Consider the following 57,043-nt stretch of genomic DNA (forward strand, 5'->3'; position numbering starts at 1 on the left):
CTATACCGCAAAGAACCCAGCCAAACGGCTGGGTTTTTTGTTGCGCGCTCGAAAGCGCGCCATGACCAGCCCCGGGCACCCTGTGCTCGGGGCTTTTTGGTGTGTGGGTGGCGTCAGACGTTGATGAAAGACGTCGTTACCACTCGATCGACTCGCCTGCCCAGTCCCAGAAACTGCCAGTCTCTTCCGGCGACCGTTTGGCCATCACGTCGATCAGCTGTTTCGCCACGAAGTCAGCGGTAAACAGCTTACCGCTTGGAATCCGGGCTTGGAACGGCTTCGAGAGAGACGTATCTGTCGTGCCTGGGTGCAGGCAGAGAACGATCGACTGCTTATTCAACCGTGTTAGCTCGATTGAGGCGGTCTTCATCAACATATTGTGCGCGGCTTTGCTGGCACGGTAGCTATACCAACCGCCATACCCATTGTCAGTGATGGAGCCGACACGGGCTGAGAGGCTAGCGATGATCGTGGGGTGCTTCCCTTGCAGCGAGGGCTTGAGGGCGGCAATTAGCAGCGCAGGCGTTGCCGCATTGATGTGCATGACGTGGGCGAATGCCTCGTCATCCAGTTGCTCTAGGCGCTTTTCAGGCTGTATACCTCGGGAATCATCATGGAGTAGGCCCACCGCATTGAAGAGTAAGTGAACCGGTTGGCCGTCTAAGGCGCTACATAGCGCCTCTCGGCCTGATGGAGTAGTGATGTCTGCAGCCAGCGCATCGAGTTTGGGGTGATGTGCAGCTATCGCTGAGCGGCTAACTGCGATGACACGCCCCGTTTGAGGAGATGATAAAAGGCATTGCAGCATTGCATGACCAATGCCGCCATTGGCGCCTGTAATGACTGCGTTAAAGCCTTCGGGGAGATGAGGAAACATGACACGCTCCAATAATGAACACTCTTGTTCTCATTGAAGCGCTTTGTATAGATTTTGTCTAGGATAGCCGTTCAAGCCGATGCATTGATACGACCTGGCTGGGCGCTGTTACGACCATTTGGCTTATACAGTGTTTTTTCGGCAATTTGTCGAATGTAGTCGAGCATCTCTTGGTTATGCTTCATGCGTAACGACAGCATTTGGCCGGTCAATGCATTCATTCGTGAGACGCGTTCACTCTTTTCGAGCAGGCTTTCCCATGTCGGTAGGCACGCTGCGTCAGTAGCGGCTTGGTTGGCTCCCAGGGCACCTTCCGGATAGCCAAGCTTGGCTTGGACGCCACGGCGCAACACTTCCATGCGCTCCAACTCGTCCAGTAGTGCCTGCTTTTTAGCAGCGATCTGCGTTAATACGTCACCGTCGATACTGCCTTTGGTCAGCTGCTCCTGCTCATTGGAAAGTAGCGCAATGAGATCTTCAAGGCGCTGCAACTGGCTGGAAAGAAGGCGTGAAAGGCTCATAGGATAAACGTTACAGGTCGTTCAAATTGGCGATAAGGCCATCTGCGATACGATCAGCACGCACTTCGAGTCGACCTTCACGGATGGCATCACGAATCTCTTGGACCTTAGCCATGTCGATGTCTTGGCTGTCATCGATACTAGATGGGCTAAGCTGAGTCGTTTCACGGGTCGAATTACCCGTTTCCGGTGGCTTAGTGCCACCAATTTTTTGAGCATCATCACGCTGCTGCGCGGGGGTGTTGCGAAGCAGCGGATTGAGATTATCGATTTTCACGTTGTTGGCCTCATCGTCAACGTTGGGGCGCCGCGCGCTATATTACTTTTATCGGCTTTCTATAGAGAAACTTTAGATGATCGACTAAAAATCCACCATTAAAGTCCCTTGGCCAATCACTCGCGCGTTCATGATTTCACGAGGACCAAAACGTACACGGATGGTTTCACCTTGGGCACCATCCGCAAGTGCCTCCCCCTCCCGGGACACGCGAAAGCCGGTACCTTCCGCTATGACCGTGACACGCTGGCCACGTTCCACGAGGCTAGGGGCTTGTAAAAAATGTGCTTGGAAGGTGCTGCCGCTGCGGATAGGCCGCTGCGCGACCTTGCCCACGACCTCATCTTCACTCGTGAGTGCTTGAGAGGAGAGATCGCTCAAGTTGCCTTCACGCTGAGTTAGCATGGCTGCTGTAATCAAGGCTCCGCGCTCGATATCTTGGCTCGCTACGATATAACGACCAATCACGTCCACCTGCGCCTGCAGATAGCGGGTCTGGCGGCCTGCTTCACCGCAGCGAACGCCCACAGATACACGACCAATAGGAGCCTGATCCGCATTGGGTAAAAATGGGGTGGGCTGCAAACAGGCGGGTAGGTGCGGTGACGGCGGTGCGATATCGATGACCACTTCCTCGCCCAGCGCTTGAGCTTCTTGGTACAAGAACTGCTGCACGGCATCGACCAGTGCTTGGTCTGTCGTTTGTGCCCAGGCGGGCTGAGGCGCGCCGACATACAAAAGTAATAAGAAACCATTAAAAATTGCTGAGCAGCGTGCAGCAAAATGCAGCAAGTGGCGCATGGGAAAGTCGCTCAGGTTAGAGGAACAGACGGCTAGCATCAGCCCGGGAGTGTAATGCAAAAGTACCTCCCGCATCATGGGAAATGCTGGTGTAAACGGTAGCTGTTCCATGCTTTAAGGTGAAAGCCGCACGCCTATCATTCATCATCAACAATTTCCGATTTATTTTTGCCTCTCAGCGAGCGAGGGTCGGCATGATTGATCAGCTTGAATCTGCCTTTAACTTCCATCAGCAGGCACTGGGGTTGCGGCAGCAACGGCACCAAGTGCTAGCCGCTAACATTGCCAATGCCGACACGCCTAACTATAAGGCGCGGGACATCGACTTTGCCAGCGAGCTGAAGAAAGCCGTGGACGGCAGCCAGGCACAGCAGCAGAACGGTGGCTTGGCATTGGCGCGTACCTCCGATCGCCATTTGGCGGGTGAGGGGCCTGCCTGGCAAGGCGCAGGAAGTGCAGATTTGCTGTATCGAATTCCTGACCAGCCAAGTCTCGATGGCAACACCGTCGACATGGATCGCGAGCGAACACAGTTTGCCGACAATGCGGTGCGCTATCAGGCTGCGCTCACCATCATGAACCGTCGTATTCAAGGCCTGAAAAATGCGATGCAGCCTGAATAACCTAGTGATAGGAGAAGAATAAGCGATGTCGATGTTTTCAGCGTTTGATATTGCCGGTTCGGCCATGAGCGCCCAAGCCCAGCGGATGAACGTCACGGCGAGCAATATGGCGAATGCCGATAGTGTGGCAGGGCCCGATGGAGAAACCTACCGCGCCAAACAGGTCATGTTCGAAGCTCAGGCCCAGAATAACCGTTATGGGGTGGGGGGCGTACGGGTCACGGAAGTACTGGAAGACGACTCTCCGCTACGGATGGAGTACATGCCGAACCACCCCGCAGCGGACGAAGAAGGCTACGTTGCCAAGCCCAACGTCGAGCCGGTGCACGAGATGGTCAATATGATTTCTGCGTCACGCTCTTATCAAGCCAACGTGGAAGTTTTCAACACAACCAAGCAAATGATGGTTCAAACGCTATCGCTCGGTGAGGGCTAACGATGAATATTGACACGAGTGTCGTTAATAGCATTAACAGCAATGGTTCTACTTCTGGCCTCTCCACGCGTCAGTCTGCCGAACTGCGCGATAGCTTCATGACGCTACTGATCACACAGTTGCAGAACCAAGACCCGCTCAACCCGATGGAAAATGCGGAGATGACGTCTCAGCTCGCGCAAATCAATACGGTGAGCGGCATCGAAGAGCTGAACGATACCTTGAACGGCATTACCCAGCAGATGGATGCGGCGCAAACGCTGCAGGCGGCTGGGTTAATCGATAAAGCCGTACTGGTGCCAGGCAATAACGTGATGGTCAGCGTCGATCCTGACAATGGTTCGTACGCTACTCCGTTTGGCATTGAGCTCGATTCCCCTGCTGAGCAGGTAGAAGTCACGGTGACCAGTCAGTCCGGTGAAGTGGTTTATACCAATCAACTGGGCAGTGTAGCGGCGGGGGTAGAGTCATTTAGCTGGGGTGGCACGACCAACGGGGGCGATGCCGTTCCTGAGGGCGCTTATCGAGTTAATTTCAAAGCTACGAATGCCGAGGGTGAACTGCTGGAGTCGCGCGCATTGAATTATGCCTTGGTACAAGGCGTTTCGCCTGGAGCAGGTGGCAGTGACGTACGTCTTGACCTCGGTGCGATATATGGCCAAGTGACACTCGACCAAATCAAGCAAATTCTTTGATTACTCGCTAATCGATACTTTCTTCAGGGGAACATCATGAGTTTTACACAGGCACTTAGTGGCTTAAACGCTCAGCAGGAAAAACTCGGCGTCGTTGGCAACAACATTGCCAACTCTCAGACCGTTGGTTTCAAAAGCTCCAACGTGCAGTTTGCCGATGTCTTCGCAAACTCGCGCGTGGGCTTGGGGGTTCGGACCTCCGCCGTGTTGCAGAACTTCAGTCAGGGCAACATCGAGTCCACCAGCCGTAACATGGATCTGGCAATTGCCGGTGAAGGCTTCTTCCGTTACCAACAGCCTAATGGTGAAATTGGCTATTCGCGCAATGGTCAGCTGACCATGACGTCGGATGGTCGGCTCGTGAATGCCCAAGGGGCTCAGATCATGGGCTACCCCGCCGATGCCGAGGGCAACGTGCAAGAGGGCGGTAACGTGGTGCCCATGGAAATTCCACCTGGCGATTTGCCTGCAAACGCCACGACTGGGCTGGATATCTCGTTAAACCTGAACTCTGGCCAGCCAGTGATTGCTGCCGCGTTCGACGCGGATAATGCGAACACTTATAACTACTCTACCAACGCGACGGTCTTCGACTCCCAGGGTAACGCGCGTAACCTTTCCGTCTACTTTACTAAAACTGCCGCTAACGAGTGGGAAGTTAATGGGCGTTTGTCAGGTGGCCCCGCGGATGGCGGCACCTATGATGTGGCCCTGGGTAACCTGACGTTTACCCAAAACGGCACGTTACAGGCAGACAATTCCACCAATGCTTTGTTCAACAACAACGAATTTGGTGCCGGTAACCCGCTGGCAGCCCTGGATATCGAGCTGAGCTTTGAAGGGTCTACCCAGTTTGCCAGCGAATCCACGGTCAATGACACCGTACAGGACGGCTATACGTCAGGTGCGCTCGTTGGTATCACCATCGAGGAAGATGGCACCATCATGCGCAACTACTCGAACGAAGAGTCGCGCGCTGCTGGCCAGGTGACATTGGTGACTTTCCGTAATCCAGAAGGTCTGCGCCCTGAGGGTGAAAACTTGTGGGCAGCCACTGGAACCTCTGGTCAAGAGCTGCTGGGTGCGCCGGGCGCTGGCTTGCGCGGTTTAATCCAGCCAAGTGCGATTGAAACATCCAACGTGGATATGGCCCGTGAGCTGGTCGATATGATCGTGGCTCAGCGTGCCTACCAGGCAAACTCACAGACCATCAGTACTCAGGACGAGCTCCTGCAAACCATCATTAATATTTAATGAGTGGGCCAACGGGTAAGGAGTAAACGTCTTGGATCGCATGCTATACACCGCCATGAGCGGCGCAAAACACACGATGGACCAACAGTCGGTAGTGAGCAACAACCTATCGAACGTGTCGACCGCTGGGTTCCGCGCTCAGCTTCAGGCCGTGCGCTCGGTGCCCGTGCAGGGCGATGGCGCACTACCCACCCGGGTCTCGGCAGTAGCCACGACGCCGGGAACCGATTTCTCACAAGGCCCTATCGAGCGTACTGGACGTACGTTGGACGTGGCCATGCAGGGAAATGCTTGGATGGCGGTGTTAGCAGACGACGGGACCGAGACGTATACCCGCCGAGGCGACTTGCAGCTCGACAGCGATGGGGTGCTGTTGAGCGTAGGTCGGCCTGTCATGGGAGATGCCGGTCCCATTGCGGTGCCGCAGGGCGCGCAAATTTCATTTGGGGCCGACGGTACGATCAGTGCCATTCCTCAGGGGGAAGGGCCTGAAGCAATCGTGGACGTTGGCCGTATCAAACTCGTCACGCCGGATGAGCAGGGATTAGAACGCGGCGACGACGGACTTTTTAGAGCGCCACCCGGTGAGGATGGTGCGCCTGGCGTGCTGCAAGCGGATGAGGATGCTCGTTTGGTCAGTGGTGCGCTGGAAGGCAGTAACGTGAGTGCCGTCGATGCCATGGTATCGATGATCGACGTGGCGCGCCGTTACGACATGCAAATGAAAATGCTCAGCTCGGCGGACGAGAATGCCCAGCGAGCCAACAGTATTCTCGCTATTCAGGGCTAATCGCAGCCACTCAGCCAAGGGAACCTACGTATGATCAAGTCTTTGTGGACTGCCAAAACCGGACTAGAGTCTCAGCAAACCAAGCTGGATGTCATTTCCAACAACCTCGCGAACGTCAGTACCAATGGCTTCAAGCGTTCGCGGCCTGTTTTCGAAGACCTGCTTTATCAAAACATGCGCCAGCCGGGCGCGCAGAATAACATTCAGGACCGTCTGCCTTCCGGTATGCAGATCGGTACCGGGGTGCGTGCCGTGGCTACGGAGCGCTTGCACACGCAAGGCGGCTTGGAAGAAACGGGCAACTCCCGCGATCTCGCGATCAATGGTGAAGGCTTTTTCCAAGTGCTTTTGCCAGACGGCACGATTGGTTATACCCGTGACGGCAGTTTCCAGCTGAACGAAAATGGCCAGATGGTCACGGCGAACGGCTATCCGCTCGAGCCAGCGATCTTCGTGCCGGCCAATGCGCTATCGGTGTCGATCGGTGAAGATGGCACGGTGAGCGTGCGTCAGCCGGGAATCGCTCAAGATGCCGATATTGGCCAAATTAACGTGGCTTCCTTTATCAATCCAGCGGGTTTGGAAAGCATCGGTGGCAACCTTTACCTGGAAACCGGTGCCTCGGGTGCGCCGAACCAAAACGCGCCGGGTAATAACGGTGCCGGGCGACTGTTCCAAGGGTACGTCGAGACCTCGAACGTCAATGTCGTCGAGGAAATGGTCAACATGATCCAAACGCAGCGAGCTTACGAGATCAACAGTAAAGCTGTCTCGACCAGTGACGAAATGCTAGCGCGCTTAAGCCAGCTCTAATGCCACTGTTCGTCAGAGCTTCTTAACGGATCGCGCTATGTTGAAATCAAACCTTATGTTACGCCGCGTCGTGCTGGCTAGCTTAGCGCTGCTGGTGCTGCTGGCCGCAGGGTGCGCGCAGATACCCCGCGCGTCCGTCGTGGGCGAGCAAGAGCAGATCACCATTGTCGATCGGCCACCGCCGGTGCCTAACGGTTCCATCTATCAGGCGCGCCGGGGCTATCAGCCGCTATTCGAAGATCGTCGCCCCCGTACCATAGGCGATATTCTCACCATCGTGCTCGATGAAGAGGTAAGCGCGAGTAAGAATGCCCAATCCAACGCCAACCGCTCTGGCAGTGCGAGTCTGGACTTAGCCCAGCTTCCGGATGTGCTGGATACGTTGGCCGAGTACGGTTTCGATATCGAGGGCGCCAGCGATTTTGCGGGCGGCGGCGGCTCTCAGGCGAACAATACGTTTACCGGTACGATCACCGTCTCCGTATTAGAAGTGATGAATAACGGCAACCTGCGGGTACGCGGCGAGAAACAGATCGCGATCAACCAGGGCACCGAATTCATTCGCTTCTCGGGCGTCGTGAATCCTCGTACGATCACCGCGCAAAATACCGTGCCGTCGACTCAAGTGGCCGATGCACGGATCGAGTACGTGGGCGATGGCTATATCAACGAAGCGCAGCATATGGGGTGGCTGCAGCGCTTTTTCCTGAATGTGTCGCCGTTCTAGGCGTGTTAACGAGCTCGACAACAGAGACCTGGTGAAATGGCTATGCAGTGGAAAGCGTATCAACGTCTAACAGCCACCGTGCGTGTCGCAGCGTTCGTGGCACTCTGTTTGGTGATGTTGCCGGCCCACGCTGAGCGCGTGCGTGAGCTGGCAAGCTTTGCAGGCGTTCGTGATAACCAATTAGTCGGTTACGGTTTGGTCGTGGGTCTCGACGGAAGCGGCGACCAAACGACCCAAGCGCCCTTCACCAGTCAGAGTTTGACCAACATGCTGTCGCAGTTGGGTGTGACGGTGCCGCCGGGTACCAACCTGCAGCTGCGTAACGTGGCCGCCGTCATGGTCACAGCAGATCTGCCCCCCTTTTCTCGTCCAGGCCAACGTTTGGACATCGTCGTGTCCTCCATTGCCAACGCGAGCAGTTTGCGCGGTGGCACGCTGCTCATGACGCCCCTCAAAGGTGCCGATGGTGATACGTATGCGATTGCCCAGGGCAATATGCTGGTAGGCGGTGCGGGGGCACAAGCGGGCGGCAGCAGTGTGCAGATCAACCAGCAGGCATCGGGCCGTATTCCCAACGGTGCCCTCGTCGAGCGAGAAGTGCCGTTGAACCTGGGAGGCAACGGGGGAGTATTGGAGTTGCAGCTCAACGATGCCGACTTTGGGACCGTGCAGCGTATGGTTTCCGCGATTAATAGCGAGTTTGGGCAATCCGTCGCCTATGCACGCAATGGCCGTGTTATCGCTTTGGACGGCCCTATGGATGCCAATGAGCGGGTCAACTTCATGGCGCGCGTCGAGAACGTCCAGGTGACACCGACCGAGGCGCCCGCCAAAGTCGTGCTGAATGCACGCACTGGCTCCGTCGTGATGAATAGTGCAGTGACGCTTCGTCGTGCTGCCGTCGCGCATGGCAACCTCTCCATCATGATCGATACCCAGTTTGGCGTCAGCCAGCCTAACCCCTTAGGGGAGGGCGAGACCGTGGTCGTGCCGGACGCGGATATCGATATCGAACAACAAGAAGCCTATCTACAAATCGTCGAAGGCGCGGATTTGGCAGACGTGGTGAACGCATTGAACGCGTTGGGGGCCACTCCTCAAGATTTGATGTCGATTTTGGAAGCGTTGAGAGCGTCAGGCTCTTTACGTGCTGAGCTGGAGATCATCTGATGAGCATGGGGGATATGACCAGCCAGTTTGCGCTGGATATGAACGGGTTCCAGCGGCTGCAGCACAATGCCCGCGTCGACCCTGAAGCCGGTGTGCAAGGTGCGGCACAGCAATTCGAAGCTTTGTTCATCCAAATGATGGTCAAAAGCATGCGTGATGCCACGCCGACCTCGGGACTGTTGGAGAGTCGCGATACTACGTTCTATCAATCCATGCTCGACCAGCAGTGGTCCCAAGTCATGGCTTCCCGTGGCATTGGTCTGGCCGATGCGCTAGTGGAGCAGTTGCAGCGTCAAGGCGCGGTTGGACAAGCCAGCAACCCGGACCAAGAGCTTCAGGCACTGATTGCAGGCATCCCCCGTGGGACGCCGCGCGTGTTAGACAATCCGCTACAGCCTAACAACGCCCAGGCGCCTGCCAGTACGGGCAGCGGCCGTTTTTATGACGAGCTGGACGCTATTCGCCAACCGGAAGAGGTGAGCAGCGCCCCCGCCGCGTTAGCAGACGCCCCGCGTCCGGCGGCGTCTTCACATGAGCATGTCGAACGGTTCGTGCAAACGCTGGCCACGCCTGCGCAGGCGGCCAGCGCCGCTACCGGTGTGCCTGCCGAGCTTATTTTGGCGCAGGCAGCCCTGGAGACAGGCTGGGGGCGGCATGAAATAGCCACCCAGCAAGGCCGCAACAGCTACAACGTATTTGGCATTAAAGCGGGTAGCCAGTGGCAAGGCAAAACCACCGATATCGTGACCCACGAGTACGTGGACGGTCGCCGTACGCAAGTCGTCGATACTTTCCGTGTGTACGACTCTTTCGAGCACGCCTTTACCGATTATGCCAACTTGATTGGCAACAACCCTCGCTATGCGGGTGTTTTGCAAGCGGCCAATGCCGAGCAGGCGGCACGTGAGCTGCAGCGTGGCGGTTATGCGACCGATCCGCGTTACGCCGATAAGCTGGTATCGGTGATGAATACCATGGGCCCATTAAATGCCGCAGGAAGCCTTCTAGCGGATTCTCGCTAGCGACACCTCAAGTTTGTCTGCGTATTGCCGATAAGTAAAAAATCGGCCTAAGGAATTGAACCATGAGCATGTTTTCGATCGGCTTAAGCGGCCTCAACGCGGCGCAGAATGCCCTCAATACCACGAGTAACAACATCAGTAACGTCTATACGCCTAGCTACAACCGCGAGCTGACCCAGCTTGGTGAAGGGCGTGTGGGTGGGGGTGTCCGAGTCGATGATATCGAGCGCCAGTTCAATACCTATGTGGCCGATCAGCTCAATAACGCCAAGACCCAGTCCAGCGCGTTAGATACGTACTACAACCAAGTCTCGCAGATCGATAACCTGCTAGCCGACCGGGATGCGGGTCTTTCCCCGCTCATGCAGACGTTCTTTTCTTCGCTGGAAGATCTGGCAAGCTCCCCCTCTGATCCTGCGGCACGCCAGGGAGTGCTTGGGACGGCGAACACGCTGAGTGCGCAGTTCCGCTCGTTCGATGGCTACTTGCAGGACATGCAGAGCAACATCAACAACCAGATCAAAGATGAGATTACTCAGGTCAACAATACGGTGGAGCAAATTGCCGGTCTCAATAAAGAGATTGCATTGGCTCGCGCACGTACGGGCGAAGCGCCCAACAGCTTGTTGAACCAGCGCGACTTTCTTGTCTCCGAGCTCAACGAGCGCATGGATTTACGGCTGAACGTGCAGGATGGCAAGACGTACAACATTAGCTTGCCTAACGGTCAGCCGCTCGTCACGGGGACCAGCTCGTTCAAATTAGAACCCGTGCAGGCCGACTACGATCCTCAGCGGACGATCGTGGGATATCGCGATGGAGGCGGTAACCTGATTCAGTTGGACGAGTCCACGGTCAAAGGGGGCGCGCTGGGGGGATTGATGACATTCCGCTCAGAAACTCTCGATAAAACGCAGAACCAGGTTGGTCAGCTTGCCGTTTCGCTGTCCGTCGCATTTAACGAACAGCACAAGAAAGGCGTCGATTTGGACGGCGAGCAGGGCGGCGACTTCTTCAATGTGCGCGCACCACAAGCCTACAGTTACGAAGACAACAGCCCTGTAACGATCGACGCCATCGAATTTGATGCTGATGCTATCGATCAGCTACGTGCAACGGATTACACCGTCAGTTTTGCAGGTGGCGCACCTACCGTGACTCGTAACGATAGTGGTGCAGACGTCGATATCGGTACAGGCTGGGACGCTGCCAATAATACGCTATCGTTTGGCGGCCTCTCTATGACGTTTAGCAATACGCCGGCCGACGGGGATCAGTTTGAGGTACAACCCGTTCGTCGAGCCGCTAACGGTATGGAAGTGAATCTTATTGATGCTGATAAAATTGCCGCGGGCTTACCTATTAACCCTAATGACGATCCTGCAGATTGGATTGCCGCAGGCGCGGGTGATAATAGCAATGCATTATTGCTCCAAGATTTGCAAGGTCAGGATATTGTTGGCGGCAGCGCGTCCGTAAGCGGTGCCTATGGCGCGCTTGTCAGTGACGTGGGTAATCGCACCAACATTACCCAGGTCAATCTGGATGCACGCCAGGGCCTGACGGATCAACTACGCGCCGTACAGCAGTCGGAGTCTGGGGTGAACCTTGACGAAGAGGCGGCCAACTTGATTCGTTACCAACAGTTCTATCAAGCCAATGCCCGTGTGATCGATACCGCCGGTACGATCATGGACACCATTTTGAATCTGCGTAATTAATAGGAGCTTAGGCGATGCGTGTCAGTACGGTCACGATGTATGAACAGAGTACGGCTTCTATCAATCGTCAGCAAAATGACTTTTTGAAAGTGGGGCAACAAGTTGCCAGTGGGCGGCGTGTCGTCAATCCGTCGGATGACCCACAAGCGGCATCCCGTGCGGTAGGTGTCGACCAGTCGAAAGCCATCACACAGCAGTACGAAGACTCTCGTGTATCTGCGCGTAACTCATTGGCACAAACGGAAAGCATTCTCAACAGTATTAGCGATGCGGTGACTAGCGCCAAGACGCTGCTGATTCAAGCGTCCAGCGATACGTTGAGTGATGTTGACCGTGAATCCATTGCCAGTGAGTTGAAGGGTGTTTACGAGACGATGATCGGTCAGGCAAATGCCACCGATGGTAACGGCCGCTATATCTTTGGTGGTTACAAAGACGACGCTCCGCCCTTCGTTAAGTCTGCCGCTGGCAACGTCCAATACAACGGTGATACGAACGCGCGCGCTCAGCGCGTCGATGCGTCTCGCCTAATGCCCGTGACGGAAAATGGGGCGACGATTTTCCAAGGAGTGCCAAGCGGCGCAGGCTATATAGCCAAAGCCGAGTCAGCCAACCAGGGCAGCGTGACGTTCAGTGGTCCACAAGTGACCAATGTCAACGATCCAGATTATGGTGAAAGCTTCCGCGTTCTTTTCGACGAAGATGGAGGTGGTAACCCGACTTACACTGTCGAGCAGTTCGATGGGGCTGCTTGGCAGCCAGTCGCCGGTCTTGAGGATCAAGCTTACGACGAGTCAGCAGGCGAGCAAGTGAGTTTTGGAGGGGTGAGCCTGACTCTGAAAGGGGCGCCTGAAGTTGGCGATGAAATCCTAGTCGCTCAGCCTGGCAGTGATCAGCTTTCGGCCGATCTGTTTCAAACGATGGAAGCGGCTATCCGTGTACTAGAAACGCCAGCAGAAAATGGCACGCAGAAAGCAGCCCTGCGGAATACGCTGAACACGTCCATGCGTGAGTTGGATAACTCGTTGGACAACGTATTGACGGTCCGTGCCTCCGCCGGTGCCCGGCTCAACGAGCTAGACGTCATCGATGCAGTTGGCAGTAACCGCATGCTCAACTACGAACAAACGCTTTCGGACTTGGTTGATCTCGATTATGCCGATGCTATTTCCGAGTACAGCTTGCGCCAAGTAGGCCTTCAGGCGGCTCAGAAAGCGTTCGTAGACATCAAAGGCATGTCGCTGTTCGACTTCATGTAGTCTTCCAGCGTGTAACGTCTTATGGAAAGCCTCGGCCATCATGCCGGGGCTTTTTAGTTCAAGGGCGCCATCGTTTCGATAAGACTTTGGGTGAAGCTGATGCCTTGGCTAAACAGCTGTTGCAGAAAGCTGCCAATATCACTCATCAATACCATTAGCAGGACGATGCCAACGGTCAACGACGTAGGAAAGCCGATATTGAAAACGGTCAGCTGCGGCGCTGAGCGGTTCAAGATACCTAGCGATAAGCTAATAATCAGCAGCGAAGCCACCAACGGAAGGGCGAGCAGCATGCCGGAGGCAAAAATTGTCCCTGCATACCTTGCCAGCAGCTCGAAGGCATTCGGATTTAAACTGCCAACCCCGATGGGGAGCGTTTGAAAGCTCATCACCAGCGTCTCTAGTACCATCAAATGCCCATTAAACGCGAGAAACATCAGCAGCGTGATCATGTAGAGAATACGTGATAGCACCATGATGTTCGTGCCGCTCGACATGTCGAAAAAGCTCGCAAAGGCCAGACCCATCTGTAAACCGATAAACTCACCGGCGGCCTGCACGACAGCAAATACGACATGCATGACCAGCCCAATCGCGATGCCGATCAGCATTTGTTCGATGATGATGCCAAGGCCTGCCCACGACATGAGCGGTACGGCGGGCATGGGAGGCAGCACCGGCGCAATGACGATGGCAATGACAGCCGCTAACGACACCTTTGCTGGTGTGGGAATGCTGGAGTGTCCCCAGAGCGGGGTGGCCGTCATAAACGCCGTAATGCGTACGAAAGGCCAAAAGAAGGCAACCAGCCATCCTTGTAACTGTGCAAAGGTGACCTCGACCACTGCTTACATCACCATTGCAGGGATATTGGTGAACAGGCGCGTTGTGAAATCGGTAATCAAGCCAATGAGCCAGGGGCCCGCCAGCACTAAAACGGCAAAAACAGCCAGAATCTTGGGAATGAACGTGAGCGTCATCTCGTTAATTTGAGTGGCCGCCTGAAACAAGCTGATAATGAGGCCCGTAAAAAGGGCGGCGAGTAGCATGGGGCCTGCCAGGAACAGCGTTACGCGCATGCCTTGATAAGCGACGCTCATCACCATTTCGGGTGTCATGGATAGATGCTCCTTGCCGCGCCCCGCGACGTTAAATCATGTAAAAACTTTCTGCTAGCGAGCCAATGATGAGCTGCCAGCCATCGACCAACACGAAGAGCATGAGTTTGAAAGGCAGTGAGATGGTGACAGGAGGCACCATCATCATCCCCAGCGCCATCAGCGTACTAGCCACCACCAAATCGATAATCAAAAAAGGAATGAAAATGGTAAAGCCAATTTGAAACGCCGTTTTGAGTTCGCTGGTGACAAAGGCGGGGAGCAATACGCGCATCGGTAGCTCCTCTGGACCTTGCAGAGGGCCGATATCGGCGAGGCGAACGAACAAAGCAATATCAGGTTCCCGTGTTTGAGCCAGCATGAACTCACGAAATGGGAGTTGAGCACGCAGTAGAAACTCTTCGAAGTTGATCACCTCATCCGTTAGAGGCACCCAGGCGGTGTCGTACACCTGATTCAACACGGGAGACATGATAAAAAACGTCAGAAACAGTGCAATACCCAGCAGCACCTGATTGGGCGGCGTTGCCTGTGTGCCCATGGCGGTACGCAGTAGGCTAAGCACGATGATAATGCGCGTAAAGCTAGTCATCATCAACAGCATCGCTGGCAAGAAGGCCAGAGAGCTTAAAAAAAGCAGCGTTTGTAACGAGAGTGACCACTGCTGCCCGCCATCTTCGGTGGGCTGTGAGACGAGGCCGGGTAACTGCTGTGCTGCGGCGGGGAAGGCCATCAGACCGCCCGCAAGCAGTAGCGCAAATAGCCACCAGCGACGCGAAAAGAGCCGAGCAACATACGAAACGTGTGTCATGGTGAGTGCTGAGAGTCTGAAGGGGAGCGGTCGCTTTTGTCACGGTTCTTGGCCAGCGCATTGGCCAAGCGCTGAGCGAAACGAGACGGCGGAGTTTCGGGTATGTGGGGGCGGTTTGCCGGTGCCGGCCGCTCATGCAACTTGCTGATGCGACCGCTGCTCACGCCCAGTACCAGCCACGTGTCTTCCACTTCGACCACGACGACGCGTTCGCGGTTACCCACTGCGGTGGTTCCGACGATCCGCAATCGCGCGCCCTGGTCGAAACGATGCTGTTGCCAGCGCTTGAGCAGCGAGGTGCAGAGCAGAATGATCGCAATCACCAGCGCAAGCGCAGCGGCGGTTTTGCCCAGTGCCGCCATACCAATGAGAGCGTCGCCGCCGCTTAGTGCATCCACCGAGGATTGGGCGCTGGAGGTTGCCACGCTCATCGGTTGAGTTTATGAATCCGCTCGGAGGGCGTAATGATTTCCGTAATGCGGATACCGTATTTGTCTTCGATGACGACCACTTCGCCCTGGGCAATCAGATAACCATTGATCAGGATATCCATAGGCTCCCCGGCCAGGCCTTCTAGCTCGATGACGGAACCCTGTGCCAGCTCTAGCAGCTGTTTGATCGTAAGCTTCGTACGACCCAGCTCCACCGTCAGCTTGACCGGAATATCCATGATCATTTCGAGATCACGAGAAGGGGCGCTACCCTGCTCACCGCTCAGCGGGCGGAATACTTCGTCGCTGGCGGATTTAGCCTGGGGGGGCTCGGGTTCCGGCTCATCCTCTGCATCGGATTGCTCGGCTGCCTCCTGTTCCGCCATGGCGGCTGCCCAGGGGTCCTCGTCTTCGCTGGCGGCATCCGCGTCAGAGGACGGCTCTTCTTGCTCAGACATGGCTTCCGCCCAATCGTCATCAGAGACTTTTTGATCGGGTTTGTTAGGGTCAGTCATGCTTTGGATTCCTTGGCTTTCTGTCGCGTTGAACCTTTAATAAAGTCCTTGGACGATACGTTATTCATAGCAGCATGGTCGATCATACGTAGCACCCGTAACGCGCGCTGCTGACGCTGACTACCGTACTCGCACTCCATGACGGGGACCCCATCAACGCGTGCAGTAATCGTGCTGGGAATATCCACCGGCAAGACATCCCCCTTTTTCAGTCCCATTACCTGAGCGATACGGCTGGGAATTTGTGCAAATTCCGCGACCAGCTCCACCTCCGACTGGCGTAGCTCGCTGGCCATACGGCGTGACCAAGAACCGTCGCTATCGTGGTTGCTGTCGTTGATCGGGTTGACCAGCAAGTCGCGCAGCGGCTCGATCATGGCGTAGGGCATGCAGACTTGGAAGCTGCTCGAGAGATTGCCAACTTCGATGTTGAACTTGGTATTCACCACGATTTCGTTGGGTGAATTGGTAATGTTGGCAAACTTCGACTGTACCTCGGAGCGTAAAAAGTGGACATCGATCGGATAGACCACTTTCCAAGCTTCTTGATACGCATCGATGGCAAGATTCAATAAACGCTGAATAATGCGCTGTTCGGTATTCGTAAATTCGCGCCCATCCGACTTGGTAACGAAGCGTCCGTCGCCCCCAAACAGGTTGTCTACCACCATGAAGACCAGGTTTGGTGGGAAAACGACAAGACCCGAGCCACGCAGCGGTTTCATCGACACGATGTTGAGGTTGGTCGGCACCGGTACGTTGCGTGAAAAGTCACTGAAGCTTTGGTAGCGCACTGACTCGACAGTAATGTCAGAGCTACGGCGAATCAGGTTGAACAGCCCGTTGCGGAAGTAACGAGCAAAGCGTTCGTTGATAAAGTCGAGCGCGTGCAGGCGCTCGCGAATGACCCGGTGTTGTGTCGACGGGTCATAGGGGCGAATCCGCGACTCATCCTGGGTTGGAGACGACGTTGCCGACGGCTCGTCATCTCCGCTGACGCCTTTGAGTAAGGCATCGATCTCTTCCTGGGACAGTAGATCGTCCTGCGACATGAACGGCTCCCGTTCCCTAGGCTATTGCACAATAAATTCGGTAAACAGCACTTCCCGAAGATCCAAGGGAGGCTGGTTTTCCGTTAGCGGAACGCTCAATCGGCGAATGATCTCTTGGGCGAGCGTCTCTTTACCTTCGGTCGAAGTCAGCTGTTCTGCCTGCTTGCCGGATAAAAGAATCAGGAGACGGCTACGCACTTGCGGCATGTGCTCTTCGATGAGCGCCTTGCTCTCCTCGTTACCAACACGCAGGGTAATGCCTGTATAGAGAAGGCGTGACCCGTAGCGGTCATCCGCTAAGTTGACGGTAAAGGGCTCGATCTGGGTAAACACCGGAGGGGTGTGCTCCACCGTTTGCTGCTGAGCGTCACCCTCGGCGCTGTTATCGCGCTGGTCGAGTACGAGATAGATCGCTGCTGCTGCTCCTGCAGAGGAGAGCAAGACAAGAACGATCATTACCCAAAGCAGTTTTTTTGATCCGCCGCTTGATTCTGCCATTGTTGTTCCCATGATGTTCACGCATGACGCTAGCCAAGCATTATGCCTAACGCGAGTGATGGTGAAGAAACGAACAGGCTTCCTTGGGGAGCCTATCTTTTGGTTTAGCTAGTTAATCCGATCATTACTACGTACGTCATGACCAAGGCATACGTTGCCTTACGCATACAGGTCGACTCGCCCATCCAGCGTCACGGGCGTGCTTTCCGACGTAGGCGCTCCGATGTCGCCCTCTACGCTGCTGCCATCACCCGAGGCACCGCCACCGCTTTGTTGGGCGAAAGCTTGCTCGTTGGAGGCATTTTGCTCACCTACAGAGGTCTCTCCTAGCGAAATTCCCTGTTCTGCCAGCGCTTCGCGAAGCTGTGGAATCGCTTGCTCTACGACTTGGCGCACCTGCGCATGAGCCGACAGGAAATGCGCTTGAGCGCCATGTTCGGTCATCTTCAGTGAAATGGAGAGCGGTCCTAGCTCGGCTGGGTGCAGCTTCATTTGAATGTGTTGCTCACCGCCTCGTTGGGCAAATTGCACGAGCTGCTGGCCAAGCTGTGATGGCCACGCAGGATGCGACACTGGCGTCCCAATGGATGAGGGCAGGGACGTGCTCGATGACGCGGCGATAGGTGTCGAAGCTGGGGTGGCACCGTTGCCGGTGCCCGGTAAGTTCAAGGCTAGCTCGCCTGCACTGCTAAACCGCGCAGTTCCCTCGCTTGCACCACTGCTGACCGCCAGAGCGCTCGCGATGGCCTCGCTACTGATCCCTGGGTAAGGCGGGGGTGTTGGCAGCGTCGGTGCCGTTAACGTGCCAGGGGTGGCTGGCTTGCCCTCCGTGGGGGAATGGGCGGTCGTGTGACTGAGTAGCGCGGCAATTTGCTGATTGAGTATGTCAACACGCTGGCGAGACCCCGTCGTGTCCGTGTTGGCAGTGAGCTGTTGATAGGCGGTCACCAGGGCGGCAGCGTCCTGGTGGCTGATCGCTAACTGCTCTGCAATGTCGGCAATCGACAAGGTGTCTGTCGTAGATGCGCTCGATTGAGCTGGCGAATCGCTAAACGCTGCGACCAACGAGAGACGGCTGGCGATTTCATCCAGCGCTGACAGAGAAACATCGGTCGTGCCGTCGAGCACGCCTGGCAGCATCGCCAGCTGCTCTGCAGAGGGTTGCTCTGTGTTTTGCAGCTGCGCAAATAGCGCTGCCAAACCTTCTTGATCAAGCTCAATGCCCAGTGAGTCTAGCAGTGCCGCGAACTCTTTTAGATCGGTCGTTGCCTGCGAAGTAGGTGTCGAGCTGGCAGAAAGCGCTTGGGGCAGTCGCGGTTGTCCTTCGTTGGCCTGCAGCATGGCTTGACGAAAAAGGCCGTTCGAGACGCTTTGAGCCCCCGTCGTCTGCGACGTCGACGCGCCACTTCCCTGACTAGGATTCGCAGAAAGTAACAGTTGAATATTCATGAATAGGTTTCCTGACGCGACGCTAAAGGGGTTTATCAGACTGCTGACGAGCCAGACGGTTAGTCACCATGTCATCGCTCACTTTTTGCTCGTGGCGTGCTTGGCGGCGGTGCTCCTCTAATAACCGACGCGAGGCCAGTGTATCGTAAGAGGAGAGTTTGCGCTGCTCCTGCTGCCAGTGCTGTTGGCTTTGTTGCACGCGTTTTTGCTGCGCCGCCAACGCTTGCCGGGCACGGCTCAGGGCGGCGTCCAGCGACGCCAAGAACTGTTGATAGTTGTACATGGTAGCGGGGTCGATACCGTCACGCATGGCCTGCTGTAAACGCTCGGCATACTCGACGCGATAGCGGTTGAGCGAGTGTAACTGTGCTTCGGTTTGCTGCTGCGTTTGACGCTCTTGCGCCAGCAGTTTGCCGGCTTGATCGCGCGCATCGCGCGCGAGATCTGTCAGCATATCGAGCTGTTGATGACTCATTTAGCCTCCCACTACCGTGTGCAGGGCTTGGCGTGACTCTTCAAGCGTCGCACACTCCTCGATATTTTGTTGAAGGAATCGCTCCAAGTCAGGAAAGCGATTGACGGCTTCGTCTAGCCGAGGGTCATGTCCTGGGCTATAGGCACCTACGCTAATCAGATCGCGGTTGCGCTGATAGCGTGAAAAAATCTGTTTGAACGTGCGCGCCTCTTGCTGCTGCGCTGGCGTCACGATGGCGGTCATCGCACGGCTGATAGAGGCTTCTATATCGATGGCAGGGTAGTGACCGGCCTCGGCTAGCGTGCGAGACAGCACGATATGGCCATCCAGGATCGCCCTGGCCGAGTCGGCGATGGGATCCTGCTGGTCATCCCCCTCGGTGAGCACGGTATAGAACGCCGTAATCGAACCGCCACCTCGCTCTGCATTGCCGGCTCTCTCTACCAAACCAGGCAATTTGGCGAAGACGGACGGCGGATAGCCTTTCGTGGCGGGCGGTTCGCCAATGGCGAGGGCGATCTCCCGCTGTGCCATCGCATAGCGTGTCAGGGAGTCCATGATCAGCAGCACGTTGCGACCGGCATCGCGAAACCCTTCGGCGATGCGCGTTGCATAGGCAGCCCCTTGTAAGCGCTGTAGCGGCGACGTGTCAGCAGGGGCGGCGACAACCACTGCTCGTCTACGCCCCTCTGGCCCCAAAATATTGTCAATAAAGTCCTGTACTTCGCGACCACGCTCGCCAATCAAGCCCACCACGATCACATCGGCTTGGGTATAGCGCGCCATCATGCCCAGCAGAACCGATTTACCCACGCCGGAACCTGCGAATAGCCCCATGCGCTGGCCACGACCCACGCTGAGCAGTGCATTGATGGCGCGAATGCCAACATCGATTTGTGATTCGATGGGCGCACGTGACAGCGGATTGAGCGGCCGAGATTGGAGCGTCGTGCGGGGAGCTTCCTCCACGCCTTCACGATCATCGAGCGGATTGCCATTACCATCCAAGACTCGCCCGAGTAGCTCGTCACCGATCGGGAAGCGGCGCGCACTGTGACCATTGCCATCGACCAGGGGAGTGACGCGTGCGCCCGGCATCAAGCCGGAAATTTCTTCGAGGGGCATCAGGTAGAGCTTATCGCCCGAGAAGCCGACGACTTCGGCTTCGGCATGCTTATCGCTGTCGTTCAAGCGGCCATCTGCGCCCGGAAGTTCGATCTGGCAGGCGCTGCCAACGGCGACGCGTAAACCGACCACTTCGATCACCATGCCCGTTGCACGCACCACACGACCGCTAGAGCGGTAATACGGCAGCCGACCAACGCGCTGAGTCGTGCGCTGAAGGGCTTTTTGCCATCGTTGTTGATGGGGGCAACGGAGGTGGTTCATCGCATTACCCCGAGGATGCCGCGCTATGGCGTTTACGGAGCTGAGCCTGAACGCTGTGCCAACGGCTCTCGAACGTGGCATCCAGTTCGCCCTGGGCACTGGTCAGGCGGCACCCCCCCCGAGTCAGTTGGTCGTCTGGTTGCAGCGTCCAGCCGGCGGCTTCCAGTTCGCTGCCTAAGTGCTCGGTGACCAGCTCGTGATCGGTGGGGTTGAGCCACAGTCGCTGTTTACCCACCAGTGGAGGCTCCGTGTGCAGCAGTTCCCGCACGATGGCGAGGATATGCTCGGGGTGCGCGTCTAGTGCGTCGCCTGCTAGCTGCTTACCGGTGGTCAACGCCAGCTCTGCCAGATCGTGGGCGATGGTTTCGTCGAGACGCTCGAGGGCCTCCGAAAACTGTTTGGCCAAAGCCGCTAGCGGGGCCACGCTCTTGCGAATCTGTTCATTGAGTTCTTGCGCGGCGTGCTCACGCCCTTCGCTTAGCCCTTGGGCATAGCCCTCGTCGTGGCCACGCGTCAACCCTGCCTGATACCCCTCCTCTTCGGCAGCTTGGCGAAGACGTTCGTAAATCTCTTGGCGCTCTTGCTCTTCACGGGCACGCGCCTCTTCTGCGGCGCGCCGGGCGGCCTCGACTTTACGCTGGTGCTCGCTTGGCACGGCGGCGCGGCTGTCAGGCTGTGCACGGCTGGGCGCTGCCAGCTCGTCCATCTGCCAGCGCCGCCACTCGCCGTGGCGATCAAACTCTGGCGTATGCGTATTAGACATACTCGTCGTCTCCGCCCGCTAGGACGATCTCTCCGGAATCGGCCAGACGGCGGACGATCTGCAGGATCGCTTTCTGCTCGGTTTCTACCTGAGAGACGCGAATGGGGCCACGGGCCTCCATGTCTTCGCGTACCAAATCGGCGGCGCGCTGCGACATGTTGCGCAGGAACTTGTCCACCAACGCGTCCTGGGCACCCTTGAGGGCCACCACCAAGGAGTTGGTTTCGACTTCCTGTAGGACCATCTGAATGGCGCGGTTGTCCAGGTCCAGAAGGTTCTCGAAGAGGAACATCTCGTCGATGATCTTCTGGGCAAGGTCTTCGCTGTGCGAGCGAACGGTTTCGATGGCCACCTCTTCCTGAGAAGAGTTCATCAGGTTGAGGATCTCTGCGGCCGTTCTTACGCCGCCCATCTTGCTGCGCTTGAGGTTTTGACCGTCGAGCATGCTGGTGAGTACCTCGGTGAGCTCTTGGAGAGCCGCTGGCTGTACGCCACTGAACGTCGCAATCCGTAGGACGACATCGTTACGCAGCTTCTCTTCGAACAGCTCGAGAATATCGGCCGCCTGATGGCGGTCCAGGTGTACCAGAATGGTGGCAATGATCTGCGGGTGCTCGTCGCGGATGAGTTCGGAGACCATGGACGCTTCCATCAGGTTCAGGGCATCGATACCTGAATTTTCGCCCGTGGTTTCGAGAATGTCTTCGATGAGGCTGGTAGCCCGCTCACTGCCGAGCGCTTTGGTCAGCACCGAGCGAATGTGCTCGCTCGAGTTGAGGTTCAGCGCCACGAACTCTTCGGTTTCACGGTGGAACGCTTCCAGCACGGCTTTCATGTCTTCATGCGAAACTTGGTGAAGCCGTGCCATTTCGGTACTGATCTCTTGCACTTCGCTGGCGCTGAGGAACTTGAAGACCTCGGCGGCGCTGTCTTCATCCAGTGCCAGCAGGAGAATGGCACTTTTACGTGCGCCGCTCATTTCAGCAATGCTAGTCATTGGCGTTCATCCAGCTGCGAATGATCATAGCGACCATGCGGGGATCTTCCTGGGCCATCTCCCGCAGGTCGTTAAGATTGTGTTCGTAGAGCGACGTTTTACGACGACGCTTGGGCTTGTTGCTGTAGGTGTCTTCCTCGTCGCCCTCGCCTTCGCTGCCTTCTTGCTCGTCCTCTTCACCGCCTACGCTGGTGTTCAGCGTTCCGCCAGGCATGGCAGCCGCCATGACCGGGGGTTGCGTATAGCGTTTGATCAGCGGACGCAAAATCAGCCAATAGAGCAGTAGGGCAGCGATAGCAACAAGAAGGTAGCGACCCAAGGTCGCTGCCATGGCGATGTTGTCGGGGTGTTGCCACCAAACAGGCTCGACGCGAGTGTCATCGTCGCCAGCAAAGGGCGTATTCACCACTTCGACCTGATCGCCTCGCAGCTCAGAGAAGCCCATGGCCTGCTGAACCAAGCGCTCGATTTGTGCGATCTCTTCGGCGCTGAGGGCCACTTGCTCTACTTCGCCCTCTTCGTTCGTGACGTTACGGAAGTTGACCACGACCGCTGCGGAGAGTCTTTGCACTTGGCCCAGACGATGCTGAATGTGTTCGATGCTACGATCGACTTCATAATTCACGACGTCTTCTTGGCGCAGATTGCGTAACGCGCCCGGTTCGGCCTCGCCGTCTCCTTCGCCATCGCCCTCTTCGGCATCGGGCTGATTGATCGGGGAGGGCGCCACACCCGGCGGGGTGTTGCTGAGGGCGCCGGGAATGCCGGTGGCAAGAGGGTCTTCGCCATCATAAGAGAGGCTCAATTGACGGCTGCGCACGGCTGATTCGTTGGGCGCCTGGTTGGGGCTATAGCGCTCGGAGGTCTGCTCACGACGTGAAAAATCGATCTGCGCGGCTACTTGGGCGCGCACGTTATCACTGCCCATGATGGGCGACAGGATGTTTTCGATACGCTGCTGGTAAGAGCGCTCGACTTCCGTGATGTACGCCAACTGAGTGCCGTCGAGGTCACCCCCCTGGGCGCTGTTGGCCGTGAGGAGACGCCCGTTTTGATCGACGACGGTGACGTCTTCGATGGCAAGCTCTGGCACGCTGCTGGAGACCATATGAACGATGGCGCTCACTTGTCCCTCGCCCAGCACTCGGCCCGGCAGCAGAGTCAGCACCACCGACGCTTTAGCAGGCTCGCGGTCGCGGATGAACACCGACGGCTTCGCCATGGATAGGTGAACCCGCACGCTTTCGACGGGGCCAAGCGACTCGATGGAGCGAGCAAGCTCGCCTTCCAGGCCGCGTTGGAAGTTGACCTGCTCAGCAAACTGACTGATCCCGAACGCCTGGGTTTCCATGAGTTCAAGGCCAAGATTGCCCCCTTGCGGGAGACCCTGCTCAGCCAGTTGAAGGCGCAGCGTGTGCACTTGGTCGCTCGGGACTAGCAGTGCTTGGCCGCCCTGGCTGAACTGGTAAGGAACGCCGCGGGTATCTAGCTCTGTGATGATTCGGCCGCCGTCGGCTTCGCTGAGATTGCTGTAGAGCACCCGGTAGTCGGGACTGCTGGCCCACATGAAAAGGGCCGCCACCACCGCGATGGATGCGGCAGCCGCCACCAGTACCACCACAAGCGGATTGCCGCGCAGCTGTTTCATAGTGCGCTCAAAAGCCGATGGGTTGCTGGGTTCGTTCTCTGCGGCTCCGCTACGCGGAGGGCTTTGTGTCGTGCTGTTTTGACGGCCTGCCGTCGCACCCGTTTCGCTCATGCGTCCCTCCACAAGGGAAGGCAAAACGGGGGTCGACCAAGGCGCATCACCAAAGAAGGCATAGGCTATATCCGTCAATCGCGGTTATCCGCTGAAAGAATGAAGCGGAATTGTGATGGACGCCATTATCCGGGGGTGCGTCGACCATAAATGAACGAAAAGCTTGGCTTTTCACACGCATTTGTTCGTATGAGGCTTTTCGTACCAATGGTAGGCTTGCGGCATTAAATGAACACCCGCATATTGAGGCAAGCGTATGAGTTCACCTTCCATACAGTCTGCGCTGCAGCAGATGCAGGGGCTCGCCGCCCAAGCGGCCCAGCCGATCAAGGGCGAGCAACTGACGACGGCGGTTGGGCAGTCTGGCTTTGGCAGCGAGCTACAGGCCTCTATCCAGCGCATCAATCGTTTGCAGCAGTCGGCGAATGCAAAAGCCATGGCCTTTCAGGCTGGCGAGCCGAACATCGAACTCAACGATGTCATGGTCGACATGCAAAAAGCGAGCGTGGCCTTCCAAATGGGGATGCAGGTGCGTAACCGCTTGGTGACCGCCTACCGCGACGTCATGAACATGCAGGTGTAATGCGACTGACTTAGGTCGACGGGGCATGAGGTCGGCATGGGCATAGGGCAGTTGATGGTCTGTCCTCTCTTGGTGGCAGCGCTCATCCTTGGGCGCTCGGTCTGGATGAGAGGGTCGGATGCCTTGTTGTTACGCCTGTAGCGAGATGAGCTTGCCTTGTAACTCCTCCAGACGCTCAGCCATCTGCAGTATCTCCTCGGCGGGTATCTGACGTATGACATCGCCCGTTTCACGATCGATGACCCGGGTGATGATGCGTGAAGAGTGTTCGCTGATATCGAACTCTAGCCCTCGCGGGCGCATGACGTCATTGATGCGCTGGAGGGGCTCAACCAGGGCGTCTTTCGTGGTCTGTTCGGCGTCCGAAGGTGCCTCCGTGACGGCCGTGATCTTGGCGGAGTGAGTGTCGATGCGTGAGCGCTCCTGGGGTAGAGCAGCGACGAGCGGGGGTGTGGTTGAGTCGATGATGAGTGGGCCCATGTACAACGTTCCTCTTTAAGCTAAGCCTGTCATGGCTGGGTAACGTAACCGAGTAAAGGCGCGAGGCCGTTTACCGTTCGGTGATGAGCCTCTTCAGAAGTCTATCGGCGTATTTGCCGCCAACTTTATAGTTTTTACTATAGACGAAAAGAAAGTGTTATTAGCCCTATGGCGGGCATACGGCTCCATAAAAGCTTCTGTTATGCTCTGCTGCTGTGTGATGAGTGTTAACGCATAACGCGTTCGGGGAAAGCGAGGCACGCATGGAAGTCCAGCAAGATGAGTACGAGAGCGTCACGAGTCCGTCGGCCATTAGCTCTCTGTTAAATACCATGATCGAGAGCGGCGGCGTTTCTCTGTGCTTGGCAACTCCTGATGCGCGGCCCGAGCCTATCGTGTTGATGGAGCAGCACGAGGGCGACACGCTCGTCATGGATCTGTCGTCCGTTGATTATCTGCTCAGCCGTTTGCAGCAGGGGGAGCAGTTCTTCCTACGTGGTCAGTCCCAGGGGAAAGTGGTCAGAACGCCGCTTCTCTCGTTGACCGAAACCCGCCGTTCTGGCGGTCGTTTTTTATGCTGTAGTGATTATCCGGCCTCGGTTGACGTGTTGCAGCGTCGTGAATCTTACCGTGCCGAACTGCGCATGGGTATGGTGGTTGCGGCAACCGTGTTTGGGGAGGGGGGCGACAGCGCGTTGGGAGAGCTGCGCGACCTATCTCAAGACGGCTGTCAGCTCGAATTGCCGCTGACGGCCAGCGGTGTCCTGGCCGAGACCGATGCGCCGCTGAAGCTCGCTTTTACCTTTCCAAACGGCACTTATTTTGAAGTTCACGCGGTCGCCCGTCACCAAAAGACCGATCCTGAGCGCCACTTGCTTCGCGTTGGCTTCCGTTTTGCCGGCTGCACGTCTGAGCAAGAGCGGCAGATTTGGTACTTCGTCTGCGAGATCGAACGCGAGGCATCGCGCTATAAGAAGGACGTTCAGGAAGAGCGTCAGCCGTCGCCACTCTTCGAGCAGCCCGGTCGGCGGACGCCGGATACCGAGCATGTAGGACGACGCGATATTCGCCGCTACGCGACGCCGATGGCGCGCCGCTTGGTCAAAGTGGCGGCGTATTTGGATGCTCAGCTGCTGCTGTTACAGCAGGGGAGTGACATCGATTCGCGCCAGCTGTCGCGCAACGCAGATCGTTTGTTGATGCTTCACGAAGAGGATCGTGAGGGCTTGCTATTTGCCTCTCGCTGCCTCTCTTTGGAGCCACTGCTGGTGCGCCACGGGATTGCCGTCGCGGTGCATTTGCTGGATTTGGTGGGCGATAACATGCCCCGAGAAGTGCGCAAAGCGATCATGGCGAGCGGACTGGTGCACGACCTGGGCAAGGCGCTGGTCCCTCAGGTGGTGTTCAAAGCGCCCCACTTCGAGGCGAACCACCGCCGCGCGTTAAGCGAGCACGTATCACTGCTATTGGCGCGTTTGCATACCTGTCAGTGGCTGTCTGCCACCGTGGCGCAAGCGGTGATTGGCGGAATCAATGAGCGTCTCGACGGCAGCGGTTATCCAGAAGGGTTGACGGGAGACGATATCAACGAGCTGGCGAAAGCGAGTGCGATCGTCGACGTGGTTGAAGCTATGCGGCGTGATCGGGCCGATCGTCCTGCGCGCACGGCTCAGCAGATCTATCGTCATCTTCTCGCGCATCCTCACCAGTTCGACCCGCGCTGGATCAAGCGTTACATCGAGCATTTCAAAACGTTGCCGGTGGGCTCGCTGGCGCTCTTCTCGAGCGAGCAGTTGGCCTGGATTCTACGCCTCGATGAGAGTGGCGCGCCGTCGGAGGTGGTGCTGACGCAGCAGTCAGAGCCGCCCATGCGTGACACTCTGGGAGCGGTTGTTCGCGGTGATGTCTTGGAGCGTTTGGGTAAACCCATTCGAGAAGTGGCGGTCTCAACGTAAAGCATCAGGGCAGTGCAACCGGCCAAAATTAAAACGTAATTAGGCTTAAAGTCCGCGCTGCCTGCGCCGATATATTCAGTAAGTGAGCAAGCACGCTCAACCATCAAGATAAAACAGCCGTTTGCCGCGATGGGCGCGGCTGTGGTTTTACCTCAAACAGGAGTGCCCGCTAATGACTTACACTCGCGGTGGCGCCGCTAACGGACGTGGTGCAAATGCGTATGCCCGTGTCGGCGTTGAAAGTGGTGTTATGTCTGCTGATCCGCATCAGCTGATCGTGATGCTCTTTGACGGTGCTCAGGCAGCCATCCGTGCGGCGCGTATTCACATGCAGGCTGGTAATCGGGCAGAGAAAGGGCGCTCGATTTCCAAAGCCCTCGATATCATCAATAACGGTTTGGCAGCTGCCCTCGACCAAGAGAAAGGTGGTGTGATTGCCGAGCGACTTGCATCGCTCTACGACTACATTGCTCGCTTGCTGTTGACGGCTAACCTGCGCAACGACGAAGAGAGCCTCAATCAAGCCGAACGGTTGCTTGAAGATATCGCTTCCGCCTGGCGTGAAATCGGTCAACAGCAGAGTGCATGAGGCAAGCATGGCAGCTTCCGAAACAGCCCATCGTCATTCGCAGCAGGCACTCCTGGATGCCTATGCAAAGCTGTTGGTGCGCGTGCACTATATGCACGAGCTCGCCAACGCAGAAAAGTGGGCAGAACTGATCGAGCAGCGCAGCAACTATGTAGTGCTGGTCGAAGAGGTGCGTGAATTAGATGTCACGGTGGTGCTCGATGCTCAGGCCAAGCAGCGCAAGTCCGAGCTGTTGGAGCAAATCCTGGAGCACGATGTCGAGATTCGCCGCCGTTTGGTCGCCCGACGCGATGAGCTTGGTAAGTTGATTGGCGTGACCCAGCGTCAGCGCGACCTGCACCGTGCGTATGCGCCGCAGCAGGGAGCATACAACGGTTACGAGAGCGACCCCTCTCGCGATAAGGGGGCATCGTGAGTGGCATTACGCCGCTTATCGACACTCTTTTACATCAAGTGCTTGGTCGCCAAGCCGAGGTGTCCACGCAGCGTGCGCTGAATGCCCCCGTGCAACCCGTGTATGCCGGTGACGGTCCGCGAGCACTGCAAGGAGATGCCGGGCTGGATGGGCGTCCACTGGCACCGCTACTCGGTGACCTAAAGCGCCTGCCAGGCTCTCCCGATGGGCTTCGTCAGGCGCCTCCTGGTACGCTGCCCGGTAATGCGCCCAGCTCGACACAAACCCACTTTAGCCCTGCCGCACGCACCATCGCCGATGTGTTGCTGCGTTTTCCTGCGCCTCCCACCGTGCTGCGCCCCCAGGCCCCGTTAATGTCGACGCAGGAGCCGCCTTCGGCACCCGTAGTGGCCAATCGGTTAGAGGCGAGCATTCGTGATAGCGGGCTCTTTTACGAAGCGCATCTCAAGCGCTGGTTTCAAGGCGATACCTCTCGGCAGCAGTTGATGCGTGAGCCGCAGATGCAGCCAGGGCCTCGCCCTGCCGCTGTTTTCGTACCCAGTTTCACGTCGGCAGTGCTGAGTGCCACCGCCACTGCGCCCGCCTCGGCGCTGGTGACAAGCACCGCGCCATTCACCATTTTGCCGAATACCCCACTGACCCCTTTGACAGGCAATCAACCGTTGCTGGAGCGGCCCGCCATGTTGCCGCCCAGCCCCAATGCCGTGCCATCGCCCCTGACGAACAGTCGAGAGCTCCCCCAGTTGCCTGTCGCCCTGCCGGCAAGCAGCGAATGGGACGTGTCGAGTCGTGGGCCAAGAGAGATTGTGCACGAGAGTCTTCAAGGGCTGGTGCGTCAACAGCTAGAGATGATGGTAACGCCGACGCTGCGTTGGGAAGGTGATGTTTGGGCGGGCATTTTTATGGCGCTCGTCATCAACCTGCCCGGCCGCGACGGGCAAAAAGAGGGATCGGGTGACGAGGGCGAAGCCGACGAGGGGTGGCGTTCTGAAATGCAGCTCGATGTCCCTAACCTGGGGCGTTTCAACATTGCACTTGCACTTTACCAGGGAGCCTTGACGATCGACCTAACGGCCGAGGACGCCGAGACGCGGCAGCGCCTGGAAGAGGGGGTGGGCGCGCTGGAACAACGATTGAGCGCGTTCGATTTTCGTAAAGTTAAGGTCATGGTTAGACATGTAACATTGGAGAGCGATGATGGCGACCTCGGGTGATCGACGCCGCCAAGCCGTCGCGCTGGCCTATCAAGAGGGAGAGCAAGCCCCGCGTGTGGTCGCGAAAGGGTATGGCGAACTCGCGGAGCGCATCATGGCAGAAGCGCAGCGCCAGGGGATTTACGTACACGATGCCCCTGAGTTGGTAGCACTACTGATGCAATTGGACTTGGATGCAGAGATACCCGCCAGTTTGTACCAAGTCGTCGCTGAGCTGCTCGTCTGGGTCTTCGAGCTATCGGACGGAGGGCTGAATCAGCGTGAAAGGCTCAAGTAGCCAATACAAGCGTTGTATGCAACCATGATACTGGGTAAGAAAAAGTCATCAATGGCGCCAGTATAATGGTCACAATGTCGCGCCTGTGTCGTTCGATGGGACACTATGAGTCAAACAAGCTTTCTCGATGAGATTCAAGAAATTAACTTAGCTTATTTGCTACTTGCGCAGCGCCTGCTAAGCGAAGATCGCGAGGCGGCCATGTTTCGCCTAAAAATCGACGGCGAGCTCGCCGACCTTTTGGTATCGCTTAATGCATGGCAGCTCACCAAGCTTGCGCGTAGCAATCAGTTGGTATGCCGGTTCAGCCATTCGAGTGGTCAACGGCTACGCGAAATTCTCGAAAACCCCAGGGATCAAGGGCTATCAGGCCTGCATGCGTCGCTGTTATCTGCCTGTGAGCCGATGACATCGCTAACGTCAGGAGAGTCGAAGTGAGCCAGAAGAGCTTGGTTGATGAAATGCACCAAGTGCAGCTGGCAATCGAGCTGATTGAGTTAGGTGCACGTTTGCAGGTGCTGGAAACGGAAACGGAGCTGAGCCGCACGCGCCTGATCAAACTTTATAAAGAGATGCGGGGCATGTCGCCGCCCAAAGGGATGCTGCCATTCTCTGCAGATTGGTTCGTCACTTGGCTGCCCAACGTGCACTCCTCTTTTTTCTACAACATCTATGTCGGGCTGTTGAAAGGCGCGGGCTGTGAGCGCATCGATGCTTTCGTCAAGGCGTATCGCTTGTACGAAGAGCAAATCTCGCTGGAGGATGTGGAGCCAGTATTAGGGTTAACGCGCGCTTGGACACTGGTGCGCTTTTTTGAAAGCGATCTGCTACAGCTGACCACCTGCACGCGTTGTGAAGGCCACTTTGTCGCTCACGCCCACAGTCCGACGCACGATTACGTGTGCGGTATTTGTCAGCCCCCCTCGCGTGCTGGCAAGACCCGTAAAGCATCGCGTTGAACGTATAAAATTGTCACGCCCCTAGCGGCGAGGCCGAGAATTAATAAACTACCTCTTTAACGGTTAGATAGCGGTAAAAGGCGGTGGTACTTTTTCATTAAACAGCGCACTCGTCTTAGTATGATGTGGCTAAGTAGCACTTGGGATGGAGCGGTGCCTGTGTGGTCAAGCCTGAGGCCCTGCTCTTTTTGAAAAAACTGATATCGCAAGGACTCTGCTTGTGCTGATTCTTTTAGGTTATGTGGTCGTACTGGTGTGCGTATTCGGCGGCTATGTACTGGCAGGTGGCAGCTTGGGGCCGCTGTATCAGCCGACGGAGCTGCTGATGATCGGTGGGGCGGGCGTGGGGGCGTTCATTGCCGCCAACAACGGCAAGGCCATCAAAGCAACGTTCAAAATTCTGCCGCGGCTAAAGCGAACCAAAAAATATAACAAAGCGCTCTATATGGAATTAATGGCGCTGCAGTACAAAATTCTCTCCAAGGTACGCCGTGAGGGGATGCTTGGCATCGAGCGCGATATCGACAACCCCGAGGAAAGCCCGCTGTTTCAAGAGCACCCGTCGGTGCTGGCAGACCCGCATATCATGAACTTCTTGACCGACTATCTTCGCCTAATGGTGAGTGGCGGTATGGAGCCCATGGAAATCGACGAGCTGATGCTGCATGAGATCGAAGTCTTCGAACAGGAAGCGCACGTGCCCATCGACGCCATTGCCAAAGTGGGTGATGCCATGCCTGCGTTCGGCATCGTGGCGGCGGTCATGGGGGTCATCAAGGCGTTGACCTATGCGGACGCCACCGCTGCGCAGATGGGGGAGATGATCGCACTGGCACTGGTCGGTACGTTCCTAGGGATTCTGCTGGGTTACGGCTTCATCAGCCCGATTGCTAGCTACGCCGACCGTCAGGCCAAAGAAGCGGAGAAAATGCTGCAGTGTATCCGCGTCACGCTGCTGGCGAGCCTGCATGGCTATGCGCCTCAGCTTGCCGTCGAATTTGGCCGTAAAGCGCTGCATACCGCAGAGCGTCCCAGCTTCACCGAATTGGAAGAGTACGTGCGCGACGCCAAAAAGGGCGGTAATGCATGAGTAAGGGTGGGGATAAGCGTCCGATTGTCATCCGGCGCAAAAAAGTGGTCCATGCCCACCATGGGGGGGCATGGAAGATCGCGCTGGCGGACTTTATGACCGCGCTGATGGCGCTCTTCTTGGTGATGTGGATTCTGAGTGTGTCCAGTGAAGAGACTCGGCGGGGCGTGGCGGAGTACTTCAGTACCCCACTCGTCACGGCCATTACCGGGGGAGATATGTCGGGAAGCACCAGCGTCATTCCCGGTGGTGGGCCTGACCCTACGCACAGCGATGGTGAGCGCGCGCGCATCGACGTGCTGCAGCACACTCGCCCCAGCGCTCAAGAACGACGCTTCTTCGATGACTTGCAAGAGCGTATCGAGCGCGCCATCGAGCGTGACCCGGAGCTGCGTGAACTGCGTAACCAGATGCGCTTCGACTTAACCCGGGAAGGGTTACGGATTCAGCTACTGGATACCGAGCAGCGCCCCATGTTTGAGTTAGGGAGCGATCAGGTAGCGCCGTACATGCGCAGCCTGCTGCGTACCATGGCTCCGTTGTTGAACGATTTACCTAACGATCTCAGCATCAGCGGTCACACCGACAGCGTTCCTTATGCCGGTGGTTATCGCGGTTACAGTAACTGGGAGCTCTCCAACGACCGTGCCAATGCGTCGCGTCGTGAATTAGTAGCCGGTGGGCTTGATCCAGATCAGCTTTTACGCGTATCGGGCTTTGCGGATCGCGTGCTGTTGTCTGACACTGCGCCCACGGATCCGATCAATCGTCGTATCGAGCTCGTCGTGCTGCTGCCAGAGATCGCCGAAGCCATTCGCAACCCAGGCATTCTCTCGGCGGACGACACCCTGCCAGAGGGCGAGGTGCCCGAGGCACTGCTTCCCGACGACGCCTTGCCCAGTGACACGGCGCTCGATGAGCCGGTACCAGCAGAACAAGTGCCACCAAATACGCCACAGGTCGACGATGAAGGGTAATCGCGGCTTGTCACAAAAAAATATGACGTTCACGTGGAGCGGTGCATGGATATAGCGGATTTTTTTGACACCTTTTTTGAAGAGGCTGAAGAGCTGCTTGCCGACATGGAGCAGCACTTACTGGAACTGGATGTCGATGATCCGGATAGCGAGCAGCTAAACGCTATCTTCCGCGCAGCCCACTCTATCAAAGGTGGCGCAGGAACCTTCGGTTTTAGCGTGCTACAGAAAACCACGCACATTTTCGAAAACCTGTTGGATCATGCTCGCAAAGGCGAACTGACCCTGCGTGCGGAGCACGTGGATACCTTTTTAGAGGCCAAAGACATCATGCACGAGCAGCTCGATGCCTACCGCAACGAGGAAGAGCCCAATCAAGAAGCGTATGAGCGAATCTGCCAAACGCTGCAGCAAATTGCCCTCGAAGAGATAGGCAAAACGCTCGATGCTCCTGCGGCTGCCCCGGCACCCAAACAAGAGGCGCCCAAAGAAGAGAAAGAGACCGCGTCCGCCAGCAGTGGCGGTGAGCAGAGGCTCAAAGTGGCGCTTCTGAACGTCGGTGATAAAGATCGTGGACTGCTCGTCGAAGAGCTAGAGCAGCTAGGCGATATTCAATCCCAGTCGGGGGACGAAAAACGCTACGAAGTCACGCTGACGGGTGGCGTCAGTGCCGATGATATCGAAGCGGTCATGTGCTTCATCATCGAGCCGGATCAAATCGAAATCACGACGCTGGGCGAGGCAGCCCCCGCTGCGGCACCAGCACCCGACGCGCAAGCCGACAACGTCACCCCTACCGCAGAAGCACCGGCAGTTGAAGAGAAACCGGCCGCACCGGCTCTGGAAAAAGCGCCTGCCAAAGCACCCGCCAACAAATCGACGAAGGCTGCGCCCAAGAAAGCGGCTGCTGAGTCCTCCTCCATTCGTGTTTCGGTGGATAAAGTCGACCAGATCATCAACCTGGTGGGCGAGCTGATCATTACCCAGTCCATGCTCGATCAAACGGTTAGCGACCTGGGCGACCAGTCGGTGGGCAACAGCTCACTGCAAAATGGCATGAGCCTGCTGCAGCGTAACGCGCGTGATCTGCAAGAAGCGGTCATGTCGATCCGTATGATCCCCATGGAGTTCGTGTTCAGCCGTTTCCCTCGCGTAGTACGCGACACCGCTGGCAAGCTCGGTAAAGAGATCGAGCTGGTGACGGAAGGAAAATCCACCGAGCTGGATAAAAGCTTGGTCGAACGTATCACCGACCCGCTAACGCACTTGGTGCGTAACAGCTTGGATCACGGCATCGAAATGCCCGATGAGCGGGAAGCGCTGGGCAAGCCGCGTACCGGCAAGCTGGTCCTCTCTGCCCGCCATCAGGGGGGCAACATCCTGATTGAAGTGCGCGACGACGGTGCCGGCATGGATCGTGATCGCTTGCTGGCCAAAGCCCGTGAAAACGGCTTGAACGTCTCGGACACCATGTCGGACGAGGACGTCTATCAATTGATCTTCGCTCCCGGCTTCTCCACGGCGAAGGAGGTGACCGATGTCTCCGGCCGTGGCGTGGGGATGGACGTGGTCAAGCGGAACATTCAAGGAATGGGTGGCCGGGTAGAAATTCAATCCAAGAAAGGCGAAGGCACCAATACACGTATCGTGCTGCCGCTGACGCTGGCCATCTTGGACGGCATGTCGATCAAAGTCGGCAACGAAACCTTTATTCTGCCGCTCTCTACCGTGCTTGAGTCGCTGCAGCCTGCCAAAGGCGATATGTATGCCATGGCCGGAGACGACGTGGTACTCAAGGTGCGCGATGAGTACCTCCCGGTCATCGCCATTCACGAAGTGCTGGACGTCGAAAACGCCATTACCGACCCGACCAAGAGCATTGCCGTGATCGTCCAAGGGGAAGGACGGCGTTACGCCATGCTGGTGGACGAGTTGATCGGCCAGCAGCAGGTCGTGGTAAAGAACCTCGAAGACAATTATCGCAAAGTGCCCGGCGTATCGGCCGCTACCATCTTGGGGGATGGCAGCGTTGCGCTAATTCTCGATATCACTGGCTTACACCGTTTGAGCCGTGCCAAAAAAGAAGCAGGGAAAGTCGCTAATCCACCCCATCTCTCTTATTACAAGGAGGCTGAGCCGTCATGAGTCAAGCATCTAATGAGGCGGTGCTAGCCGCCGCCGAAGCGGAAAATCGCGAATTTTTGGTGTTCTCGCTGGGCGATGAAGAGTACGCCATCGATATTTTGAAGGTGCAGGAGATCCGCGGTTACGAAAACGTGACCCGGATTGCCAATGCGCCCGACTTCATCAAAGGGGTGACGAACCTTCGCGGTGTGATCGTGCCCATCGTGGACCTGCGTATCAAGTTCCACCTGGATAACGTCGAGTACGGCGGCCAGACCGTGGTGATCGTCGTCAACGTGGCCGATCGCATCGTCGGTATCGTGGTCGATGGCGTCTCCGACGTCATGACCCTGACGCCGGATCAAATCAAGCCGGCGCCCGAGTTTGGCGTCACGCTTTCCTCCGATTTCCTGAGCGGCCTCGGTAGCCTAGACGACCGGATGCTCGTCTTGGTCGATATCGACAAACTGCTGACCAGCGAAGAAATGGCACTGGTCGACAGCACCAGTAACCGCTAACGACCTGCCACGGGGCACACGGAGCGTGCCCGTCTCGAGCCAATGAACAACCCGCTCTGGCGCCATGGATAGCGCTGGCCAGTACGGTTGTGTTTGGAGAAAAGCGTGTGACACAGCTAGTACGTCAACTGATGAGTAACATGACCGTCCGACTCAGTTGGGGGCTGGTGCTCGCCACCTTCAGCGTCTGGGTACTCATCGCCTGTGGGATTGGGCTTTATGCGCTGCATCATGGGGCGAACATCGTCCAGAGTGCCAACGACCCGCAGGCGCAGCAGCTGGCGTTCAGTGCCTTTGCCACCCAAATTCGCTGGGTGTTGATCGGCGTGGTCGCCATGACCTTGCTCACGGTCGCGGTGGTGGTGTGGGGCGTGAGCGCCAACGTGCTGCGCCCGCTAGATCGACTGGTGGGTTATTTCGAGCGCATGGCGCAGGGAGATCTCAATCAACAGATCCGCTCGCCCGGTAATAACGAGATCGGCAAGCTCTATAGCGCGATGGCGCACATGCAAGGCTCGCTCTCCGAGACCGTTGGTGTCGTCCGGCGCAGTGGAACGACCATCTTCGAGCGTTCGCAGCATATTGCCAGCGGTAACAACGACCTCTCCTCGCGTACCGAACAGCAGGCCTCCTCCCTGGAAGAGACCGCGTCTAGCATGGAGCAGCTCGCCTCGACCGTCAGTCACAATGCCGACAATGCCCGTCAGGCCAGCCAGTTAGCGGGTGACGCGACACTCACGGCACGGCGCAGCGGCGAGGAAGTCAGTCAGATCGTCGATACCATGCAAGAGATCAGCGCCAGTTCCCATCAGGTCGCTGACATCATCACGCTGATCGATAACATTGCCTTTCAAACCAACATCCTGGCGCTGAATGCGTCGGTCGAGGCGGCGCGCGCTGGCGAGCACGGCAAAGGGTTTGCCGTGGTGGCTCAGGAAGTGCGGAGCCTTGCTAGCCGAAGCGCCAGCGCGGCCAAAGAGATCCGCACGCTGATCGATACCTCGCTCGGCAAAGTGGATGTCGGCACCCAGCGTGTCAATCAGGCAGGTCAGACCATGCAGGATCTGGTGGCCGCCGTGCAACGCGTCAGCGATATCATGGATGAAATTGCGTCCGCCTCCGAAGAGCAGAGCAATGGTATTGGTCAGGTGAATCAGGCCGTTGCCCAAATGGACCAAGTCGTGCAACAGAACGCGCAGCTGGTGCAGCAAGCCGCTCGCAGTGCCAACGAACTCGAAAGTGAGGCGGCGCGTCTGCGTGAAGCCGTCGAACGCTTCCAAGTAGCAGGCACCGGTCAAACGCTGTCACACACCCGAGCGGCCGCGTCGGCTATCGCCCCCGCGCCTCGCGCCCCCCAGCCTGTTGCGAACCCCGTCGCGACCACCAGCACCGACGAATGGGAAGCTTTTTAAGAGGGCGGCTTTTTCCGCCACCAGAATGACCCGAAGACGTGCCACAACATCAACAATAAGGCAGCATGATGCGTAATAACCAGCCAGTGACTCAACGGGAAGTTGAGCTTAAACAAGACGATTTTCTTGTCTCACGCACGGATTTGAAAGGGCGGATTACCTACGCCAATCCGGCGTTCATCGAGATAAGCGGCTATCAGCACGACGAGCTGATCGGGGCACCGCATAACCTGATACGTCATCCGGATATGCCGTCGCCCGCGTTTGAAAATCTTTGGAAAACCGTTCAGGCCGGTGACACCTGGCGGGGACTGGTGAAGAACCGCTGTAAGAACGGCGACCACTACTGGGTCGACGCCAGCGTAACGCCGATCGTGGAAAACGACCAAGTGATTGGTTACACCTCGGTTCGCGTGCAGGCAACCCGTGAGGCGATTGCGCAAGCGGAACGGCACTATGCCGACATGCGTGAGGGGCGCCAAAAGCGTCTCTACCTCGATAAGGGTCGTGTACGCCAGAAAGGGGTGTGGCAGCGTATCAAGCGCACCCGGCTCGACACCATTCGTGCCAAGTTGATCGGCATGGTGGTGGTCGCGGGAGCGCTACTGACGGCCAGCGGAGGATTAGGGCTTTACGGCCTGAACGTGGCGGGTGATCGGTTGGGCGAGCTAAACGACGACGGACTCAGAGACGTTATTCGGTTACAGCAGATCGACCAAACCATCGCTCAGACCCGTCAATCGATGATCGAGCCCGAGCGTATGGAACTGATCAACCAGCGCTTCGAGATGGGCGAGGCCGTTGCTGACAATGCCGCTGAAGTGGCCAGTGTGTGGGAGGCGTTCTACCGCCGCGACGTGAACGCAACCCCGCTTGCCGATGCCTTCAACGAACAGCTGCAAGCCTTTTTGACGAACGGCATGAACCAAGCGGCAAGCGTGCTACAAGCCGAAGAGACGTACCAAGCCTTCACCGGCCTGGACGGGGTGATCAACGTCATGAATGAGGATGGGCGTGCCCTATCGGGCATGGTCAACGAGCTGATAGCGCAAAAACAGGCGGCCGCCGAGGCCATGGCCGCAGATGCCGAGCGTGGCCAGACAGCCATGTTCACGGCCCAGGCTGCGATGCTGGGCATAGGACTATTGCTGTTGGTGCTCATCAGCGTCGTGACGCTGCGCTCGATCATTACGCCGCTCAAGCGCGCCTCGCGTTTCACGCTGCAAATTGCCGGTGGCAACCTGGCGGCCCGCGTACCGCCCAAACGGCGCGATGAGATTGGTCAGTTGATGGACTCGCTCAATACCATGCGCAAAAGCCTGAGCAGCATCATTAGTGACGTGAAAGGGGGCATCGAAGTCGTCACGCCCGCCGCCAAAGAGATCGCCAGCGGTAACGAAGCGCTTTCTTCGCGTACCGAGCAGCAGGCCGCATCGCTGCAGCAAACTGCCTCGAGTATGGAGGAAATGACCACGACGGTACGGCAAAACAGTGATAATGCTCAAGAAGCGCGGCGGCTGGCCGATAATAATGCAACAAGGGTTACACAAACCGGCGAATTGATGACACAACTGGTCGCCAATATGCAGCGGATTACCCAAAGCTCACAGAAAATGACCGAGATCATCAACGTCATCGATTCGATTGCCTTTCAGACCAATATTTTGGCCTTGAATGCATCGGTGGAGGCCGCTCGCGCTGGTGAGCATGGCCGAGGATTCGCCGTAGTGGCCGAAGAAGTGCGCAAGTTGGCCGGACGCAGTGCTGGGGCATCGCAAGAGATTCGTTCGTTGATTGACGCATCCAACCAGCAAGTCAGTGCGGGTGCCGGTCTGGTGGAGAGAGCCGAAGCAGCCATCGTTGACGTTGCTGACGCCGCCCGCAGCGTGACCCACATCATGCACGATATCTCGGCAGCCTCCGAAGAGCAGAGCAGCGGGATTGCGGAGGTCAATCAGGCCGTCGCAGAGATGGATCAAGCAACACAGCAAAACGCCCTGCGCGTTCAAGAAACGGCGCAAGCGGCAATGGCATTAGAGCAGCGGGCAAGCCTGTTGGCGCTATCGGTGGAAGCGTTCCGGCTCACGAGCCAGGGGCCGTTGACGCCGCCAGCCGGTCAATCTGGCATGGCCGCTTTACCGAGCGCCAAGGCACCGCCTGCGGCAGACAAGATCAGCAGCGCCACAACGCCTGCGCCGAGTCATAAGAAGCGGCAGATGGCCTCTGTAGAGGAGTGGGAAGAGTTTTGACAGACCAACGCGAACGGGGTAGCGACGCCGGCCAATGGGCGTCCAGTGGACAGATCGAGCGTGATCTGGTGCTGACCGATGCGGATTTTGCGCGTATTCGAGAGTTGATTTATCAGCGCGCAGGCATCGTTTTGGCCGAGCATAAGCGTGAAATGGTCTACAGCCGCTTGGCCAAGCGGCTGCGTCATCACGGCATGACGCGCTTTACCGACTACCTGTCGCGGCTGGAGCGTCAGCCTGACGCGAAAGAGTGGGAAGCGTTCACTAACGCGCTGACGACCAATCTCACGGCTTTTTTCCGTGAGTCACACCACTTTCCGCTGCTTGCCGACCACATCAAGCACAAGCCTGATCCTGTCACCATTTGGTGCTCGGCGGCATCGACGGGAGAAGAGCCCTACTCCATCGCCATGACGCTGTTGGAAACCCTGGGGCCTAAAGCGTCCCAGGCCAAGGTCATTGCCACGGATATCGACACCGAAGCGTTGGCCAAAGCGCGTAAGGGCATCTATCCCCAGGAGCAGGTGCGCAAACTCGACGAAGCGCGGGTTAAGCGGTTCTTTCAGAAGGGGACCGGCAACCATATCGGGCTTGCCCGTGTGCGGCCGGAGGTGTCGGCACTGGTAGAGTTCATGCCACTCAATCTATTGGCACCCCAGTGGCCGGTCAAAGGGCCGTTCGATGCAGTGTTTTGCCGTAATATCATGATTTATTTCGATAAAGACACACAGGCCAAGATTTTGAAGCGGTTCGCACCGCTCATGAAGCCCGACGGTCTGCTTTTTGCGGGGCATTCCGAAAACTTCTCGTATATCAGCGATGCGTTTAAGTTGCGCGGGCAGACGGTTTACACCCTCGCGAAATAAGTGAACAAAAGATGCGCGCTTCGCTCGGCCGTGGGCGTTATCCCCCCACGAGCGACGCGGCAATGGCTACCGTAAGAGGAGGCGTGCTTTGAGCGCAGCCAAGATTAAAGTGTTGTGCGTCGATGATTCGGCGTTGATTCGTGATTTGCTGACGGAAATCATTAACTCACAGCCCGACATGGAAGTCGTCGCCGTTGCGCCTGACCCCATTGCTGCCCGTGATTTGATCAAGCAGCACAACCCTGATGTGCTGACGCTGGATGTCGAGATGCCGCGTATGGACGGACTCGACTTTTTGGAGCGCTTAATGCGTTTGCGCCCGATGCCGGTGCTGATGGTGTCATCGCTGACGCAAAGCGGTTCTGAAATCACCCTGCGAGCGCTGGAGCTGGGCGCGCTGGATTTTGTTGCCAAGCCGAGCCTGGGCATTCGTAGCGGCATGATGGAGTACGCCAACGAGATCGCCGATAAGCTCCGCGCTGCCGCACGCTCTCGCCCGCGTCAGGCGCGTCATAAGAACACGCCCCCGCCCAGCCAGTTAAAAGCGCCGATGACGACCAGTGAAAAGCTCATCATCATCGGCGCCTCCACGGGAGGTACCGAAGCCATCCGCGCGGTGTTGGAGCCGCTGCCCGCCAACGCGCCTGCCATTTTGATCACTCAGCACATGCCGGGGGGCTTTACCCGCTCCTTCGCCGAGCGTCTGGATCGTTTGTGCCGCATCACCGTGAAAGAGGCCACCGACGGCGAGCGTGTGCTACCCGGTCACGCTTACATTGCGCCCGGCGATCAGCACCTGGAGCTGGCACGTAGCGGTGCGAACTACGTGGCCCGGCTCAACGATGGACCGCCGGTGAACCGTCACCGTCCGTCGGTCGATGTGCTGTTTCACTCGGCTTCGAAGCATGCCGGTAAGAACGCCATCGGCGTGATTCTCACTGGGATGGGGAAAGACGGCGCGGCGGGGCTGTTGGAGATGCGCCAGGCAGGCGCGCCCACCATCGCCCAGAACGAAGAGTCCTGCGTGGTGTTCGGCATGCCTCGTGAAGCGATTGCCGTTGGTGGCGCCGTCGAAGTCGTCGCGCTCGACGACATCCCGTCACGGTTGATGGCGCTCATCGCCGCCTCCGGTCGCGCCCAGCGCGTTTGACGACACGATAACGATCATCACCAGGACAGATATTGACAAGGGAAGCTACAACAATGACTCGCTTGCTGCGCAATCTCAGTATTCATGCCGCCGTCGTCACGGCACTTACATGCTTCGTCGCCCTCATTTTGGTGGTGGCCGGGCTAGGGGTCATGGCCGACCGTAACGCGCAAACCAATCTGGCTACGCTCAATTTGATTGGCAATGAACAGCTCAACGAGCTGAACCGCGCGGATTCGCTGCTCAATCAGGCCATGCTGGCGATGGAAACGGCGTCGAATCTGTTGATGGTGGGGCGTACGCAGCAATCCAACGAGCAGGTCGATGTGGCGGCCAACCGCATCGAGCGGGCCGAGCAGCGCTTCAATAAGTTCGCGGCCGCACCACGTACGCCCCAAGGGCAAGTATTGGGTGAGGCGGTGGATGACAATTTCCGCACGGTACTCGAGCTGGTCAAACAGCAGCACGCCAGCTTCGAGTTCATGGATATCAATACCTTCAATCAGTTGCGCGGTGAATTGGCTCAACCGCTTGAAGCGCTTTCAGCCAGTATTACAGCCTTTGTCGAATATGGATTTAATCGGGTTGACAATATCCGTACTGATGCCGAGTCCCAGGGCGATACCTTTACGCTGATTAACGCCCTTGCCGTTGGGTTGGCGCTTCTGGTCACGCTGTTGATCTACCTCGGCTTGCGCCGTACGGTCATTGCGCCGTTGAACAATGCCGTTCAACGGCTGGATCGTATTGCCGAGGCGGATCTGACCCAGCCATTGCCCGAAGCCGGTAAGAATGAAATTGGACGCCTTTTCGCGGCCATGGCGACCATGCAACAGAACCTCAGCGCGACCGTGACACGCGTACGCGAAGGCAGCCGCGAGATTCACCACGGTACCCGAGAAATCGCCAGCGGCAATGCGGATCTCTCGTCACGCACCGAGCAGCAGGCTGCTTCGATCGAGCAAACGGCGGCCAGCATGGAGCAGATGACCGCGACCGTGAAGCAGAACGCTGACAATGCCCGTCAGGCCAGCACCTTGGCTGCGGACGCCTCGACCACGGCCGAGCAGGGCGGCGACGTGGTTCAGCAAGTGGTCGAGACCATGCAGGGTATCTCCACGAGCTCGCAGAAAGTGGCCGACATTACCAGTGTGATCGATTCGATTGCCTTTCAGACCAATATTCTAGCGCTCAACGCCTCCGTCGAAGCGGCGCGGGCCGGTGAGCAGGGGCGCGGCTTTGCCGTCGTGGCGGGCGAGGTGCGCAACCTCGCTAGCCGGAGTGCCGATGCCGCAAAAGAGATTAAAACGCTGATTGACGCCTCTGTTAGCCAAATCAACCAGGGCTCTTCTCTGGTAGAAAAGGCGGGTCAAACCATGACCGACGTGGTCACGGCGGTGCGCCGCGTGACCGATATCATGGATGAGATCTCCGCTGCGTCTCAGGAGCAGAGCGATGGTATCGAGCAGGTGAGTCAGGCCGTTGGCCAGATGGATCAGGTGACGCAGCAAAACGCTGCGCTGGTGCAGCAAGCCTCTGCCGCTGCGGCGTCGCTCGAAGAGCAGGCGAATCGCTTAGAGGAAGCCGTCGCGGTCTTTCAGGTGGTGAGCGCCCAGTCCGCGCGCAGCGCGTTACCGCCGCAGCGTGTCGCGGCGTCGAGCGCGCCTAGCAAACCCGCGCTGGGGAAAGCAGCACCGTCTGCCGCTACGCCGTCGCCGCGTCAAGCGACACCCCAACACCACGATGAGTGGGAAGAGTTTTAACCCTGACTGAATTGACAGTCACCCAATACATGATGTTAGTGAGAGGATGACCCATGGCCGATAAGAACATGAGCTTCTTGGTAGTAGACGACTTTCCCACCATGCGCCGGATCGTCCGCAGCCTGCTCAAAGAGCTTGGCTTTACCAACGTGGATGAAGCCGAAGATGGGCAAGACGCGCTCAACAAGCTGCGCGCTGGCAACTTTGAGTTCGTCGTGTCAGATTGGAACATGCCGAACCTTGACGGCCTGGAGATGCTGAAGGAGATCCGTCAGGATGATGCGTTGAAAGACCTGCCGGTTCTCATGGTGACGGCGGAAGCCAAAAAAGAGAACATCATTGCTGCCGCACAAGCAGGTGCCAATGGTTACGTCGTCAAGCCGTTCACTGCCGCCACCCTGGAAGAGAAGCTGAATAAAATCTTCGAGAAAATGGGTAAATGACGCGGCTGAGCCAAGGTGCTCGGTTAACGAGGAGACAACACAATGAGTCAGAATGAGCAGGGTGGTTCTGCCCAACTGTCCGAAGAAGCCGCTGAAGACCTGATCTTTCGTATCGGTAAGCTCACCCGCATGCTGCGCGACAACATGCGTGAGTTGGGCTTGGACAAAGAGATCGAGAAGGCTGCCGAAGCGATTCCCGACGCCCGTGACCGACTGCACTATGTGGCGACGATGACCGAGCAGGCTGCGGACAAGGCGCTCAATGCCATCGACCGTGCACAGCCGCTGCAGGACCAGCTCTCTGAACGCGCCGAAGCCTTGGATAAGCGCTGGGCCGAGTGGTTCGAAGCGCCCAAGGAGTTGGATGACGCCAAGGCGCTGGTCAAAGAGACGCGTACCTACCTGGGCGATGTACCGCAGATGACGGCAGCGACCAACAAAGAGTTGCTGGACATCATGATGGCGCAGGACTTCCAGGATCTCACCGGTCAGGTCATCAAGAAGATGATGGACGTGATCCGCGAGATCGAACACCAGCTGGTTCAGGTGCTGATCGACAACGTGCCCGGCGCAGAAGCGCGTGAAACGATGCAGCGCAAGGCCGAAGATCAGTGGAAAAACGAGAACGCTCGCCGTAACGAAGACCTGCTCAATGGGCCTCAGGTCAAAGAGAACGCCCCCGATATCGTCACCGGACAGGATCAGGTAGACGACTTATTGGACGAATTAGGCTTTTAATGCCGGGTTATTAGCACATTGTAACCCCCTGCATCTGGCAAAATAAGACCTCAGTTCAGCCGTCCTCAAGGGCGGCTGTGCTTATGGTATGCCTTATTTTGGTCAACCGACCACTCGTCAGCCGGATGACAGCATGGCAGATAACGACAGCGATCAGGAAAAAACCGAAGAGGCCACGCCCCGACGCTTGGACAAAGCGCGGGAAGAGGGACAGGTGCCTCGGTCCCGAGAGCTGACGACCTTCATGATGCTGCTCGGAGGCGTGCTGGGTCTGTGGGGCATGGGGCAGATGCTCTACGACCAGCTCGGTATGGTGATGGAGCAGGCGTTCTTGTTCGAGCGCCGCCACGCCATGGAAAGCATGCCGATGCTGGTCAACGCACTCGACTTGGGCCAGCGAACGCTGATAGCGATGCTGCCGCTCTTCCTTCTGCTCACGGTCATTGCGCTGGTTGCGCCCGCTCTGCTGGGCGGCTGGCTCGTCTCCGCCAAATCCCTGCAGCCCAAATTTTCGAAGCTCAATCCCATCAAGGGGATCAAACGCCTCTTCTCCACCCAGGCGCTGGCCGAGCTGGCCAAGGTGATTGCCAAGTCGGTGCTGGTGGGGAGCGTGGCGTTTAGCTTTTTATATTTTAATATGGGGCGCTTCTTAGGGTTGATGGATCAGCCCGTTCAGCAGGCGCTGGTGAGCGCGCTGAACATGGCCGCGCTCGCGGCAGGGCTCATCGTTTTGTCATTGATCGTGGTGATCCTGATTGACGTGCCGTTCCAGCTTTGGAACAACGCCAAGCAGCTGCGCATGACCAAAGAAGAGGTGAAGCAGGAGCACAAGGACTCCGAAGGCGACCCTCACGTCAAAGGGCGCATTCGCCAACAGCAGCAGGCCATGGCACGTGGACGCATGATGAGCAAAGTGCCCGAAGCCGATGTGATCATCACCAACCCGACGCATTATGCGGTGGCACTGGTGTACCAAGAGGGGCGCATGGGGGCTCCGCGGCTAGTGGCCAAAGGGGCGGATGCCGTGGCGGCCCGCATCCGTGACATAGGCGAAGAGGCCGGCGTGCCGCGATTGGAAGCAGCGCCTCTGGCGCGTGCCCTGTATCATCACGTTGACTTAGAGGCCGAGGTGCCCGCAGAGCTATACACCGCCGTGGCCGAGGTCATGGCCTGGGCCTACCGTCTGAAGCACGTTGCACAGCAAGGAGGCGAGGTGCCCCCCACTCCCGATAATTTACCGGTTCCCCCGGAAATGGACAGTCCCGGCCGTCGCGCCGGTAGCAATGAGGCGCAAACATGAAAGGCTTAAGCCAGTTGATCAATCAGCGACCCTGGATGAACGACGTGAGCATGAAGCTGCTCGCTGGCCCGCTGCTGATTTTAATGATTCTGGGCATGATGATTCTGCCCCTCCCTCCGTTCGCGCTGGATCTGCTGTTCACCTTCAATATTGCGCTGTCGATCATGGTGCTGCTGGTCAGCATGTTTGCCGAAAAGCCGCTGGATTTTGCGGCGTTCCCGGCGGTACTGCTATTCACGACGCTGCTGCGACTCTCTCTAAACGTTGCCTCTACCCGCGTGGTGCTGATGGAAGGGCACGAAGGCGGCGACGCGGCGGGCAAGGTCATCGAGGCGTTTGGTACCTTCCTCGTGGGCGGTAACTTCGCGGTGGGGTTGGTGGTCTTCCTCATTCTGGTCATCATTAACTTCATGGTTATCACCAAGGGTGCCGGGCGTATTGCCGAAGTGGGCGCTCGCTTCGTGCTTGATGCCATGCCCGGCAAGCAGATGGCCATCGATGCCGACTTGAACGCTGGTCTGATCGGGGAAGACGAAGCGAAGAAGCGCCGTGCCGAAGTGGCCCAGGAAGCCGACTTCTACGGCTCCATGGACGGTGCCAGTAAATTCGTCCGCGGTGATGCAGTGGCGGGTCTGGTCATCATGGTGGTCAACATCATTGGCGGTTTGCTGATCGGTATGATGCAGCACGACCTGGGCTTTGCCGATGCCGCGCGTACCTACACGCTGCTGACGATTGGTGACGGCTTGGTCGCACAGATTCCGGCGCTGGTCATCTCGACCGCTGCAGGCGTCACCGTCTCCCGCGTGAACACCGAGCAGGACGTGGGTCAGCAGATGATCAGCCAGCTGTTCGTCAATCCCCAAGTTATGATTCTGGCGGCCATGGTCATGGGCTTACTTGGCCTTGTGCCCGGCATGCCGAACTTCGTGTTCCTGGTCTTCACTGCGCTGCTGGGCGGTTTGGCGTGGTATCTGATTCGTCGCAAAGAGCATAAGCTGGTCAAAGAAGAGATATCCACGGCACCACCGCCGGTTCAGGAAACGCCAGAGGCCAGCTGGGAAGACGTCCAGCTGGTAGATACGCTGGGCCTGGAAGTGGGCCACCGTTTGATTCCGCTGGTGGATTCACGGCAAAAAGGCGAGCTGTTGGGGCGTATCAAAAGCGTGCGCAAGAAATTCGCCCAGGAGGTGGGCTTCCTACCGCCGGTGGTGCATATTCGCGATAACTTAGAGCTGCCACCCAACACCTACGTGCTTTCCATGAAGGGTGCCGAAATCGGTCGCGCCGAGGCGCAGCCCGGTAAGTGGCTCGCCATCGACCCTGGCCAAGTGTCTGGGGAGCTGCAGGGCACACCGACCCAAGACCCCGCTTTTGGTCTGCCCGCGGTATGGATCGACGCCAATCAGCGCGAGCATGCCCAGGTCTACGGTTACACGGTCGTGGATGCCAGCACGGTGATTGCCACGCACCTGAACCACTTGTTACATCGCCACTCTCCTGAAATGTTGGGCCGCCAGGAAGTGCAAAAGCTGCTGGACAAGCTGGGCGAAGATCAAAAATCGCTGGTCGAGGAAGTGGTGCCCAAAGCGATCTCGCTCACCGTACTGCAGCGGATTCTGCAGAATTTGCTGGACGAGGACGTCTCGATTCGCGACATGCGCACCGTATTGGATACCCTGGCCGAGTACGCTGGGCAGCAGAAAGACCCCAACGAGCTGACTGCGCTGGTGCGTATCGCGCTGGGTCGCGCGATTACCCAGCAGTGGTTCGCAGGCCAAGAGACGCTGCACGTCATGGGCCTCGATGCGCAGCTTGAACAAGTATTGATGCAGGCCATGAACGGTAACGGTGCCATGGAGCCGGGACTGGCGGATACGCTGATGAATCAGGCGCAGCAGGCGCTGGAGAAGCACGAAGGCAGTGGTGAAGCGCCGGTCCTGGTCGTTCAACACTCGCTGCGAGCGGTGCTGTCGCGCTTTTTGCGCCGCCGGATGCGCCACCTGGTGGTCATGTCCCAGGCCGAGATTCCCGACGACCGCACCCTGCGTGTGACCACCCTCGTGGGTGGCCGCTAAATTGGTAACAGGTGACATATGAGCGTGAGACGTTTTGTCGGAGCAAATAGTCGCGATGTAATGCGCCAAGTGCGCGAAGTACTGGGCGACGATGCGCTAATCGTCGCCAATCGCCGCACCGAAGGCGGCGTTGAAATTCTGGCCATGGCCGACGACGCCGTCGATCAGTTCGACCCGTCGCCGACGACCCCCGTAGAGCCCCCCCGTGAAGCACCGGCTCCCGCCTCAGCCCCCGCTTTCTCGCTGCCGACGCAGCCGGACCCGCTGGAAGCGATGAGCGAGCGCCTGCTGCGGGAAATGCAGGATATGCGTGAGCTGCTCTCCCGCCGTCAGCCGGTCGCCGACCCCTCGCGCGGCGCACAAACGACCTACGAGCACCTGCAAGAGCTGCTGGCGCGGGTAGGCTTTAGTGCCGAGCTGAGCCATGAGGTGCTCGAAGCGCTGCCCAACGAGCTGATGACACGGGAAGGCAGCCAGGAAGCTGCCACCGCCTGGCTGCGCGAGCAGCTCATGGCGCGCTTGAAGGTGCTCACGCACGAAGAGCGCTTTTTCGATCAAACCGGTATCGTGGCGCTGGTAGGGCCTACCGGTGTCGGTAAAACCACCACCACGGCCAAACTGGCGGCGCGCTTTGTGATGCGCCACGGTACCCGGCCCGTGGCCCTGGTGACCACCGACAGTTTCCGGATCGGTGCCCACGAGCAGCTGCGTATCTACGCCCGGCTGCTGGATACGCCCATGTATGCCCTCGACGTCGAGCAGCCCATCGACGAGCTGGTAGGGCGGCTGCAAGGCAAGCAGTGGGTGATCATCGACACCGTCGGCATGAGCCAGCGGGATCAGCGGGTCATCGAGCAAATTGCGCATTTACAGGGCGGGCAGTCGACCGTCAGGCTGGTGCTGCTGCTCAATGCCGCCAGTCAGCCGGAGACCCTCGAAGAAGTGGTGTTGCGCTATCGTCAGGCGGCACGTGCCGCTGGAGCCGAACTCGACGACTGCATCATCACCAAGCAAGACGAAGCCGGGCGGCTGGCACCCGTGCTGGATATCGTGATGCGCCACGGTATGCGCGTGCTGTTTGGCTCATACGGCCAGCAGGTGCCCGAGGACATGGCCGTGGCAACGCCCTCTGGGTTGATCGATCAAGCGCTATCTACCCGTGCTTCCAACGTTTCGGCGAACCGGTCCGCGCCGGTGAGCTTGCCGCGCTGGTCCCGGGACGTGCTGGGCCAAGGACGCAGGCTGTCGTCGGTCCTGACGCGGTTGCGTCAGCGGGTCGTCGATTTTCATCGGTTAGAGGCCGCCTGGGACATCGCGGCGTTGCCCAGCGTAGTGCAGGACCAGCGCCTGGAGGCGCTGCTGACCGGCGCGCAGGCCACCCATGACGCGATGGGCATCGTGTGGTCGCCAAGACGCAACGAGCGTGGCTGCGACTGGTCGATGCCGGACGTGGCGCTGAACGAACAAGGCGCTTGGCTGGCGCTAACGCGTTTACAGCACCGCCAACCGGCGGGATGGCAGCCACGCTTGGCGCACTGCCCGACAGACATTGCCGTCCACTTGCTGCCCGCTCTACCGGAGCCAGACACGCTGGCATGGCTCGCCGACCAACACTTGACCTGGGTCAGCGCCGTGTCCGCGAGTCAACGCGTACACTGTCAGGGCGAGCGCTACACCCTGCGCACGCTGTTTCAAGAGAGTACGCTCACTCACGCCGTGAACATTCGGTTTCGCGGGCAAGGCATGCAGCTGCTGACCGCCTACGTGGAGGCGACAGATGCCGCTGGCAACGCCGTGCTGGCCTGGGTCGGCGAGGTTCGCGATCCAGAGAGCAGCAAGCGCGTGGTGCGCCGCTACTGGCTGACGCCTGCCCGACTGGGAAGCGATGTGCTATCGCTGCTGGTCACCCAGTTACAGAGTGACGGGTTGTCGGCGCTCACCAAGCGGGCTTGGCAGCAGTTGAAAGAAGCGGATGGTGGCGAAGTGAGCAGTGAGCTGCGGCTACTCATGGCCAGCGGTGCCGCCACAGTGGCGGGCCATTTGGACCTGGCCGATGACGAAGCGGCCCAAGCCTTACGGGCCGATCTGCTGCGTCTGCTAGGTACCCAGCGAAAACGCCGCGACACCGCGCTGCTGGACGCCTTGGTGCATGTATTGATGGCCCGTGATGCCATTCGTCAGCTAGGTAGCGTCAGTCGTGAGGGCTTGGTATGAGCGGTCAAGATCAAGCGGCGGGCCTGCGTAAATGGGCCGATCTGCAGCGCCAGCAGCGGGCCGCAGAGGACGAACCGCAAGATGCCCAGGACGCAACAGCGGCTCCTGCCGCGCCCGTCACTGCCGAAGAGGCCGCGGTGCATACCCAGGACGCCTTGGCACCCACGGTCGCCTCGGCCGCCGAGCCCGCGACGGTGACGCCACCGCGCCCTCAAAAACCGCTGGTCGTGGTAGGGCTCCCGAACACGGGGGCCGCGCAGGTGGATAAAGTGCGCGGCCGCTTGGGGCAGTGGTCTGCGTTGGGCCGCCAATGGGCAGGCGACCCCCAGGATTGGAAGATTCAGGTGGTCATGGCCGACACGCCGTCGCTGGCCACGCTGGCGAAGGCGCATGCCCGCTGGGCGCTATGGGTCAGCAGCGATGCCGATGCCTTCGCCAGTATGTATCGGGTGCTTCGCCAAGTGCGGGAGCACGGCGGCCCGCGACGTCTGCTAGCGCTCCACGAGCCGCACCTACCGCGCCAAGGGCTGCTGGAGAATTTGCGTGATGCCGCCGCGCACTACTTGGACATCGAGCTGCTACTGCTGGCGCGCTGAACGGCTGTCCGCCGAGGTGAAAATGATGCAGCATGGGGACCAACGTATGAGACCGATGGCCTTACCGGTGTGGAAAAACGTTGTACAGTCGTGCATTGGGCGGTTAGCGCTCGCCGCAATGCTGAGTGCTGCCCTGCTGTCGCTTGACGTACAGGCGGCGACCCCCGGCAGCTGGAGTCGCGACGTACCGGGCGTACTGGTGGCTATGAATGACCGCACCAGCAACAGTCAGGCGATTGCGCCACCGGCAGGCATCCCGTTGGGGGCGGCGACCCTGTCCCGTGTTCAGTGGCGGTTCGAGGCGCCTCCCAGCCAGCCTATCAACGCGTGGCTGTGTCACCCAGAGCGCTGTGTAGCACTGTCGGGCATGCGTGGCAGCACCACCGCGCTGGAAGGTGCGCTGGCGAATGCGCCGCTGCACTTCCGATTTGCCCTGTCCCCCGGCCAGCGGCCGGTACGCGTGCAGGGTTTACAGGTGATAGTGAACTATCAGTAAAGGTCGTTTAGCCGCGAGGCACGAGGATGTATACAGCACAAGGCAGGATCAAACAGAGTGAGCTGTTAACCCAATACATGCCACTGGTGCGACGTCAGGCCTTAACGCTGCAGGTAAGGTTGCCCGCGAGTATTGAGCTAGATGATCTGATCCAGGCGGGCATGGTCGGGCTGTTGGAAGCGCTGGGACGCTTCGACGCTGCCCAGGGCGCAACGTTTGCAACGTTTGCCAGCCAGCGGATTCGCGGTGCCATGATGGATGAGCTGCGCACCCGCGATTGGCTGCCGCGCAGCGTGCGCCGTTCGGCGCGGGCGGTGGATGACGCAGTGCGTCGTCTAGAGCAGCGGTTGGGGCGTCCTCCTGAAGAGGGCGAAATTGCCCGCGAGCTGGGGATGCCGCTGAGCGAATACCAACAGCTGTTGAACGACACTAATAGCGGCCAACTGCTGCCGTTCGAAGAGCTGGTCGCCGATGGCGGCGAGCCCGCCGGGGACGATGCCCAGCACCGGCCGTTCGACCAGCTGCTCGACGAGCAGCAGCGGCAAACGCTGATCGAGGCTATCGAAGCACTGCCCGAGCGTGAAAAGCTCTTGATGGCGCTCTACTACCAAGAAGAGATGAATCTTAAAGAGGTCGGTGCCGTGCTGGGCGTCACCGAGTCGCGGGTGTCCCAGTTGCACAGCCAGGCGGTGAGCCGCCTGCGGGCGCGCCTGCACGAACACGATTAACCCTGGAACTCACTAACCCTAACCGGCGAGGAGCCGTTGATGAACCCATCTACGCTGATCGGTATCTTTGCCAGCATGTTGCTGCTGGTGAGCGTGCTGTTCTTTACCGCAGAGTCGCCCGAAAGTTTTATCAATTTGCCGGGTTTGGCCATCGTGATCACCGGTACGCTGGCGGCGACCTTCATCAGCTATCCGTTGAAGGAAGTATTGCGGGTGGTTCGCCTGGTGGGCTTGGTATTTCGCCGTGAAAATACGTACGTGCGCGACGATATCAACGAACTGGTCGCCATGTCGCGGCTATGGTTCAAAGGCGATGTGCGTGCCGTAGAGCGGGAGCTCGAGCACACCCGTAACCCGTTTCTGCGCACCGGCATCCAACTGGTGATCGCCAACACCAAAGAGGATGAGATTTTCGACATGTTGCGCTGGCGTATCGCCCGCTTGAAAGCCCGCGAACACGCCGAAGCGCAGATTTTTCGCACCATGGCGACCTACGCACCCGCCTTCGGGATGATTGGTACGCTGGTGGGGTTGGTCAACATGCTCGAAGTGATGGATGCGGGTGATCTGCAGGTCATCGGCCCGCGTATGGCGGTGGCGCTATTGACCACGTTCTACGGCATTTTGTTGGCCAATCTCGTGTTCAAGCCCATTGCGGTCAAACTAGAGCGGCGCACCGAAGAGCGTTTGATCACCATGAACATGGTGCTAGAAGGCATTTCTCTGATCACCAAGCGTCGCCTGCCATCGTTCATCGAAGAGACGCTCAACTCTTTCGTGGCGAACTACCATGATGAAATCCGTGACGCCAACGTCAAACCGCGTCCCGACGTAGGCTCCGCACTCAAAGGGTAATGCCATGCTCGACCGCGACTCACGGCATGCCCTGGAGCTGCCCGCTGCGGCGGGGGAGAGCGACGAAAGCTGGTTGACCAGCTATCTGGATGTCCTCACCCTGCTCATCACGCTGTTCGTTCTGCTGCTGGCCCTGACGCCGCCGGGCGGTGGCGAAGGGGGCGATAGCGATGCCATGCGTGCCGCCAGCGCCGTGACATCGCTGCCGCTGGCCAGTCTTGCCACCGGTATCCACCCCCGTCATGATGGCTTGCAGCCTCAAATGGCAGGGTTGGATATACCCGGTGTGAGCGTCTCCCAGGGTCAAGAAGGGGTGACCCTGCGCATCGATGACAGCCTTTTGTTTCCCAGCGGGAACGATGTGCTAACGCCTCAAGGGCAAGATGTGTTAGAACGGCTCTCCTCCGTACTGGAGACCTTCGACGGTCAAATCTCCGTTGAAGGCCACACCGATAATGTGCCTATCTCGACGTCGCGGTTTCCTTCAAACTGGGAACTGTCGGTAGGGCGTGCCATTGCGGTCGTGCGCCAATTAGAACGGCAAGGCATTGCCATTTCACGTATGCGGGCGGTCGGTTACGCCGACACCCAACCCATGGAAAGTAACGCTACCTCGGAAGGGCGAGCAGCCAACCGGCGCGTTGAACTGTTGCTACGGCAGCAGGTCGAGGGGTAAAGCACTATCTCGAGGCTATCTTCGTGTCGAAGCATCACTCGCTACTCCAATCGTTTGGCGCCGTCATGGTGCTCGATGCTGAGAGTAAGCACATTCAAGCGGTCAGCCGTCATTTGACCAAGCTGCTAGGGGTGGTGGATCAAGAGCACCAGGCGCTGACGCCTGCCAGCGTCCTGGGTAAACGATTGAGTCAGCGGTTGCGCCAAGAGCTTCAAGGGCAGCAGCGGCTGGCGAGCCCCCTGGCCTTCCGGCCACCGAATACCACCACGCGGCTGCAGATCCACGCTCACCGCACCCATCACCATGTGATCGTCGAGCTCGAACCTCTTAATCCGTTGGGCAAACGGCGACTGCTAGGCACTGTCAACGAGCGCTTGATGCGTTTGGCCGAAGCGACCCATCAAGAAGAGCTGTTGGATGTGCTGGTGAGCGCCGTGCAGCAGTTGACCGGCCACGACCGTGTGTCGGTGTGCCATTTCGATAGCGACTGGCACGGGCTGATCGTCGCCGAGGCGCAAGGTGGTCCTTTGCCTGCGCTGCTGGGGCAGCGCTTCCCGGCCAGTGACTTTCCCGTCACGCTACGCCGAACCTACGAACGGCATCCCGTTCGCCTGATTTATGACGTGTGTGCCCCCGCCGAACCGCCGCTGCCGTGTACGCCAGATGGTGAGAACGTCGATCTGCGCCACTGTTTTCTACGAGCCCCTGCGCCGGAGCGCCAGCGCTACTTGCAGCGGCTAGGCGTTCGCGGTTCGCTGAGCCTGGCCATGCAGGGCGATAATGGGCTATGGGGCCTGCTGTTTTGTCACTCGGCAGCGCCGCATCCCGTATCGCCCCCGGTGCGCGATGCCGTACGCACGCTGGTGCAGATGGCGACCCAGCGGCTGTTGCTACTTCGGGCGCGACAAGAGGCCCGCTATTTGCAGCGCGTGCAGGATAGCCTGGTGCTATCCACGAATGCCCGGAGCGAGCCGCAAAGTCCCGCCGACTTGTTGGAGGCTCAGGCAGAGACATGGTGCTCGCTGTTCCGCGCCCACGGTGTGGCGCTGTGGTTGAAAGGCAGTGTTTACGCCTGTGGTCATACTCCCGAAGCGGCGGTGATTTGCCAGTTCGTCAAACGCCTGGAGAAAGCCCATCGGCATAGCGGCCCCTGGTGCACACGAGGGGCTGCAAGCGAGCCGCTGACCGCATCGCTGTGCATGCCCGAACAGTGCGGCATTCTGGCCGTACCGCTACCCATGAGCCCTGCCCAGCGTGGCTGGCTGATGTTCTTCCGGCCCGAGCAGGTGGAAACCCTCTACTGGGCAATGCAGCCGACCTCGGCACCGTTACCGTCGGTGATGGTCGCGCCGTCGGCGGCCTGGTGCGAAGAGGTGGTGGGCAAGAGCGAGGCGTGGCAGCGCGTCGAGCGACTGGCCGTCATGGACTTGGGGGAAGATCTGACTCTGGCCATCTCCGCCTATGAGATCAGCACGCTGAACATGCATTTAGAGCGTGAGCGTAAAGCGCTGGCCGCCGCGAACCAGCGCTTGGAGCAGCTGGCGCACTTCGATCCGCTCACTCAGGTGTGGAACCGCTACCGTATCGAACAAGCCATCGATGCAGAGCTGGTGGCGGCCAAGCGATACGGCGCGGCCTTTGCGCTGCTGCTGTTCGACGTGGATCACTTCAAACAGATCAACGATACCCATGGCCACAGCGTCGGCGACGACGTGCTGGTGTCGCTGGCGCGCCTAGTGGAGACGTCCCTGCGCGGCTGCGACCACCTGGGGCGTTGGGGCGGCGAAGAGTTCGTGGTACTGGCGACCCACTCGGACATGGACGCTGCCGTCGGCCTGGCGGAGCGGCTGCGTAGCCTCGTCGCGACGCTGCACGTCAACGGTCTTGAGCAACCCATCACGGTGAGCATTGGCGTGGCGATTTGGCAGCCAGGCGATAGCTGTAAAACGCTCATGGCCCGCGCCGACGTGGCCATGTATCGAGCCAAACGCAGCGGGCGCAACCGGGTAGAGCTGGCCGAAGAGCGCGTGCTCTAAGGCGCGCTGGGTGCCTCGGCAGCCGCGCCAGCGCATAGCACCTGCATCCGCGCCAAGGCTTCGTCTGCCCCCGCCAAGCTAAAGGTCATGTACCACGGCTCCTGCTCGTTTTGATCGAAGCCCAGAAAGAGCTGTTCCCCCGTTTGCATCTCCTCGATCAGCTGCACCATATCGCCCAGATAGAAGTGGGCGTAGAAACCGTCATCACCGCGTTCGGTGATGAACTCAGCCATGGTATCGACAATTGGCTGATCATCGATGCGCAGCCGCGTGGGCACGAGGTTTACCGCGCGACTCTCTCCTTGCTGCTGTTCTAGCGTGACCCGCATCTCTAGCCAAGGCAGATCGCAGACGCCTTGGGTCGCGTTCACGCTGAGCGTAGCGTCGGAGTAGCTGTGGGTTTCTACGGCACGGAAGTGACGTTCGTCGCCCAGGGTGAGGGCCATCGACTGCCAGTGCTCGTGACGCTCGGTGGCGTTGACATTGAACGTCTCTGCCTGCGTCAGCGCTGGACTGGCGAGAAGTAGGGCGGAGAGGGCGTAGGGGATAGCGTTAAGGGCGCGTGTGAGGTTCATAGGTCGTATCGTCATCGAAATCCCTAAGCCTATAGCGTGTTGGGAATAAGCAAAAGGGTAAGGTGCTGATTTTTCTATATCTAGTGTGTTTTATGAAAAAATACGGCCCATATAGTAGAAAGTCGGGTCTATACTCCTTGGCGATGCCTCGTATAATCGGGCTGTTCTCAGCCGCTATTGATCCCTCGTGAAGGAGTTTCGTGACATGAACACCGCAGCCAAGGCGATGAAGACATCCAGTGAGGTCCCTCTACAGGCCCCCTCTAGAGAGATCTGGGATGCCAAATATCGATTGAAAGATCGCCATGGCCAGCCGGTGGATCAGGACGTCTCGGCGACGTTCGAGCGCGTAGCGCGGGCGCTGGCGGCCGTCGAGGGAGATCGCGCTGACGAGTGGCTGCCCAAGTTCCGCTGGGCGCTGGAGAACGGTGCCATTCCCGCCGGGCGCATTCTCTCCAATGCCGGCGCCGAAGCCTATAAGCCCGCCGTCAGCCTGATCAACTGCACCGTGTCGCGCACCATTCGGGATTCCATGCGCGATATTCTCGATTCCGTGGTCGATGCGGGAATGACGCTGAAATCAGGGGCCGGGATCGGCTACGACTTTTCCACTCTGCGCCATAAGGGCGCGTTCGTGTTTGGCGCAGGCGCGGGCACCAATGGCCCGTTGGCCTTCATGGATATCTACGACAAGATGTGTTTCACCGTGGCATCTGCCGGGGGCCGTCGCGGTGCGCAGATGGGTACCTTCGATGTGGGCCACCCTGACGTGCGGGCGTTCATTCAGGCCAAACGCGAAGCCGGGCGGCTGCGTCAGTTCAATCTGAGCCTGCTGATCACCGACGAGTTCATGGAAGCCGTGAAGCACAACGCCGACTGGCCGCTGGCCTTTCCGCTGCACCCAGGTGAAAAAGAGGACGTGAGCGCTGACGACATCATTTACCGCGACTGTCCGGTGGTAGAAGAGGGCTACACGGTGGATGATCAGGGGCGCGTGGCCTGCCGTATTGTCGAGGTGATCAAGGCCCGCGAGCTGTGGGACACGATCATGGCCTCCACCTACGACTACGCCGAGCCGGGCTTCATCTTGATCGATCAGGTCAATCGCATGAACAACAACTGGTTCTGCGAAGATATCCGCGCGACCAACCCTTGCGGCGAGCAGCCGCTACCGCCAGAGGGAGCTTGCCTGCTGGGCTCGGTCAACCTAACCAAGTTCGTGATCGAACCGTTCGGCGCCGAGCCGCGGTTTGATTGGGAGCGCTATCGCAACGTCGTGGCGATCTTTACGCGCATGCTCGATAACGTGGTGGACATTGCTGGCTTGCCGCTTCCCCAGCAGCAGCGTGAAATCGAAGCCAAGCGTCGCCACGGCATGGGCTTTTTGGGTCTGGGCTCGACGCTGACGATGCTGAAAATTCCCTACGGTTCTCAAGCGTCGTTG

At 58.3% G+C, this 57,043-nt stretch carries 59 protein-coding genes (1 of these 59 cut by a window edge); 40 read left to right on the forward strand and 19 right to left on the reverse strand.

All coding sequences use genetic code 11. From position 1 onward, the window contains the following. Window positions 1-136: 136 nt before the first annotated feature. The 4 genes from QIT27_RS13390 to flgA form a co-directional block, all read right to left on the reverse strand. The gene (locus tag QIT27_RS13390) at window positions 137-877 is read right to left on the reverse strand and encodes an SDR family NAD(P)-dependent oxidoreductase (protein ID WP_285264132.1); all 741 of its coding nucleotides are present in this window, start codon (window positions 875-877) and stop codon (window positions 137-139) included. A 71-nt stretch (window positions 878-948) separates the two neighbouring features. Then, window positions 949-1,398 (reverse strand): flagella synthesis protein FlgN, encoded by a 450-nt coding sequence (locus tag QIT27_RS13395; RefSeq protein WP_285264133.1) that lies wholly within the window; start codon window positions 1,396-1,398, stop codon window positions 949-951. Between the two features lie 10 nt (window positions 1,399-1,408). After that, complete coding sequence (gene flgM, locus QIT27_RS13400; protein ID WP_159340579.1) at window positions 1,409-1,675, reverse strand: flagellar biosynthesis anti-sigma factor FlgM; 267 nt, start codon at window positions 1,673-1,675, stop codon at window positions 1,409-1,411. Window positions 1,676-1,759: 84 nt separating this feature from the next. Next, window positions 1,760-2,536, reverse strand: a complete 777-nt coding sequence (gene flgA / locus QIT27_RS13405) for a flagellar basal body P-ring formation chaperone FlgA (protein WP_285264134.1) — start codon at window positions 2,534-2,536, stop codon at window positions 1,760-1,762. A 134-nt stretch (window positions 2,537-2,670) separates the two neighbouring features. Between flgA and flgB the strand changes: the two genes are divergently transcribed. From flgB to flgL, 11 genes are all read left to right on the forward strand, one after another. Then, a complete protein-coding gene (gene flgB / locus QIT27_RS13410) occupies window positions 2,671-3,099 on the forward strand; it encodes a flagellar basal body rod protein FlgB (protein WP_159340580.1) in 429 nt (142 codons plus the stop codon). Window positions 3,100-3,124: 25 nt separating this feature from the next. Then, entirely contained in the window at window positions 3,125-3,535 is a 411-nt protein-coding gene (gene flgC / locus QIT27_RS13415) for a flagellar basal body rod protein FlgC (protein ID WP_159340581.1), read from the forward strand. 2 nt (window positions 3,536-3,537) lie between these two features. Beyond that, window positions 3,538-4,230, forward strand: a complete 693-nt coding sequence (locus QIT27_RS13420; RefSeq protein ID WP_159340582.1) for a flagellar hook assembly protein FlgD — start codon at window positions 3,538-3,540, stop codon at window positions 4,228-4,230. A gap of 36 nt (window positions 4,231-4,266) precedes the next feature. Next, the gene (flgE, locus tag QIT27_RS13425; protein ID WP_159340583.1) at window positions 4,267-5,484 is read left to right on the forward strand and encodes a flagellar hook protein FlgE; all 1,218 of its coding nucleotides are present in this window, start codon (window positions 4,267-4,269) and stop codon (window positions 5,482-5,484) included. A 31-nt stretch (window positions 5,485-5,515) separates the two neighbouring features. After that, window positions 5,516-6,274: a flagellar basal-body rod protein FlgF gene (flgF, locus tag QIT27_RS13430; RefSeq protein WP_159340584.1), complete on the forward strand. Its 759-nt coding sequence runs from the start codon at window positions 5,516-5,518 to the stop codon at window positions 6,272-6,274. 30 nt (window positions 6,275-6,304) lie between these two features. Next, complete coding sequence (gene flgG, locus QIT27_RS13435) at window positions 6,305-7,087, forward strand: flagellar basal-body rod protein FlgG (protein WP_159340585.1); 783 nt, start codon at window positions 6,305-6,307, stop codon at window positions 7,085-7,087. A 37-nt stretch (window positions 7,088-7,124) separates the two neighbouring features. Further along, window positions 7,125-7,814, forward strand: a complete 690-nt coding sequence (locus tag QIT27_RS13440) for a flagellar basal body L-ring protein FlgH (protein WP_253019254.1) — start codon at window positions 7,125-7,127, stop codon at window positions 7,812-7,814. A gap of 114 nt (window positions 7,815-7,928) precedes the next feature. Continuing rightward, on the forward strand, window positions 7,929-8,984 hold the full coding sequence (locus QIT27_RS13445) for a flagellar basal body P-ring protein FlgI (protein WP_253019288.1): 1,056 nt from the start codon (window positions 7,929-7,931) through the stop codon (window positions 8,982-8,984). Continuing rightward, a complete protein-coding gene (gene flgJ / locus QIT27_RS13450; RefSeq protein ID WP_285264136.1) occupies window positions 8,984-10,006 on the forward strand; it encodes a flagellar assembly peptidoglycan hydrolase FlgJ in 1,023 nt (340 codons plus the stop codon). Before QIT27_RS13445 ends, flgJ begins: the two co-directional genes overlap by 1 nt. Before the next feature lie 62 nt (window positions 10,007-10,068). Then, complete coding sequence (gene flgK / locus QIT27_RS13455; protein WP_285264137.1) at window positions 10,069-11,727, forward strand: flagellar hook-associated protein FlgK; 1,659 nt, start codon at window positions 10,069-10,071, stop codon at window positions 11,725-11,727. 14 nt (window positions 11,728-11,741) lie between these two features. After that, complete coding sequence (flgL, locus tag QIT27_RS13460) at window positions 11,742-12,986, forward strand: flagellar hook-associated protein FlgL (RefSeq protein WP_253019257.1); 1,245 nt, start codon at window positions 11,742-11,744, stop codon at window positions 12,984-12,986. A gap of 53 nt (window positions 12,987-13,039) precedes the next feature. Here the strand turns inward: flgL and fliR are convergent, their stop codons facing one another. The 13 genes from fliR to fliF form a co-directional block, all read right to left on the reverse strand. Continuing rightward, window positions 13,040-13,831: a flagellar biosynthetic protein FliR gene (fliR, locus tag QIT27_RS13465; protein WP_159340591.1), complete on the reverse strand. Its 792-nt coding sequence runs from the start codon at window positions 13,829-13,831 to the stop codon at window positions 13,040-13,042. Window positions 13,832-13,834: 3 nt separating this feature from the next. Beyond that, on the reverse strand, window positions 13,835-14,104 hold the full coding sequence (gene fliQ / locus QIT27_RS13470; protein WP_044629584.1) for a flagellar biosynthesis protein FliQ: 270 nt from the start codon (window positions 14,102-14,104) through the stop codon (window positions 13,835-13,837). Between the two features lie 31 nt (window positions 14,105-14,135). Next, window positions 14,136-14,837 carry a flagellar type III secretion system pore protein FliP gene (gene fliP / locus QIT27_RS13475; RefSeq protein WP_371825157.1) on the reverse strand — a complete coding sequence of 234 codons (702 nt, stop codon included), beginning with the start codon at window positions 14,835-14,837 and terminating at the stop codon, window positions 14,136-14,138. 74 nt (window positions 14,838-14,911) lie between these two features. After that, entirely contained in the window at window positions 14,912-15,346 is a 435-nt protein-coding gene (fliO, locus tag QIT27_RS13480; RefSeq protein WP_285264138.1) for a flagellar biosynthetic protein FliO, read from the reverse strand. Further along, on the reverse strand, window positions 15,343-15,861 hold the full coding sequence (fliN, locus tag QIT27_RS13485) for a flagellar motor switch protein FliN (protein WP_159340594.1): 519 nt from the start codon (window positions 15,859-15,861) through the stop codon (window positions 15,343-15,345). The genes fliO and fliN overlap by 4 nt, the downstream gene beginning before the upstream one ends. Beyond that, window positions 15,858-16,913, reverse strand: a complete 1,056-nt coding sequence (gene fliM / locus QIT27_RS13490; RefSeq protein ID WP_159340595.1) for a flagellar motor switch protein FliM — start codon at window positions 16,911-16,913, stop codon at window positions 15,858-15,860. Before fliM ends, fliN begins: the two co-directional genes overlap by 4 nt. Window positions 16,914-16,934: 21 nt before the next feature. Then, window positions 16,935-17,411: a flagellar basal body-associated protein FliL gene (fliL, locus tag QIT27_RS13495; RefSeq protein ID WP_159340596.1), complete on the reverse strand. Its 477-nt coding sequence runs from the start codon at window positions 17,409-17,411 to the stop codon at window positions 16,935-16,937. Between the two features lie 159 nt (window positions 17,412-17,570). Further along, complete coding sequence (locus QIT27_RS13500; protein ID WP_285264139.1) at window positions 17,571-18,860, reverse strand: flagellar hook-length control protein FliK; 1,290 nt, start codon at window positions 18,858-18,860, stop codon at window positions 17,571-17,573. A gap of 22 nt (window positions 18,861-18,882) precedes the next feature. Next, entirely contained in the window at window positions 18,883-19,335 is a 453-nt protein-coding gene (gene fliJ / locus QIT27_RS13505) for a flagellar export protein FliJ (protein ID WP_159340598.1), read from the reverse strand. Next, window positions 19,336-20,724 carry a flagellar protein export ATPase FliI gene (fliI, locus tag QIT27_RS13510; RefSeq protein WP_159340599.1) on the reverse strand — a complete coding sequence of 463 codons (1,389 nt, stop codon included), beginning with the start codon at window positions 20,722-20,724 and terminating at the stop codon, window positions 19,336-19,338. Window positions 20,725-20,728: 4 nt separating this feature from the next. Next, window positions 20,729-21,487 (reverse strand): flagellar assembly protein FliH, encoded by a 759-nt coding sequence (locus QIT27_RS13515; RefSeq protein ID WP_285264140.1) that lies wholly within the window; start codon window positions 21,485-21,487, stop codon window positions 20,729-20,731. Further along, the gene (fliG, locus tag QIT27_RS13520; protein ID WP_159340601.1) at window positions 21,480-22,484 is read right to left on the reverse strand and encodes a flagellar motor switch protein FliG; all 1,005 of its coding nucleotides are present in this window, start codon (window positions 22,482-22,484) and stop codon (window positions 21,480-21,482) included. Before fliG ends, QIT27_RS13515 begins: the two co-directional genes overlap by 8 nt. Then, window positions 22,477-24,243, reverse strand: a complete 1,767-nt coding sequence (gene fliF, locus QIT27_RS13525) for a flagellar basal-body MS-ring/collar protein FliF (RefSeq protein WP_253019261.1) — start codon at window positions 24,241-24,243, stop codon at window positions 22,477-22,479. The genes fliG and fliF overlap by 8 nt, the downstream gene beginning before the upstream one ends. A gap of 256 nt (window positions 24,244-24,499) precedes the next feature. Here fliF and fliE point away from each other — a divergent pair, with 256 nt between their 5' ends. Further along, the gene (fliE, locus tag QIT27_RS13530; RefSeq protein WP_159340603.1) at window positions 24,500-24,826 is read left to right on the forward strand and encodes a flagellar hook-basal body complex protein FliE; all 327 of its coding nucleotides are present in this window, start codon (window positions 24,500-24,502) and stop codon (window positions 24,824-24,826) included. A 129-nt stretch (window positions 24,827-24,955) separates the two neighbouring features. On the opposite strand, the gene QIT27_RS13535 is transcribed toward fliE, so the two are convergent. Next, a complete protein-coding gene (locus QIT27_RS13535) occupies window positions 24,956-25,306 on the reverse strand; it encodes a flagellar protein FlaG (protein WP_285264141.1) in 351 nt (116 codons plus the stop codon). Between the two features lie 263 nt (window positions 25,307-25,569). Here QIT27_RS13535 and QIT27_RS13540 point away from each other — a divergent pair, with 263 nt between their 5' ends. The 27 genes from QIT27_RS13540 to QIT27_RS13670 all read left to right on the forward strand — a co-directional run bounded on the left by QIT27_RS13540 (window position 25,570) and on the right by QIT27_RS13670 (window position 55,024). Then, a complete protein-coding gene (locus QIT27_RS13540) occupies window positions 25,570-27,261 on the forward strand; it encodes an HD domain-containing phosphohydrolase (RefSeq protein ID WP_285264142.1) in 1,692 nt (563 codons plus the stop codon). A gap of 172 nt (window positions 27,262-27,433) precedes the next feature. After that, window positions 27,434-27,850, forward strand: a complete 417-nt coding sequence (gene fliS, locus QIT27_RS13545) for a flagellar export chaperone FliS (protein ID WP_253019264.1) — start codon at window positions 27,434-27,436, stop codon at window positions 27,848-27,850. A 7-nt stretch (window positions 27,851-27,857) separates the two neighbouring features. Further along, a complete protein-coding gene (fliT, locus tag QIT27_RS13550; protein WP_159340607.1) occupies window positions 27,858-28,265 on the forward strand; it encodes a flagellar protein FliT in 408 nt (135 codons plus the stop codon). Next, the gene (fliK, locus tag QIT27_RS13555) at window positions 28,262-29,479 is read left to right on the forward strand and encodes a flagellar hook-length control protein FliK (RefSeq protein ID WP_285264143.1); all 1,218 of its coding nucleotides are present in this window, start codon (window positions 28,262-28,264) and stop codon (window positions 29,477-29,479) included. The genes fliT and fliK overlap by 4 nt, the downstream gene beginning before the upstream one ends. Continuing rightward, window positions 29,463-29,756 carry an EscU/YscU/HrcU family type III secretion system export apparatus switch protein gene (locus tag QIT27_RS13560; RefSeq protein WP_159343668.1) on the forward strand — a complete coding sequence of 98 codons (294 nt, stop codon included), beginning with the start codon at window positions 29,463-29,465 and terminating at the stop codon, window positions 29,754-29,756. The genes fliK and QIT27_RS13560 overlap by 17 nt, the downstream gene beginning before the upstream one ends. A 105-nt stretch (window positions 29,757-29,861) precedes the next feature. Then, window positions 29,862-30,194, forward strand: a complete 333-nt coding sequence (gene flhD, locus QIT27_RS13565) for a flagellar transcriptional regulator FlhD (protein WP_253019266.1) — start codon at window positions 29,862-29,864, stop codon at window positions 30,192-30,194. Then, complete coding sequence (gene flhC, locus QIT27_RS13570) at window positions 30,191-30,715, forward strand: flagellar transcriptional regulator FlhC (protein ID WP_285264144.1); 525 nt, start codon at window positions 30,191-30,193, stop codon at window positions 30,713-30,715. Before flhD ends, flhC begins: the two co-directional genes overlap by 4 nt. A gap of 220 nt (window positions 30,716-30,935) precedes the next feature. Continuing rightward, the gene (gene motA, locus QIT27_RS13575; protein ID WP_253019267.1) at window positions 30,936-31,805 is read left to right on the forward strand and encodes a flagellar motor stator protein MotA; all 870 of its coding nucleotides are present in this window, start codon (window positions 30,936-30,938) and stop codon (window positions 31,803-31,805) included. After that, window positions 31,802-32,782 carry a flagellar motor protein MotB gene (gene motB / locus QIT27_RS13580; protein ID WP_159340612.1) on the forward strand — a complete coding sequence of 327 codons (981 nt, stop codon included), beginning with the start codon at window positions 31,802-31,804 and terminating at the stop codon, window positions 32,780-32,782. Before motA ends, motB begins: the two co-directional genes overlap by 4 nt. A 45-nt stretch (window positions 32,783-32,827) precedes the next feature. Beyond that, window positions 32,828-34,927: a chemotaxis protein CheA gene (gene cheA, locus QIT27_RS13585; RefSeq protein ID WP_285264145.1), complete on the forward strand. Its 2,100-nt coding sequence runs from the start codon at window positions 32,828-32,830 to the stop codon at window positions 34,925-34,927. Then, window positions 34,924-35,424, forward strand: a complete 501-nt coding sequence (gene cheW, locus QIT27_RS13590) for a chemotaxis protein CheW (RefSeq protein WP_044629561.1) — start codon at window positions 34,924-34,926, stop codon at window positions 35,422-35,424. Before cheA ends, cheW begins: the two co-directional genes overlap by 4 nt. A gap of 131 nt (window positions 35,425-35,555) precedes the next feature. Further along, window positions 35,556-36,836, forward strand: coding sequence for a methyl-accepting chemotaxis protein (locus tag QIT27_RS13595; RefSeq protein ID WP_285264238.1), 1,281 nt, complete (start codon window positions 35,556-35,558; stop codon window positions 36,834-36,836). Window positions 36,837-36,904: 68 nt separating this feature from the next. Beyond that, window positions 36,905-39,085 (forward strand): methyl-accepting chemotaxis protein, encoded by a 2,181-nt coding sequence (locus QIT27_RS13600; protein ID WP_285264239.1) that lies wholly within the window; start codon window positions 36,905-36,907, stop codon window positions 39,083-39,085. Beyond that, on the forward strand, window positions 39,082-39,951 hold the full coding sequence (locus QIT27_RS13605) for a CheR family methyltransferase (RefSeq protein WP_159340614.1): 870 nt from the start codon (window positions 39,082-39,084) through the stop codon (window positions 39,949-39,951). The genes QIT27_RS13600 and QIT27_RS13605 overlap by 4 nt, the downstream gene beginning before the upstream one ends. Window positions 39,952-40,039: 88 nt before the next feature. Then, window positions 40,040-41,101, forward strand: coding sequence for a protein-glutamate methylesterase/protein-glutamine glutaminase (locus QIT27_RS13610; RefSeq protein ID WP_253019269.1), 1,062 nt, complete (start codon window positions 40,040-40,042; stop codon window positions 41,099-41,101). A 53-nt stretch (window positions 41,102-41,154) separates the two neighbouring features. Beyond that, window positions 41,155-42,864, forward strand: coding sequence for a methyl-accepting chemotaxis protein (locus QIT27_RS13615; RefSeq protein WP_285264146.1), 1,710 nt, complete (start codon window positions 41,155-41,157; stop codon window positions 42,862-42,864). Between the two features lie 53 nt (window positions 42,865-42,917). Next, complete coding sequence (gene cheY / locus QIT27_RS13620) at window positions 42,918-43,307, forward strand: chemotaxis response regulator CheY (protein WP_139527816.1); 390 nt, start codon at window positions 42,918-42,920, stop codon at window positions 43,305-43,307. A gap of 42 nt (window positions 43,308-43,349) precedes the next feature. Further along, entirely contained in the window at window positions 43,350-44,045 is a 696-nt protein-coding gene (gene cheZ, locus QIT27_RS13625) for a protein phosphatase CheZ (protein WP_159340616.1), read from the forward strand. Between the two features lie 133 nt (window positions 44,046-44,178). Then, on the forward strand, window positions 44,179-45,345 hold the full coding sequence (gene flhB / locus QIT27_RS13630; protein ID WP_285264147.1) for a flagellar biosynthesis protein FlhB: 1,167 nt from the start codon (window positions 44,179-44,181) through the stop codon (window positions 45,343-45,345). Next, window positions 45,342-47,423: a flagellar biosynthesis protein FlhA gene (gene flhA, locus QIT27_RS13635; protein ID WP_159340618.1), complete on the forward strand. Its 2,082-nt coding sequence runs from the start codon at window positions 45,342-45,344 to the stop codon at window positions 47,421-47,423. Before flhB ends, flhA begins: the two co-directional genes overlap by 4 nt. 18 nt (window positions 47,424-47,441) lie before the next feature. Beyond that, window positions 47,442-49,637 carry a flagellar biosynthesis GTPase FlhF gene (gene flhF, locus QIT27_RS13640; RefSeq protein WP_285264148.1) on the forward strand — a complete coding sequence of 732 codons (2,196 nt, stop codon included), beginning with the start codon at window positions 47,442-47,444 and terminating at the stop codon, window positions 49,635-49,637. Then, on the forward strand, window positions 49,634-50,233 hold the full coding sequence (locus tag QIT27_RS13645; protein WP_253019272.1) for a hypothetical protein: 600 nt from the start codon (window positions 49,634-49,636) through the stop codon (window positions 50,231-50,233). Before flhF ends, QIT27_RS13645 begins: the two co-directional genes overlap by 4 nt. A 46-nt stretch (window positions 50,234-50,279) precedes the next feature. Continuing rightward, window positions 50,280-50,729 (forward strand): flagellar protein FlhE, encoded by a 450-nt coding sequence (locus tag QIT27_RS13650; protein WP_285264149.1) that lies wholly within the window; start codon window positions 50,280-50,282, stop codon window positions 50,727-50,729. Between the two features lie 26 nt (window positions 50,730-50,755). Then, the gene (locus QIT27_RS13655) at window positions 50,756-51,457 is read left to right on the forward strand and encodes an RNA polymerase sigma factor FliA (RefSeq protein ID WP_285264150.1); all 702 of its coding nucleotides are present in this window, start codon (window positions 50,756-50,758) and stop codon (window positions 51,455-51,457) included. A gap of 39 nt (window positions 51,458-51,496) precedes the next feature. Beyond that, the gene (locus QIT27_RS13660; protein WP_159340622.1) at window positions 51,497-52,312 is read left to right on the forward strand and encodes a motility protein A; all 816 of its coding nucleotides are present in this window, start codon (window positions 51,497-51,499) and stop codon (window positions 52,310-52,312) included. Window positions 52,313-52,316: 4 nt separating this feature from the next. Further along, window positions 52,317-52,988, forward strand: coding sequence for an OmpA/MotB family protein (locus QIT27_RS13665; RefSeq protein ID WP_159340623.1), 672 nt, complete (start codon window positions 52,317-52,319; stop codon window positions 52,986-52,988). Window positions 52,989-53,011: 23 nt separating this feature from the next. Further along, complete coding sequence (locus QIT27_RS13670) at window positions 53,012-55,024, forward strand: sensor domain-containing diguanylate cyclase (RefSeq protein ID WP_285264151.1); 2,013 nt, start codon at window positions 53,012-53,014, stop codon at window positions 55,022-55,024. Here the strand turns inward: QIT27_RS13670 and QIT27_RS13675 are convergent. Then, a complete protein-coding gene (locus QIT27_RS13675; protein ID WP_285264152.1) occupies window positions 55,021-55,599 on the reverse strand; it encodes a hypothetical protein in 579 nt (192 codons plus the stop codon). The two genes, QIT27_RS13670 and QIT27_RS13675, sit on opposite strands and share 4 nt — an antisense overlap. Window positions 55,600-55,804: 205 nt before the next feature. On the opposite strand from QIT27_RS13675, the gene QIT27_RS13680 reads away from it, so the two are divergent. Then, on the forward strand, window positions 55,805-57,043 hold the 5' portion of the coding sequence (locus tag QIT27_RS13680; protein WP_285264153.1) for an adenosylcobalamin-dependent ribonucleoside-diphosphate reductase. 873 nt of this gene lie beyond the right edge of the window; 1,239 of the gene's 2,112 nt are visible here — the first part of the coding sequence; its start codon is at window positions 55,805-55,807; its stop codon lies off the right edge, out of view.

Source organism: Halomonas sp. LC1 (assembly GCF_030247125.1).
Taxonomy (GTDB): Bacteria; Pseudomonadota; Gammaproteobacteria; order Pseudomonadales; family Halomonadaceae; genus Vreelandella.

Bases quoted from the DNA above. Each gene is read 5' to 3' on its own strand.
- QIT27_RS13390 (WP_285264132.1), bottom strand. From the start codon at position 877: ATGTTTCCTCATCTCCCCGAAGGCTTTAACGCAGTCATTACAGGCGCC.
- QIT27_RS13395 (WP_285264133.1), bottom strand. From the start codon at position 1,398: ATGAGCCTTTCACGCCTTCTTTCCAGCCAGTTGCAGCGCCTTGAAGAT.
- flgB (WP_159340580.1), top strand. From the start codon at position 2,671: ATGATTGATCAGCTTGAATCTGCCTTTAACTTCCATCAGCAGGCACTG.
- flgC (WP_159340581.1), top strand. From the start codon at position 3,125: ATGTCGATGTTTTCAGCGTTTGATATTGCCGGTTCGGCCATGAGCGCC.
- QIT27_RS13420 (WP_159340582.1), top strand. From the start codon at position 3,538: ATGAATATTGACACGAGTGTCGTTAATAGCATTAACAGCAATGGTTCT.
- flgE (WP_159340583.1), top strand. From the start codon at position 4,267: ATGAGTTTTACACAGGCACTTAGTGGCTTAAACGCTCAGCAGGAAAAA.
- flgG (WP_159340585.1), top strand. From the start codon at position 6,305: ATGATCAAGTCTTTGTGGACTGCCAAAACCGGACTAGAGTCTCAGCAA.
- QIT27_RS13440 (WP_253019254.1), top strand. From the start codon at position 7,125: ATGTTGAAATCAAACCTTATGTTACGCCGCGTCGTGCTGGCTAGCTTA.
- QIT27_RS13445 (WP_253019288.1), top strand. From the start codon at position 7,929: ATGTTGCCGGCCCACGCTGAGCGCGTGCGTGAGCTGGCAAGCTTTGCA.
- flgJ (WP_285264136.1), top strand. From the start codon at position 8,984: ATGAGCATGGGGGATATGACCAGCCAGTTTGCGCTGGATATGAACGGG.
- flgK (WP_285264137.1), top strand. From the start codon at position 10,069: ATGAGCATGTTTTCGATCGGCTTAAGCGGCCTCAACGCGGCGCAGAAT.
- flgL (WP_253019257.1), top strand. From the start codon at position 11,742: ATGCGTGTCAGTACGGTCACGATGTATGAACAGAGTACGGCTTCTATC.
- fliQ (WP_044629584.1), bottom strand. From the start codon at position 14,104: ATGACACCCGAAATGGTGATGAGCGTCGCTTATCAAGGCATGCGCGTA.
- fliP (WP_371825157.1), bottom strand. From the start codon at position 14,837: ATGGCCTTCCCCGCCGCAGCACAGCAGTTACCCGGCCTCGTCTCACAG.
- fliO (WP_285264138.1), bottom strand. From the start codon at position 15,346: ATGAGCGTGGCAACCTCCAGCGCCCAATCCTCGGTGGATGCACTAAGC.
- fliN (WP_159340594.1), bottom strand. From the start codon at position 15,861: ATGACTGACCCTAACAAACCCGATCAAAAAGTCTCTGATGACGATTGG.
- fliM (WP_159340595.1), bottom strand. From the start codon at position 16,913: ATGTCGCAGGACGATCTACTGTCCCAGGAAGAGATCGATGCCTTACTC.
- fliL (WP_159340596.1), bottom strand. From the start codon at position 17,411: ATGGCAGAATCAAGCGGCGGATCAAAAAAACTGCTTTGGGTAATGATC.
- QIT27_RS13500 (WP_285264139.1), bottom strand. From the start codon at position 18,860: ATGAATATTCAACTGTTACTTTCTGCGAATCCTAGTCAGGGAAGTGGC.
- fliJ (WP_159340598.1), bottom strand. From the start codon at position 19,335: ATGAGTCATCAACAGCTCGATATGCTGACAGATCTCGCGCGCGATGCG.
- fliI (WP_159340599.1), bottom strand. From the start codon at position 20,724: ATGAACCACCTCCGTTGCCCCCATCAACAACGATGGCAAAAAGCCCTT.
- QIT27_RS13515 (WP_285264140.1), bottom strand. From the start codon at position 21,487: ATGTCTAATACGCATACGCCAGAGTTTGATCGCCACGGCGAGTGGCGG.
- fliG (WP_159340601.1), bottom strand. From the start codon at position 22,484: ATGACTAGCATTGCTGAAATGAGCGGCGCACGTAAAAGTGCCATTCTC.
- fliF (WP_253019261.1), bottom strand. From the start codon at position 24,243: ATGAGCGAAACGGGTGCGACGGCAGGCCGTCAAAACAGCACGACACAA.
- fliE (WP_159340603.1), top strand. From the start codon at position 24,500: ATGAGTTCACCTTCCATACAGTCTGCGCTGCAGCAGATGCAGGGGCTC.
- QIT27_RS13535 (WP_285264141.1), bottom strand. From the start codon at position 25,306: ATGGGCCCACTCATCATCGACTCAACCACACCCCCGCTCGTCGCTGCT.
- QIT27_RS13540 (WP_285264142.1), top strand. From the start codon at position 25,570: ATGGAAGTCCAGCAAGATGAGTACGAGAGCGTCACGAGTCCGTCGGCC.
- fliS (WP_253019264.1), top strand. From the start codon at position 27,434: ATGACTTACACTCGCGGTGGCGCCGCTAACGGACGTGGTGCAAATGCG.
- fliT (WP_159340607.1), top strand. From the start codon at position 27,858: ATGGCAGCTTCCGAAACAGCCCATCGTCATTCGCAGCAGGCACTCCTG.
- QIT27_RS13560 (WP_159343668.1), top strand. From the start codon at position 29,463: ATGGCGACCTCGGGTGATCGACGCCGCCAAGCCGTCGCGCTGGCCTAT.
- flhD (WP_253019266.1), top strand. From the start codon at position 29,862: ATGAGTCAAACAAGCTTTCTCGATGAGATTCAAGAAATTAACTTAGCT.
- motB (WP_159340612.1), top strand. From the start codon at position 31,802: ATGAGTAAGGGTGGGGATAAGCGTCCGATTGTCATCCGGCGCAAAAAA.
- cheA (WP_285264145.1), top strand. From the start codon at position 32,828: ATGGATATAGCGGATTTTTTTGACACCTTTTTTGAAGAGGCTGAAGAG.
- cheW (WP_044629561.1), top strand. From the start codon at position 34,924: ATGAGTCAAGCATCTAATGAGGCGGTGCTAGCCGCCGCCGAAGCGGAA.
- QIT27_RS13595 (WP_285264238.1), top strand. From the start codon at position 35,556: ATGAGTAACATGACCGTCCGACTCAGTTGGGGGCTGGTGCTCGCCACC.
- QIT27_RS13600 (WP_285264239.1), top strand. From the start codon at position 36,905: ATGCGTAATAACCAGCCAGTGACTCAACGGGAAGTTGAGCTTAAACAA.
- QIT27_RS13615 (WP_285264146.1), top strand. From the start codon at position 41,155: ATGACTCGCTTGCTGCGCAATCTCAGTATTCATGCCGCCGTCGTCACG.
- cheY (WP_139527816.1), top strand. From the start codon at position 42,918: ATGGCCGATAAGAACATGAGCTTCTTGGTAGTAGACGACTTTCCCACC.
- cheZ (WP_159340616.1), top strand. From the start codon at position 43,350: ATGAGTCAGAATGAGCAGGGTGGTTCTGCCCAACTGTCCGAAGAAGCC.
- flhB (WP_285264147.1), top strand. From the start codon at position 44,179: ATGGCAGATAACGACAGCGATCAGGAAAAAACCGAAGAGGCCACGCCC.
- flhA (WP_159340618.1), top strand. From the start codon at position 45,342: ATGAAAGGCTTAAGCCAGTTGATCAATCAGCGACCCTGGATGAACGAC.
- flhF (WP_285264148.1), top strand. From the start codon at position 47,442: ATGAGCGTGAGACGTTTTGTCGGAGCAAATAGTCGCGATGTAATGCGC.
- QIT27_RS13645 (WP_253019272.1), top strand. From the start codon at position 49,634: ATGAGCGGTCAAGATCAAGCGGCGGGCCTGCGTAAATGGGCCGATCTG.
- QIT27_RS13650 (WP_285264149.1), top strand. From the start codon at position 50,280: ATGAGACCGATGGCCTTACCGGTGTGGAAAAACGTTGTACAGTCGTGC.
- QIT27_RS13655 (WP_285264150.1), top strand. From the start codon at position 50,756: ATGTATACAGCACAAGGCAGGATCAAACAGAGTGAGCTGTTAACCCAA.
- QIT27_RS13660 (WP_159340622.1), top strand. From the start codon at position 51,497: ATGAACCCATCTACGCTGATCGGTATCTTTGCCAGCATGTTGCTGCTG.
- QIT27_RS13665 (WP_159340623.1), top strand. From the start codon at position 52,317: ATGCTCGACCGCGACTCACGGCATGCCCTGGAGCTGCCCGCTGCGGCG.
- QIT27_RS13675 (WP_285264152.1), bottom strand. From the start codon at position 55,599: ATGAACCTCACACGCGCCCTTAACGCTATCCCCTACGCCCTCTCCGCC.